General features: G+C 71.4%; 51 protein-coding genes, 1 rRNA gene and 1 pseudogene (1 of these 53 cut by a window edge). 36 read left to right on the forward strand and 17 right to left on the reverse strand.

From position 1 onward, the window contains the following. The first annotated feature begins 211 nt into the window (after positions 1–211). The 3 genes and pseudogenes from rrf (at position 212) to AC07AG_RS30755 (ending at position 2682) form a co-directional block, all read left to right on the forward strand. Positions 212–328 (forward strand): 5S ribosomal RNA (gene rrf, locus AC07AG_RS30745). A gap of 830 nt (positions 329–1158) precedes the next feature. Further along, positions 1159–1650 (forward strand): annotated as a pseudogene (locus AC07AG_RS30750) (hypothetical protein); the annotation flags it as partial. A 177-nt stretch (positions 1651–1827) separates the two neighbouring features. Continuing rightward, entirely contained in the window at positions 1828–2682 is an 855-nt protein-coding gene (locus tag AC07AG_RS30755; RefSeq protein WP_478759924.1) for a tetratricopeptide repeat protein, read from the forward strand. A gap of 83 nt (positions 2683–2765) precedes the next feature. On the opposite strand, the gene AC07AG_RS30760 is transcribed toward AC07AG_RS30755, so the two are convergent. Next, complete coding sequence (locus tag AC07AG_RS30760; RefSeq protein ID WP_478759408.1) at positions 2766–4043, reverse strand: DUF1015 domain-containing protein; 1278 nt, start codon at positions 4041–4043, stop codon at positions 2766–2768. Positions 4044–4115: 72 nt separating this feature from the next. Between AC07AG_RS30760 and AC07AG_RS30765 the strand changes: the two genes are divergently transcribed. Next, positions 4116–5144 (forward strand): HAD hydrolase-like protein, encoded by a 1029-nt coding sequence (locus AC07AG_RS30765; RefSeq protein ID WP_478759409.1) that lies wholly within the window; start codon positions 4116–4118, stop codon positions 5142–5144. A gap of 83 nt (positions 5145–5227) precedes the next feature. On the opposite strand, the gene AC07AG_RS30770 is transcribed toward AC07AG_RS30765, so the two are convergent. Genes AC07AG_RS30770 through AC07AG_RS30780 form a run of 3 tightly spaced genes read right to left on the reverse strand, consistent with a single transcriptional unit; the run spans position 5228 to position 8144 of the window. Next, complete coding sequence (locus tag AC07AG_RS30770; RefSeq protein ID WP_478759410.1) at positions 5228–6061, reverse strand: siderophore-interacting protein; 834 nt, start codon at positions 6059–6061, stop codon at positions 5228–5230. Then, complete coding sequence (locus AC07AG_RS30775) at positions 6061–7104, reverse strand: ABC transporter substrate-binding protein (protein WP_478759411.1); 1044 nt, start codon at positions 7102–7104, stop codon at positions 6061–6063. The genes AC07AG_RS30770 and AC07AG_RS30775 overlap by 1 nt, the downstream gene beginning before the upstream one ends. Further along, on the reverse strand, positions 7104–8144 hold the full coding sequence (locus tag AC07AG_RS30780) for an ABC transporter substrate-binding protein (protein ID WP_478759412.1): 1041 nt from the start codon (positions 8142–8144) through the stop codon (positions 7104–7106). The genes AC07AG_RS30775 and AC07AG_RS30780 overlap by 1 nt, the downstream gene beginning before the upstream one ends. Positions 8145–8197: 53 nt before the next feature. On the opposite strand from AC07AG_RS30780, the gene AC07AG_RS30785 reads away from it, so the two are divergent. From AC07AG_RS30785 to AC07AG_RS30795, 3 genes are all read left to right on the forward strand, one after another. Next, positions 8198–9241: a FecCD family ABC transporter permease gene (locus tag AC07AG_RS30785; protein WP_478759413.1), complete on the forward strand. Its 1044-nt coding sequence runs from the start codon at positions 8198–8200 to the stop codon at positions 9239–9241. Further along, positions 9238–10266 (forward strand): FecCD family ABC transporter permease, encoded by a 1029-nt coding sequence (locus AC07AG_RS30790; RefSeq protein WP_478759414.1) that lies wholly within the window; start codon positions 9238–9240, stop codon positions 10264–10266. Before AC07AG_RS30785 ends, AC07AG_RS30790 begins: the two co-directional genes overlap by 4 nt. Positions 10267–10328: 62 nt before the next feature. Then, positions 10329–11162: an ABC transporter ATP-binding protein gene (locus AC07AG_RS30795; protein ID WP_478759415.1), complete on the forward strand. Its 834-nt coding sequence runs from the start codon at positions 10329–10331 to the stop codon at positions 11160–11162. Here AC07AG_RS30795 and AC07AG_RS30800 read toward each other — a convergent pair. Further along, entirely contained in the window at positions 11146–11493 is a 348-nt protein-coding gene (locus tag AC07AG_RS30800) for an alkyl sulfatase C-terminal domain-containing protein (protein WP_478759416.1), read from the reverse strand. The genes AC07AG_RS30795 and AC07AG_RS30800 overlap by 17 nt on opposite strands. 42 nt (positions 11494–11535) lie before the next feature. Here AC07AG_RS30800 and AC07AG_RS30805 point away from each other — a divergent pair, with 42 nt between their 5' ends. Genes AC07AG_RS30805 through AC07AG_RS30815 form a run of 3 tightly spaced genes read left to right on the forward strand, consistent with a single transcriptional unit; the run spans position 11536 to position 13638 of the window. After that, entirely contained in the window at positions 11536–11868 is a 333-nt protein-coding gene (locus AC07AG_RS30805) for a hypothetical protein (RefSeq protein WP_478759417.1), read from the forward strand. 7 nt (positions 11869–11875) lie between these two features. Then, complete coding sequence (locus AC07AG_RS30810) at positions 11876–12691, forward strand: TlyA family RNA methyltransferase (protein ID WP_478759418.1); 816 nt, start codon at positions 11876–11878, stop codon at positions 12689–12691. Next, positions 12688–13638 carry an NAD kinase gene (locus AC07AG_RS30815; RefSeq protein ID WP_478759419.1) on the forward strand — a complete coding sequence of 317 codons (951 nt, stop codon included), beginning with the start codon at positions 12688–12690 and terminating at the stop codon, positions 13636–13638. Before AC07AG_RS30810 ends, AC07AG_RS30815 begins: the two co-directional genes overlap by 4 nt. Before the next feature lie 148 nt (positions 13639–13786). On the opposite strand, the gene AC07AG_RS30820 is transcribed toward AC07AG_RS30815, so the two are convergent. Then, positions 13787–15136, reverse strand: coding sequence for an FtsX-like permease family protein (locus AC07AG_RS30820; protein WP_478759420.1), 1350 nt, complete (start codon positions 15134–15136; stop codon positions 13787–13789). Positions 15137–15344: 208 nt separating this feature from the next. Here AC07AG_RS30820 and recN point away from each other — a divergent pair, with 208 nt between their 5' ends. From recN to AC07AG_RS30835, 3 genes are all read left to right on the forward strand, one after another. Next, positions 15345–17072, forward strand: coding sequence for a DNA repair protein RecN (gene recN, locus AC07AG_RS30825; RefSeq protein WP_478759926.1), 1728 nt, complete (start codon positions 15345–15347; stop codon positions 17070–17072). A 190-nt stretch (positions 17073–17262) separates the two neighbouring features. Then, complete coding sequence (locus tag AC07AG_RS30830; RefSeq protein WP_478759421.1) at positions 17263–18042, forward strand: hypothetical protein; 780 nt, start codon at positions 17263–17265, stop codon at positions 18040–18042. A gap of 653 nt (positions 18043–18695) precedes the next feature. After that, positions 18696–19838, forward strand: a complete 1143-nt coding sequence (locus AC07AG_RS30835; protein ID WP_478759422.1) for a glycosyltransferase family 4 protein — start codon at positions 18696–18698, stop codon at positions 19836–19838. A gap of 34 nt (positions 19839–19872) precedes the next feature. On the opposite strand, the gene AC07AG_RS30840 is transcribed toward AC07AG_RS30835, so the two are convergent. Further along, complete coding sequence (locus AC07AG_RS30840; protein WP_478759423.1) at positions 19873–21510, reverse strand: PucR family transcriptional regulator; 1638 nt, start codon at positions 21508–21510, stop codon at positions 19873–19875. Between the two features lie 159 nt (positions 21511–21669). Between AC07AG_RS30840 and AC07AG_RS30845 the strand changes: the two genes are divergently transcribed. Beyond that, on the forward strand, positions 21670–23193 hold the full coding sequence (locus AC07AG_RS30845; protein ID WP_478759424.1) for an APC family permease: 1524 nt from the start codon (positions 21670–21672) through the stop codon (positions 23191–23193). Positions 23194–23202: 9 nt separating this feature from the next. Here the strand turns inward: AC07AG_RS30845 and AC07AG_RS30850 are convergent, their stop codons facing one another. Beyond that, on the reverse strand, positions 23203–25014 hold the full coding sequence (locus AC07AG_RS30850; RefSeq protein WP_478759425.1) for a glycoside hydrolase family 15 protein: 1812 nt from the start codon (positions 25012–25014) through the stop codon (positions 23203–23205). Between the two features lie 412 nt (positions 25015–25426). Here AC07AG_RS30850 and AC07AG_RS30855 point away from each other — a divergent pair, with 412 nt between their 5' ends. The 11 genes from AC07AG_RS30855 (at position 25427) to AC07AG_RS30905 (ending at position 38228) form a co-directional block, all read left to right on the forward strand. Then, positions 25427–27076: a CTP synthase gene (locus AC07AG_RS30855; protein ID WP_478759928.1), complete on the forward strand. Its 1650-nt coding sequence runs from the start codon at positions 25427–25429 to the stop codon at positions 27074–27076. An 86-nt stretch (positions 27077–27162) separates the two neighbouring features. Beyond that, positions 27163–27789, forward strand: a complete 627-nt coding sequence (locus tag AC07AG_RS30860; protein WP_249590792.1) for an NUDIX domain-containing protein — start codon at positions 27163–27165, stop codon at positions 27787–27789. 193 nt (positions 27790–27982) lie between these two features. Continuing rightward, a complete protein-coding gene (locus AC07AG_RS30865) occupies positions 27983–30082 on the forward strand; it encodes a tetratricopeptide repeat protein (protein WP_478759426.1) in 2100 nt (699 codons plus the stop codon). 144 nt (positions 30083–30226) lie between these two features. Then, positions 30227–31342, forward strand: a complete 1116-nt coding sequence (ald, locus tag AC07AG_RS30870) for an alanine dehydrogenase (protein WP_478759929.1) — start codon at positions 30227–30229, stop codon at positions 31340–31342. A 324-nt stretch (positions 31343–31666) separates the two neighbouring features. Next, a complete protein-coding gene (locus AC07AG_RS30875) occupies positions 31667–32851 on the forward strand; it encodes a ParA family protein (protein ID WP_249590793.1) in 1185 nt (394 codons plus the stop codon). Then, positions 32836–33432 carry a hypothetical protein gene (locus AC07AG_RS30880; protein WP_478759427.1) on the forward strand — a complete coding sequence of 199 codons (597 nt, stop codon included), beginning with the start codon at positions 32836–32838 and terminating at the stop codon, positions 33430–33432. The genes AC07AG_RS30875 and AC07AG_RS30880 overlap by 16 nt, the downstream gene beginning before the upstream one ends. Before the next feature lie 17 nt (positions 33433–33449). Continuing rightward, positions 33450–34472, forward strand: a complete 1023-nt coding sequence (locus AC07AG_RS30885; RefSeq protein ID WP_478759428.1) for a segregation and condensation protein A — start codon at positions 33450–33452, stop codon at positions 34470–34472. Continuing rightward, positions 34469–35125 carry an SMC-Scp complex subunit ScpB gene (scpB, locus tag AC07AG_RS30890; RefSeq protein ID WP_361052479.1) on the forward strand — a complete coding sequence of 219 codons (657 nt, stop codon included), beginning with the start codon at positions 34469–34471 and terminating at the stop codon, positions 35123–35125. Before AC07AG_RS30885 ends, scpB begins: the two co-directional genes overlap by 4 nt. A gap of 10 nt (positions 35126–35135) precedes the next feature. Beyond that, positions 35136–36359 carry a pseudouridine synthase gene (locus AC07AG_RS30895; protein ID WP_478759429.1) on the forward strand — a complete coding sequence of 408 codons (1224 nt, stop codon included), beginning with the start codon at positions 35136–35138 and terminating at the stop codon, positions 36357–36359. A gap of 130 nt (positions 36360–36489) precedes the next feature. Beyond that, positions 36490–37218 carry an NUDIX hydrolase gene (locus AC07AG_RS30900; RefSeq protein ID WP_478759430.1) on the forward strand — a complete coding sequence of 243 codons (729 nt, stop codon included), beginning with the start codon at positions 36490–36492 and terminating at the stop codon, positions 37216–37218. After that, positions 37215–38228, forward strand: a complete 1014-nt coding sequence (locus AC07AG_RS30905) for an ADP-ribosylglycohydrolase family protein (protein WP_478759431.1) — start codon at positions 37215–37217, stop codon at positions 38226–38228. Before AC07AG_RS30900 ends, AC07AG_RS30905 begins: the two co-directional genes overlap by 4 nt. Here AC07AG_RS30905 and AC07AG_RS30910 read toward each other — a convergent pair. Genes AC07AG_RS30910 through AC07AG_RS30925 form a run of 4 tightly spaced genes read right to left on the reverse strand, consistent with a single transcriptional unit; the run spans position 38225 to position 40763 of the window. Then, positions 38225–38971, reverse strand: a complete 747-nt coding sequence (locus tag AC07AG_RS30910) for a nucleotidyltransferase domain-containing protein (RefSeq protein ID WP_478759432.1) — start codon at positions 38969–38971, stop codon at positions 38225–38227. The genes AC07AG_RS30905 and AC07AG_RS30910 overlap by 4 nt on opposite strands. A 22-nt stretch (positions 38972–38993) precedes the next feature. Beyond that, a complete protein-coding gene (locus AC07AG_RS30915; RefSeq protein ID WP_478759433.1) occupies positions 38994–39467 on the reverse strand; it encodes a Rieske (2Fe-2S) protein in 474 nt (157 codons plus the stop codon). Then, entirely contained in the window at positions 39464–40057 is a 594-nt protein-coding gene (locus AC07AG_RS30920; protein WP_478759434.1) for a DUF6529 family protein, read from the reverse strand. The genes AC07AG_RS30915 and AC07AG_RS30920 overlap by 4 nt, the downstream gene beginning before the upstream one ends. Positions 40058–40085: 28 nt before the next feature. Next, positions 40086–40763: a hypothetical protein gene (locus AC07AG_RS30925; RefSeq protein ID WP_478759435.1), complete on the reverse strand. Its 678-nt coding sequence runs from the start codon at positions 40761–40763 to the stop codon at positions 40086–40088. 188 nt (positions 40764–40951) lie between these two features. Between AC07AG_RS30925 and AC07AG_RS30930 the strand changes: the two genes are divergently transcribed. From AC07AG_RS30930 to der, 6 genes are all read left to right on the forward strand, one after another. Continuing rightward, entirely contained in the window at positions 40952–41428 is a 477-nt protein-coding gene (locus AC07AG_RS30930; protein ID WP_478759436.1) for a YidB family protein, read from the forward strand. Between the two features lie 121 nt (positions 41429–41549). Continuing rightward, positions 41550–41912, forward strand: coding sequence for a chorismate mutase (aroH, locus tag AC07AG_RS30935; protein WP_249590804.1), 363 nt, complete (start codon positions 41550–41552; stop codon positions 41910–41912). Next, positions 41909–42994 carry a prephenate dehydrogenase gene (locus AC07AG_RS30940; protein ID WP_478759437.1) on the forward strand — a complete coding sequence of 362 codons (1086 nt, stop codon included), beginning with the start codon at positions 41909–41911 and terminating at the stop codon, positions 42992–42994. The genes aroH and AC07AG_RS30940 overlap by 4 nt, the downstream gene beginning before the upstream one ends. A 195-nt stretch (positions 42995–43189) precedes the next feature. Next, positions 43190–43891: a (d)CMP kinase gene (cmk, locus tag AC07AG_RS30945; protein ID WP_249590806.1), complete on the forward strand. Its 702-nt coding sequence runs from the start codon at positions 43190–43192 to the stop codon at positions 43889–43891. Continuing rightward, positions 43849–44535: a lysophospholipid acyltransferase family protein gene (locus AC07AG_RS30950; protein WP_478759438.1), complete on the forward strand. Its 687-nt coding sequence runs from the start codon at positions 43849–43851 to the stop codon at positions 44533–44535. The genes cmk and AC07AG_RS30950 overlap by 43 nt, the downstream gene beginning before the upstream one ends. A gap of 70 nt (positions 44536–44605) precedes the next feature. Next, positions 44606–46078, forward strand: a complete 1473-nt coding sequence (gene der, locus AC07AG_RS30955; protein WP_478759439.1) for a ribosome biogenesis GTPase Der — start codon at positions 44606–44608, stop codon at positions 46076–46078. A 101-nt stretch (positions 46079–46179) separates the two neighbouring features. Here the strand turns inward: der and AC07AG_RS30960 are convergent, their stop codons facing one another. Together AC07AG_RS30960 and AC07AG_RS30965 are read right to left on the reverse strand one after the other, a co-directional pair. After that, positions 46180–46479 carry a hypothetical protein gene (locus AC07AG_RS30960; protein WP_478759440.1) on the reverse strand — a complete coding sequence of 100 codons (300 nt, stop codon included), beginning with the start codon at positions 46477–46479 and terminating at the stop codon, positions 46180–46182. A gap of 178 nt (positions 46480–46657) precedes the next feature. Continuing rightward, on the reverse strand, positions 46658–47464 hold the full coding sequence (locus AC07AG_RS30965) for a hypothetical protein (RefSeq protein WP_478759441.1): 807 nt from the start codon (positions 47462–47464) through the stop codon (positions 46658–46660). Between the two features lie 525 nt (positions 47465–47989). On the opposite strand from AC07AG_RS30965, the gene AC07AG_RS30970 reads away from it, so the two are divergent. Beyond that, complete coding sequence (locus AC07AG_RS30970) at positions 47990–48628, forward strand: transglycosylase family protein (protein WP_478759442.1); 639 nt, start codon at positions 47990–47992, stop codon at positions 48626–48628. 119 nt (positions 48629–48747) lie between these two features. After that, on the forward strand, positions 48748–49368 hold the full coding sequence (locus AC07AG_RS30975; protein ID WP_478759443.1) for a LysM peptidoglycan-binding domain-containing protein: 621 nt from the start codon (positions 48748–48750) through the stop codon (positions 49366–49368). Here AC07AG_RS30975 and AC07AG_RS30980 read toward each other — a convergent pair. Genes AC07AG_RS30980 through AC07AG_RS30990 form a run of 3 tightly spaced genes read right to left on the reverse strand, consistent with a single transcriptional unit; the run spans position 49328 to position 53353 of the window. Next, a complete protein-coding gene (locus AC07AG_RS30980; RefSeq protein ID WP_478759444.1) occupies positions 49328–50083 on the reverse strand; it encodes an ATP-binding cassette domain-containing protein in 756 nt (251 codons plus the stop codon). The genes AC07AG_RS30975 and AC07AG_RS30980 overlap by 41 nt on opposite strands. After that, positions 50080–52839 (reverse strand): ABC transporter permease subunit, encoded by a 2760-nt coding sequence (locus AC07AG_RS30985; protein ID WP_478759445.1) that lies wholly within the window; start codon positions 52837–52839, stop codon positions 50080–50082. The genes AC07AG_RS30980 and AC07AG_RS30985 overlap by 4 nt, the downstream gene beginning before the upstream one ends. A 4-nt stretch (positions 52840–52843) precedes the next feature. Further along, the gene (locus AC07AG_RS30990; protein ID WP_478759931.1) at positions 52844–53353 is read right to left on the reverse strand and encodes a hypothetical protein; all 510 of its coding nucleotides are present in this window, start codon (positions 53351–53353) and stop codon (positions 52844–52846) included. Between the two features lie 135 nt (positions 53354–53488). On the opposite strand from AC07AG_RS30990, the gene AC07AG_RS30995 reads away from it, so the two are divergent. From AC07AG_RS30995 to AC07AG_RS31005, 3 genes are all read left to right on the forward strand, one after another. Further along, positions 53489–54073: an MTB12 C-terminal domain-containing protein gene (locus tag AC07AG_RS30995; protein ID WP_478759446.1), complete on the forward strand. Its 585-nt coding sequence runs from the start codon at positions 53489–53491 to the stop codon at positions 54071–54073. Next, positions 54048–55328: an ABC transporter substrate-binding protein gene (locus tag AC07AG_RS31000; RefSeq protein WP_478759447.1), complete on the forward strand. Its 1281-nt coding sequence runs from the start codon at positions 54048–54050 to the stop codon at positions 55326–55328. Before AC07AG_RS30995 ends, AC07AG_RS31000 begins: the two co-directional genes overlap by 26 nt. 164 nt (positions 55329–55492) lie before the next feature. Continuing rightward, positions 55493–56314: the 5' portion of a glycosyltransferase family 4 protein gene (locus tag AC07AG_RS31005; protein ID WP_478759448.1), read on the forward strand. The gene runs 459 nt beyond the window's last position; the window shows 822 of its 1281 coding nt (coding positions 1–822); it begins with the start codon at positions 55493–55495; its stop codon lies off the right edge, out of view.

Consider the following 56314-nt stretch of genomic DNA (forward strand, 5'->3'; position numbering starts at 1 on the left):
GTTGATAGGCCAGATCTGGAAGCCCGGCAACGGGTGGAGGTGACTGGTACTAATAGGCCGAGGGCTTGTCCTCAGTTGCTCGCGTCCACTGTGTTAGTTCTGAAACAACGAACAGTTGTGTCGGCTGAACAGCTACACCACTTAATTGAAGAGTGTGCTTGTTCGCTGCCCTGTTTGAGATCCCGCTTTGCGGCGGGATATTTCATAGGGTTTCGGTGGTCATAGCGTGAGGGAAACGCCCGGTTACATTCCGAACCCGGAAGCTAAGCCTCAAAGCGCCGATGGTACTGCAGGGGGGACCCTGTGGGAGAGTAGGACGCCGCCGAACAATCTTTGGAGGACCCCTGGTCCCAGCGTCCACGCTGGGACCAGGGGTCCTTTTTGTTTTGTCGAAGCGCGCCGGCTACCCGGCTGCGCAAGAATGACTGCGGTACCGAAGACTAGGAGTCACCGATGTCCACCAACTCTCCCGACGAGCGACCGGAGCGCGAGCAGCGCGGCCGGGACGGTGGCGACCGGGGCGGATACCGTGGCGGCGCACCGCGCCGTGACGACCGCAGTGGCGGTGGGCGTCCTCCGTTCCGCCGCGACGACCGCCCCACCTCCGGCGGCCCCCGCCGCGACGACCGTGACCGTGGCGCACCGCGTCGTGACGACCGCGGTGGCGAGCGCGGTGGCTTCCGTCGTGATGACAACCGTGGTGGCGGCGACCGTGGCGGCTTCCGCCGCGACGACAATCGCGGGGGCGGCGACCGCCCCGGGTTCCGTCGTGATGACCGCTCGACCTCTGGTGCGCCGCGTCGTGACGACCGTGGTGGCGGCGACCGTCCCCCGTTCCGTCGTGACGACCGCTCGACTTCCGGTGCTCCTCGCCGTGACGACCGTGGGGGTGACCGCGGCGGCTTCCGTCGTGATGACAACCGTGGTGGTGGTGGCGACCGTGGCGGCTTCCGCGGGCGCGATGACCGCGATGGCGGGCGTCCTCCGTTCCGTCGTGATGACCGGTCGACTTCTGGTGCTCCGCGTCGTGACGACCGTGGTGGCGGCGACCGTCCCCCGTTCCGTCGTGACGACCGCTCGACTTCCGGTGCTCCGCGCCGCGACGACCGCAGTGGTGGCGGCGACCGCCTCCCGTTCCGTCGCGACGACCGCCGGGATGACCGGCGTGACGACCGTGGCGGTGACCGTGGCGGCTTCCGTCGTGACGACAACCGTGGTGGTGGCGGCGACCGCGGCGGCTTCCGCCGTGACGGGGATCGTCCCGGGTTCAAGCGTGATGACCGGCGTGATGACAACCGTGGTGGCGGTGACCGCGGTGGTTTCCGTCGCGATGACCGTGGCAGCGACCGTGCCGCCGATCGCGGCGGTGACCGTGGTGGCTTCCGTCGCGACGACCGCCGTGACGATCGCCGGGATGACCGGCCCCGTGGTGGCGACCGTCCCGCTTTCCAGCGTGATGACCGGCGCGACGACAGCCGTGGTGGCGGTGACCGCGGTGGTTTCCGCCGTGACGACCGCTCGACTTCTGGTGCTCCGCGTCGTGACGACCGTGGCGGTGACCGCGGTGCTTTCCGTCGCGATGACCGTGGCAGCGACCGTGGCGCCGATCGCGGTGGTGACCGTGGCGGTTTCCGTCGCGATGACAACCGTGGTGGCGGTGGCGGTGGCGGGTTCCGTGGCCGCGGCGACGACCGTGGGCCGCGGCGTGACGACAGCCGTGGTGGGCGTCCCAGTGGTGGCGGCTTCCGTGGGCGCGACGACCGGCGTGACGGCGACCGTGGTGGGTACCGCGGGCGCGACGACCGTGACCGCGAGCCCATCAAGCGGCTGCCGATTCCCGATGACGTCACGGGCCACGAGATCGACAAGGACGTACAGCAGGAGCTGCAGAGCCTTCCCAAGGGGCTCGCTGAGGACGTCGCCAGGAACCTGGTGATGGTCGCCAACCTCATCGACGACGACCCCGAGCAGGCCTACGCCTACTCGCGGGTCGCGCTGCGGCTCGCCTCGCGCGTCGCCGCCGTACGGGAGGCCGCGGGCTTCGCCGCGTACGCGGTGCAGAAGTACAGCGAGGCGCTCGCCGAGTTCCGGGCCGCCCGTCGGATGACCGGCAGCGTCGAGCTCTGGCCCGTCATGGCGGACTGCGAGCGCGGTCTCGGCCGGCCCGAGAAGGCGCTGGACATGGCCGGTGCGCCCGAGGTGCAGAAGCTGGACAAGCCGGGGCAGGTCGAGATGCGTCTCGTCGCCGCCGGTGCGCGGCGTGACCTGGGGCAGATCGATGCCGCCATCGTCACCCTGCAGGGTCCCGAGCTGGGCTCCAACTCCGTCCAGCCGTGGACCGCGCGGCTGCGGTACGCGTACGCCGACGCGCTGCTCGCCGCAGGCCGTGAGGACGAGTCGCGCGAGTGGTTCGCGAAGGTCGTCGAGTCCGACAAGGACGGCAGCACCGACGCGTCGGACCGCCTTGCCGAGCTGGACGGTGTCGAGTTCGTCGACGTCATGGCGGACGACGAGTCGGCGCCGGTCGTGGAGGCGGCTACCGCAGAGGCTGCCTCGAAGCCCGACGTCGTCTTCGTCGCCCCCGTCGAGGAGGACGAGGACGAGGGCGTGGAGGAGTTCTATGACGAGGACGACTTCGAGCTGGACGATGACGGTGAGGGTGACGAGGGCCGCAAGGCCTGAGCGCTGACCTGGCTGCATGGCAACGGGCGGGACCCCATCAGGGGTCCCGCCCGTTGTCGTATCCGGTGGTTCAGACGTCTGAATCAGAAGTCGAGGCCGCGCAGGACCAGGCCCGATGCCGGCTTGGGGCCGAAGGACGTGGACTTGCGGGGCATCGTGACGCCCTGGCGGGCCAGGTCGCGTACGACCTCTTCGCGGACCGGGTGCATCAGGACGGCCGTACCGCCGTCGCGTTCCGCCTTCTCCACGGTCGCGGCGGTGTCGTGGATGTACGCGATGTGCTCCGGGGCGTCCGGGATCTGCCAGATGTGGTCGAGGAGCGTGGAGTGCAGGACCGTCGCGTCCAGCGTGCGCCAGGCCTCCGGGGGGTCGGCCGGGATCGTACGGGCGAGGAGGTCCGGGGACGGGCGGTCGATGAGGTGGAAGCCTCCGTCACCCGCCAGGAGGAAGGCGTTGCTTTCGGTTGCTGCCTCCGCCAGGGCTTCGAGGGCGCTCGGCAGGGGGCCTTCGACGGTGCGTATGCGGAAGGAGCCCGTGAGGGCCGCGAGGGCGTCGGGGACCGGGAGCCGGTGGAGGTAGCGGTGGATGGCGCGGACCCGGAGCGGGTAGCGCGCGGTGTCCACCAGGAGGACCAGGCCGCGGTCCCAGGGGCTTGGCGACGGGTGCTCGGAGCGGAGCCGGAGATTGGTGGCCCAGCGGTGGTGCCCGTCCGCGATCAGGGCCTGGTGGTGGGAGAGATCTGACTGGATCTCGGCGAGGTCGGCGGGGTCGTTGACCGCCCACAGGCGATGGCTGAAGCCGTCCTCCGTGGTCGTCGACAAGAGAGGCTTGTTCAGCACGGTGCGCTCGACGACGGCCGTCGCGCCCGTGGCGTCGCCGTCCGAGCGGTACGTCAGGAGCAGCGGTTCGAGGTTGGCGTTCGTCGCGCGCATCAGGCCCGCGCGGTCCTCCACGACATGGGGCATGACGCCTTCGTGGGGAAGGACGATGCCGTCGTCCGCCTCGGAGAGGCGCAGGGCTCCGATGATGCCGCGCTGCAGGATGTCGGCGTCGCGCTGTTCGTAGACGTAGAGGCTGGGCTCCGGGTCGGGCGCGAGGATGCCCTGGGAGAGCCAGGCGTGCAGGGTCTCGGCTGCCTGTTCGTTGCGGGCCACCGGAGTGGTGGCCTGGGGGAGGATTAGCCGGACGATGTTGTGCGGGTCGGCGGACTCCAGGTGGAGCAGGCCGTCGGGCCGTACGACCACGTCGTACGGCGGGGATGTCACGGCGGCTAGGCTGCCGACCCGCTCGGGGACGTAGCGAATGCCTCGGAACGGGATCAGATCGAGGCCTTGGTCGTCGGTATGACCCGCTGTGTTCATTGCTGCATCGTATGTGTGTCAGTGGCATGAGCGATGATCGGGGGAGCGGGATCGATCGAGGAGCGATGTGTAATGAGCCAGACCGTCAGGACGCGGCCCGCGGGCAGCCGGAATGTGCTGAGCGAGGCGTATGACACGGCGCTGCTCGACCTGGACGGGGTGGTGTATGCGGGAGGGCACGCGATCGCGCACGCCGTCGAGTCGCTCGGGACGGCCAGGGCGGGCGGCATGCATCTCGCGTACGTGACGAACAACGCGCTGCGTACGCCGGACGCGGTGGCGGAGCATCTGACGGAGCTCGGCATTCCGACCGGGGCCGCGGACGTCATCACGTCCGCGCAGGCGGCGGCACGTCTGGTGAGCGAGCAAGTTCCCGCGGGGGCACGGGTGTTGGTGATCGGCGGGGAAGGGCTGCGGGTCGCGCTGCGCGAGCGCGGCCTCGAGCCGGTGGACTCGGCGGACGACGGGCCGGTGGCGGTCGTGCAGGGGTATGGCGGGCCCGACATGGCGTGGGGGCGGTTCGGCGAGGCCTGTTACGCGATCGCGCGCGGGGTGCCGTGGTTCGCGTCCAACACGGACCTGACGATTCCCAGCGCGCGGGGCATCGCGCCGGGCAATGGTGCGGCGGTCGAGGTCGTACGCATCGCGACGGGCGCGGAGCCGCAGGTGGCGGGCAAGCCGCTGCCTCCGATGCACCGCGAGACGATCCTGCGGACGGGCGCCGAGCGGCCGTTGGTCGTGGGGGACCGGCTCGACACGGACATCGAGGGCGCGTTCAACGGCGAGGTGGACTCGCTGCTCGTCCTGACCGGGGTCACGGACGGCGCCCAGCTGCTCGCGGCCCCGCCCGAGCACCGGCCGACGTACGTGGACGAGGACCTGCGCGGCATGCTGACCGGCCAGCCCGAAGTGACTTCCGCGGAGGGCGGCTTCGGCTGCGGCGGGTGGACGGCGTCGGTGCGGGGCCAGGAGCTGGTGCTCGACGGCGAGGGCGACGCGATGGACGGGCTGCGTGCGCTGTGTGCGGCGGCCTGGACGGAGGCGGGGGACGGCGTGTGCACGCTGGACGGCGAGAAGGCGCTGGCGCGGCTGGGGGTGTAGCTCCCTGGGCGGGCCGCCTGCCTCATGGCGAACCCCGGCCGGTGCGCGGGCGGGGCTTCGCCACGGGACAGGCGGTCAGGCCGTCAGGCCGTTTCGTTGCGGTCGATCAGCTCGTCGGTGGTGGTGCCCTTGCGCCAGTAGCCGGAGAACGAGATGCGCTTGCGGTCGAAGCCGCGGTCGCTCACCAGGTGGCGGCGTACGGTCTTGACCGTCGCGGACTCGCCCGTGACCCAGGCGTACGGGGTGCCCGAAGGCAGCTCGGCGGCGCGGATCGCCGACGGCGTCGAGCCCTCTTCCGTGAGCCAGGTGATCTCGGCGTCGGCCTTCGTCGGCAGCTCCTGCTTGTCCGCCAGGTCGTGGACCTCGATCCAGACGCGGGTCGGCGTGGCCGGCGGGAGTGTCTCCAGGATGGCCGCCACCGCCGGGAGCGCCGACTCGTCGGCGGTCAGGAGGACCCAGTCGGTGTCCTGCGGCGGCCTGAAGTCGTACGCGCCGTTCTCGTCCTCGATCGGCGCGAGCACGCCGATCCGGGAGCCGGGGCGAGCGGACCGCGCCCAGCTGGTCGCCGGGCCGTCGGAGGGCGAGGGAGCCGTGCCGTGGACCGCGAAGTCGACGATCAACTCGTCGGGGTCGCGGCGCAGTTCACGCGTGGTGTAGGTGCGCATGATGCCCCGTACGTCGGGGTCGAGGGCGAGCCAGTCGGTGTACCAGCTCGCCGCGTCCCCGCCCGATGTGTCCGGCATGACGGGGGCGTCCTGCCCCGGCTGGGGCAGGAACACCTTGATGCGCTGGTCGCGGCCCGCCGAGCCCATCCGTGCCAGGCCGTCGCCGCCGAGGGCCACGCGGATCATGGCGGGGGTGACGTACTCGGTGCGCAGCACATGGACATCGAAGAAGTGGTACGGGGATGCAGTCATCAGGTGAGCCTCTTCGACTTCTCGATGGCGGTGGCGAGTTGTTCGAGCACGGGGGCGTAACCGGCGTAGCTGTAGCGCTCCTCCATCGACCAGGGCACGGTCTGACCGGCCTTGACGGCGGGGAGCAGCTCCCAGGTGGGTTTCTTCGCGAGTTCCTTGGGCGGCAGTGCGCTCGACCGGTTGTCCATCATGATGAGATCGGCGTGGTACTTGTCGGCGTTCTCCCAGCTCAGGAACTCCCAGAAGCCCCACTCGTCGACCTTCTTGCCCTCGACGAACTCGACGCCGAGGTCCTTGAAGTAGTTGAGGTCGCAGTAGGAGTCCGGGACGGCGACGTAGAACTGGTCGGCGTCGCCGGTCATCGCGAGGACCTTCAGGCCGGGGTTGGCCTTCGCCGCCTTGCGCAGCCGGCGCTCGGCCTTGTCGAAGCGGGCCTTGGCCGCGCGCACCTTCTCCGATTCGAGGTCACCGCCGAGCGCCTCGGCGAGCTCGGTGTAGCGCTTGAGGGGTTCGAGCAGGGAGACGCGGGCGCCCTTGATGCCGACGGTGGGCGCGAGCGCCTCGATCTTCTTGGTGCTGTCCGCGGGCACGAACCAGAGGGCGGGCGGCGGGAACATGTTGCTGATCAGGAGGTCGGGCTTGAGGCCCGCGTACTTCTCGATGTTGAACTGGTTGAAGGACTCGCCGAGGCTCGTCAGTTTGTCGACATCGAGATCGCCTGCCTGGGGGTTGGGCTTGCCGTCCACCGGCTTGGAGGGGCCGAAGGTTCCGGTGCAGGTGACGCCGTAGTCGTGCAGGGCGGCCGCCGTGCTGATGTAGGCGACGATGTTCTTCGGGGTGTGGTTCACCTTGGCGGTCTTGCCGCGGTCGTCCTTGAAGCTCCAGGGCTTGGAGCCCGCGCTCTTCCCGGACTCCTTGTCGCTCCCGCAGGCGGTGAGCAGGGCGCCGAGGCCGAGTGCCCCGCCCGAGGTGAGCAGGCCGCGGCGGGACATGCCGGTGCGGGACATGCCTCTGGGGGCAACGGGGCGGTGGGTGGTGGACATCAGGCTGCCGCCTTCTTCGACTTGTCGACGGCTGCCGCGAGCTGCTCGATGAGCGGTGCGTAGCCGGCGTGACTGAACTGGGCTTCGTTGGACCAGGAGATGACCTGGCCGGCCTTGACCGCGGGGAGTTTCGCCCAGGTCGGCTTGGACTTCTTGAGCTCGGCGGGCTGGAGGTTGCCGGTCCGTTGGTCGACGAGGATCAGATCGGCGTCGTACGTGTCGGCGTTCTCCCAGCCGAGCTCCTGGAAGAAGCCGCCCTCGGCCGTCTTCGCAGGGGTGACGAACTCGACGCCCAGGCCGCCGTAGTGGCGCAGGTCGGTGAAGTCGGCGGGGTCGCCCACGTAGAGCATGTCGTCCACCGCCGCGACCGCCATGACCTTGAGGCCGCCGCGGGCCTTCGCCGCCTTCGCCGACTTGCGCAGGGTCTCCGACGCCGCTTCGAAGCGCTTCTTCGCGGCGGTGACCTTCTCCGCCGTGAGGTCGGCGCCGAGCGATTCGGCGAGCTCGGCGAAGCGGCCGATCACCTTCGTCAGGGAGGACTTGCCGGTGAGGATGCCGACGCTCGGCGCGAGCGAGGTGATCTTCTTGGCCGAGTCGTCGGGGACGTACCAGAGCTTCGGCGACTCATTCATGGTGCTGACGAGCACCTCGGGGCGGAGCTTCGCGTACTTCTCGATGCTGAACTCGCCCCAGGCGTTACCGAGGATCGTCACCTTGTCGACATCGACGCCACCGGCCTGGACGTCGGGTTCGCCGTTCTTCAGCCTCGTCGGGCCGAAGACGCCGGTGCACTCGACGCCGAAGTCGTGCAGGGCCGCGGCCGCGCCGATATAGGCGACGATCCGGCGCGGGGCCCTGGCCGCCTTCGCGGTGGTGCCGCGGTCGTCCTTGAAGCTCCAGCCCGTGCCGCCGTCCGACGATTTTGCGCCGTCGTCCTTGCCGCCGCATGCTGTCAGGAGTCCGCCGATACCGACGGCGCTGCCCAGGCCGAGCACGCCACGACGGGTCAGAGCAGGAGGTATCGGACGGCGGGCGCGCATAGGTGGTGCTTCTCTCGTCGAAGTCAAGTGCGAGGGTAGGCTAACCTAACCTGGTGTTGGTCGACAGTCCCCCCGAAGCCAGCGCGGAGAGTGCCCCCGCGCCACCCAACCGCCGCGCGATACGCAGCGCCGGGCTCCTCGTCTCGGTCTGCGTACTGCTGCTCGTCGTCGTGGCGAGCATCGCGGTCGGTGCCAAGCAGATGTCCCTCGACCAGGTCTGGCACGGGCTGTTCCAGGACACCGGGACGTACGGCGATGTCGTCGTCGGAGAGCGGCTCTCGCGGACGCTCCTCGGTGTGCTCGTCGGTGTGGCCCTCGGTCTCGCCGGAGCCGTCCTGCAGGCGCTGACGCGCAACCCGCTCGCCGACCCGGGGCTGCTCGGCATCAACCTCGGCGCTTCGGCCGCCGTCGTCACCGCCATCAGCTTCTTCGGCGTCACCTCGCTGAGCGGCTATGTGTGGTTCGCCTTCGCGGGAGCGGCCGTGGTCGGCGCCGCCGTCTACGCCCTCGGCGGGACCCGCAACGCGACGCCCGTACGGCTCGCGCTCGCCGGAACCGCCCTGAGCGCCGCGCTCTACGGCTATCTGCAGGCCGTGATGATCACGGACAACGCCGCCCTCAACAAGATGCGCTTCTGGACGGTCGGCTCCCTGGCATCGGCCAAGACCGAGACCATCCTGCAGGTCCTGCCCTTCCTCGTGATCGGCATCGTGCTCGCCCTCGGCCTCGCCCGGCCGCTCAACGCCATGGCCATGGGCGACGACACCGCCCGCGCGCTCGGCGCCCACCTGAACCGCACCCGCGCCCTGTCCATGGCCGCCGCGACCCTGCTCTGCGGGGCGGCGACCGCGGCCTGCGGGCCCATCATGTTCGTCGGCCTGATGGTGCCGCACGTCGTGCGCTCCTTCACCGGCCCCGACATGCGCTGGATCCTGCCCTACGCGGCGATCCTCTCGCCGGTGCTGCTGCTCGGCGCCGACGTCATCGGACGCATCGTCGCGCGCCCCGCCGAACTGCAGGTCGGCATCATCACCGCGTTGATCGGCGCTCCGGTCTTCATCTTTCTCGTACGACGGCGGAGGCTGGCTCAGCTGTGAAGGCGATACGCACCCGGGGCGGGCTCAGCTTCCGTCTGGACGTCCGCACGGCCGTGGTCGTCGCCGTGCTCATCGTGGCCGCGCTCGCTGCGAGCGTCGTCCTGATCGGCACCGGTGACTTCTACATCCCCACGGCCGACGTCATCCGCACCCTGCTCGGCAACGGAGACGCCGGGCAGGAGTTCATCATCAACGACCTGCGCCTTCCGCGGGTCCTCGTCGGCCTCCTGGTGGGGGCCGCGCTCGGGCTCGGCGGCGCGATCTTCCAGTCCATCTCGCGCAATCCGCTGGGCAGTCCGGACATCCTGGGCCTCGGGCAGGGGTCCACCGCGGGCGCGCTCATCATGATCGTCCTCTTCCAGGGCACCGCTGTGCAGGTCGCCGGGGGCGCGCTCGTGGGCGGTCTGGTGACCGGCTTCGCGATCTACGTGCTCGCCTGGAAGCGGGGCGTGCACGGCTTCCGGTTCGTCCTCGTCGGCATCGGCGTCTCCGCGTTCGTCACCGCGATCAACGGCTATCTGCTCACCAAGGCGGACATCGTCGACGCCGCGCGCGCCGTCGTCTGGATGACCGGCTCCCTCAACGGCCGGGACTGGGACCAGGTCTGGCCGCTGCTCGCCTTGTGCGCGATCCTCGTGCCGCTCGTCATGACGTACGCCCGTCCGCTGCGGATGCTGGAGATGGGCGACGACGTCGGTTACGCGCTCGGGGTGCCCGTGGAGCGCACCCGCATCGTCCTGATGGGCTCGGCGGTGCTGCTCACCGCGGCCGCGACCGCCGCGGCGGGCCCCGTCGCCTTCGTCGCGCTCACCTCGCCGCAGCTGGCCAAGCGGCTCACCCGCTCGCCGGGACCGAACCTCATGCCCGCGATGTTCATGGGCGCGACCCTGCTGATCGTCGCGGACTGGGCTTCGCAGCGGGCCTTCGGCGCCGACCAGCTGCCCGTCGGTGTGGTCACGGGCGTGCTCGGCGGCATCTACCTGCTGTGGCTCCTCGTCATCGAGCGCAAGGCAGGGCGGATATGAAGACGCCTACGGCCCTGAACACGAATACCTCTGAGAGCACCGACAGGCAGGAGCGTGCCGCAGTGAACCGGCTCATCGCGGACGATGTGACCCTTGGCTACGACCAGCGCGTCATCGCCGAGAAGCTGTCCGTCGAGATACCCGACAACTCCTTCACCGTGATCGTCGGCCCGAACGCCTGCGGCAAGTCCACCCTGCTGCGCGCCCTGTCCCGGATGCTCAAGCCCTCCGCGGGCCGTGTCCTGCTCGACGGCAACGTCATCCAGTCGATGCCCGCGAAGAAGGTGGCGCGGACGCTCGGCCTGCTCCCGCAGTCCTCGATCGCGCCCGACGGGATCACGGTGGGCGACCTGGTGGCGCGCGGCCGCTATCCGCACCAGGGGCTCCTGCGCCAGTGGTCGTCGGAGGACGAGCGCATCGTGGGCGAGTCGATGGCGTCGACCGGTGTCGCCGAACTGGCTGATCGCTATGTCGACGAACTCTCCGGCGGCCAGCGCCAGCGCGTGTGGATCGCGATGGCGCTCGCCCAGCAGACTCCGCTGCTGCTCCTGGACGAGCCGACGACGTACCTCGACATCCAGCACCAGATAGACGTGCTCGACCTGTGCGCCGACCTCCACGAGGAGCAGGGCCGCACGCTCGTCGCCGTCCTGCACGACCTCAACCACGCGGCTCGCTACGCCACCCACCTCATCGCCCTGCGCGAGGGCGAGGTCGTGGCCGAGGGCGCGCCGTCCGAGATCGTCACCGCGGAGCTGGTCCGGGACACCTTCGGGATGGACTGCCAGATCATCGACGACCCGGAGTCGGGGACGCCGCTGGTGGTGCCGGCGTCACGGCGGGGACGTACGAAGCCGAAGGCGACCGCCGAAGCCGTGGTTAAAGCAGCGACCTGAGGCGGAGCATGTCGCGCAGGCCCGCCTCCAGCTTGACCCGGCCGGAGGCCCAGGCCTTCGCGAAGTTCAGCTCGCCGTCCACCATCGCCACCAGGTCGTCGCCGGACATGGTGAGGCGGATCTCGGCCTTCTCGCGTGGGGGGCCGGGATGCGTGTCGAGCACCGTGATCCGGCCGTTTTCGAGGCGGCCCGTGAAGGTCACGTCAAGGTCGGTGATGCGGCAGCTGAGCGAGCGGTTGAGCGCGGCTGCGCTGCGTACGCCGCCCTGGGCGCCCGCCAGGTTGTCCGAGAGTGTGTCGAGCGCCGTGCGGCACTCTTCGATCGTCGCCATCGTGATCGACGGTACCGCAGCGCTTCGGGGTAGCGTCTGGGCATGAGCGACTCGATGCCGGGCCCCGAGCCCGAGCCGGTGGAGCCCGAGGCCGCCGCCGAGGTGCGGGCCGAGACGTACGACCCCGTGGGACCCGCGCCCTTGGGGGTGGAGCGCGTCCCGACCGGAGACGCCGAGGTCGACGGCCTGCTCACGCGTCTCGGCGACGCCGACCACCTCGCCACGGACGGCCACATCGAGGTGTACGAGGATGTACACCGGGGACTGCGTGACGCGCTGACCGCGCTCGACGCACGCCCCGGGCCGCCGGCGCCCTCGCCCATGGGGACGCCCGCGGCTTCGTCCCAGCACTCACCCCCGTACATCAGGAGCTGAACAGAACGTGGCAGGAGTGGCACGCCGCCGCCTCGACGCCGAACTGGTCCGGCGCAAGCTGGCACGCTCGCGCGAGCACGCCAGCCAGCTGATCGCCGCCGGCCGTGTGACCGTCGACAAGAACACGGCGACGAAGCCCGCGACGCAGGTGGAGACCGCCGCGGCCATCGTGGTCGCGACCGACGACAGCGATCCCGACTACGTCTCGCGCGGCGGCCACAAGCTGGCGGGCGCGTTCGCCGCGTTCGTGCCGCAGGGCCTGGTCGTCGAGGGGCGGCGCGCACTCGACGCGGGCGCGTCCACCGGCGGCTTCACCGATGTGCTGCTGCGCGCCGGTGCCTCGGGCGTCGTCGCCGTGGACGTGGGGTACGGCCAGCTCGCCTGGTCGCTGCAGAGCGACGACCGGGTCACCGTCAAGGACCGTACGAACGTACGGGAGTTGACGCTGGAGTCCATCGACGGGACCCCCGTCGACCTGGTCGTCGGCGACCTCTCGTTCATCCCGCTCGGCCTGGTCCTTCCCGCGCTCGTGCGGTGCGCCGCCCCGGACGCCGACCTGGTCCTGATGGTCAAGCCGCAGTTCGAGGTCGGCAAGGAGCGCCTGGGCAGCGGCGGTGTGGTGCGCAGCGCCCAGCTGCGGGCCGACGCCGTACGCAATGTGGCGAGGCAGGCGTGGGGGCTCGGGCTCGGTGCGCGTGGCGTGACCGCGAGCCCGCTGCCCGGACCTTCCGGAAATGTCGAGTACTTTCTGTGGCTGCGTGCCGGGGCGCCCGAACTCGACCCGGCGGACGTTGACCGTGCCGTGGCGGAGGGGCCCCGTTGACTGAGACCCGAGAGACCCAGACCCGAGAGAACCAGACTCGGGACACCCAGACCCGAGCTCGTACCGTTTTCCTGCTCGCGCACACCGGACGGCCTGCTGCCATCCGCAGTGCCGAACTCGTCGTCCAGGGGCTGCTGCGCAGCGGCATCGGCGTACGGGTCCTGGAGGCGGAGGCGGCCGATCTGCCGCTGCCGCCCGAGGTCGGCACCGTGAAGGAGGCCACCCCGCAGTGTCTCGACGGCTGTGAACTGCTCGTCGTGCTCGGCGGCGACGGCACCCTGCTGCGCGGCGCCGAGTTCGCCCGCGCCTCCGGGGTGCCGATGCTCGGCGTGAACCTGGGGCGCGTCGGCTTCCTCGCCGAGGCGGAGCGCGACGATCTCGACAAGGTCGTCGACCGGGTGGTGACGAAGGCGTACGAGGTCGAGGAGCGGATGACCATCGACGTCGTCGTGCACAGCAACGGCGATGTCGTGCACCGCGACTGGGCGCTCAACGAAGCCGCCGTGCAGAAGATGTCGGCCGAACGGATGCTGGAGGTCGTCCTGGAGATCGACGGGCGTCCGGTCACCGGCTTCGGCTGCGACGGCATCGTGTGCGCGACGCCGACCGGCTCCACCGCGTACGCCTTCTCCGCGGGCGGGCCCGTCGTGTGGCCGGAGGTGGAGGCGCTCCTGATGGTGCCGATCAGCGCCCACGCCCTGTTCGCCAAGCCCCTGGTGACCTCGCCTGACTCGGTGCTCGCCGTCGAGGTCCAGCAGCACACGCCGCACGGGGTGCTGTGGTGCGACGGGCGGCGGACCGTGGAGCTGCCGCCGGGGGCCCGGGTCGAGGTGCGCAGGGGCGGGGTGCCGGTGCGGCTCGCACGGCTGCACCACGCGTCGTTCACCGACCGGCTCGTGGCGAAGTTCGCCCTGCCGGTTTCGGGGTGGCGCGGGGCTCCGCACTAGCGCTCCGCTGGGGGTGCGGTGAGGGGCCGGTGGGCCGGTGGGCGTGCGGTCGTCACCTGCGGGTCCGGTGGGGGCTGGTCGCGCAGTTCCCCGCGCCCCTTACGGGGCCCGCCTTGCCTCGCGCCCTACGGGGCCCGCCTCGTCGTCGTTATGTGGAGCAGACCACTGAGATGGCCCGCTTCCGCATGACCGCGCGTACCGGAAGGCCCGTCGCCAGCAGTGTGAGCAGCAGCGTGCCCGCCGCTATCCCCACCGGCACGCCCCACGGCAGGTGGGGGAGCGAGGAGCCGAAGGCCGTGCTCAGGATGGGGGCCAGTGTGCCGAGCGCGATCGCGGTGCCGAGCAGCAGCGCGGTGCCCGCGACGACCACAGCCTCCCAGGCCGCCATCGCCCGCACCTGGGCGCGCTGGCTGCCGACCATGCGCAGCAGGGCGACGTCGCGGCGGCGCTCGAAGGAGATCATGGCGAGGGTGTTCGCCGCGGCGATCGCGGCGAAGCCCGCGTACAGACCCGTGCCTACGTAGTCGAGCCAGACCTCGCCCGTGCTGCCCGCCGAACCCGTGTGGTGCTGTGCCGTGGTGTGCATGCCGATCTTGGTCAGGCCGAAGCCCACGACCAGGACGAGCGGCACGACCGCGGCGGAGAAACGGCGGGGCTGCGAGCGGACGTTGAGCATCGCGAGGCGAGCGCCGGCGCCGAACCGGCCCACCAGCGCGGAGACCACCCAGGCCGCGGGCCCGATGATCCGCGGGCCGAGCAGCCCCGCGCCGACGCAGAAGAGGATCAGGACGAGGAACGCCCCCTCGCTCGCCTCGTCCGCGGGCTGCTTCGAAAGGAGCACCGAGACTGCGCCCGCCCCCGCGACCGCGATCAGACCGAGCGGCGCCCGGAGCATGCCGAGCCCCCGCCGTCCGGTCGCCGCCTCGCTCAGGGCGCGGGCCGGGCGGAGGAGCGAGAAGCGCAGGGCCGAGAGGACCGCGGCGAGCGTCGTCGTCACCACGGCCACGCCCAGGCACACCGGCAGGGCGACCCAGCCGAACCGGAACTCCGCCTCGGCGGGGAGCAGTCCGTGCGAGACCATGCCCGCGTGCCACCAGCGCGCGGCGAAGCCGCCGATGACGAAGCCGGCGAGCGCCGCCGGGATCGACGCGGCGAGCGCCTGGACGGCCACCGCGCGGCGGACCTGGCGGGGCTTGGCGCCGATGGAGCGCACCATGGCCAGCTCGCGGTGCTGCTGCGTGACGGCCGTTCCCATGGTCGACGCGACCACGAATATCGACATGTAGATGGAACCGATCAGGAGGACGACGGCCATGTCGCCGACGCCGTTCTCCGTGATCTGTCTGCGGGCCCGCGCGGAGAGCCCGTCGGTGCCCGTCGTGCCGAGCATCATCGTCGAGGCGCTCACCACGGTCGCCGCGAAGAGCGCGGCCACCGCCGTACCCACGAATGCCGGGCGATGCGCCCGCAGTGCCGCCTGTGCCAGTCCCGTTCCCATGCTGATCAGCTTGGGGTGCTGGGGCACCGGCGCACCAGGAGGCTGACAGGAAGATCATGGTGGGGAAATCCCCACCCCCCTGCGAGTGACAGCGTCCGTTCGGTCCGCCTTTGCCACCTGCGTCTTCGTGGAAGGAAGGTGGAAGGAGACCAGGGGCCGTCGCACACCTGGCCCATGACCTCGTAAGGTCGTGTCCGTGTTGGAGGAGATGCGGATACGGTCGCTCGGAGTCATCGACGACGCAGTGGTCGAGCTGTCGCCGGGGTTCACCGCCGTGACGGGCGAGACCGGTGCGGGCAAGACGATGGTGGTCACCAGCCTTGGCCTGCTGCTCGGCGGACGCGCGGATCCCGCCTTGGTGCGGATCGGCGCCAAGGCGGCGGTGGTGGAGGGGCGGATCACTGTGCCCGCGGGCGCCTCGGCCGCCGTGCGTGCGGAGGAGGCGGGAGCCGAACTCGACGACGGGGCGCTGCTGATCAGCCGTACCGTCTCGGCGGAGGGGAGATCCCGCGCGCATCTCGGCGGGCGGTCGGTCCCGGTGGGTCTGCTGTCCGAGCTCGCCGACGACCTCGTCGCGGTGCACGGTCAGACGGACCAGCAGGGGCTGCTCAAGCCGGCCCGGCAGCGCGGGGCGCTCGACCGGTACGCGGGCGACGCGGTCACCGTGCCGCTGGCCAAGTACACGGCGGCGTACCGCAGGCTGCGGGCCGTGACGACCGAGGTCGACGAGATCACCACGCGTGCGCGTGAACGGGCCCAGGAGGCCGATCTGCTGCGCTTCGGCCTCGACGAGGTCGCCGGCGTCGAGCCGCGCGCGGGCGAGGACACCGAACTGGCCGCGGAGGCCGAACGGCTCGGCCACGCGGAGGCCCTCGCCTCCGCCGCCACGTCCGCGCACGCCGCGCTCGCGGGCAACCCCGAGGACCCGGAGGGCGTCGACGCCACGACGCTGGTCGCGGGCGCCCACAGGGCCCTTGAAGCGGTGCGTTCGCACGACCCCGCCCTGGCCGCCCTCGCCGAGCGGATCGGCGAGATCGGGATCCTGCTGGGCGATGTGGCGGGGGAGCTCGCCGGGTACGCGGACGACCTCGACGCCGATCCCCTGCGCCTCGCGGCGGTGGAGGAGCGGCGGGCCGCGCTCACCCAGCTGACCCGGAAGTACGGCTCCGACATCGACACCGTGCTCGCCTGGGCCGAGGAGGGGGCCGCGCGGCTCGCCGAACTCGAGGGCGACGACGACCGTCTTGAGGAGCTGACCGCCGAGCGTGACGCGCTCCGGGCCGAACTGGCCGGACTCGCGCAGGCGTTGACCGACGCGCGTCAGGAGGCGGCGTCGCGGTTCGCGGCGGCCGTCACCGAAGAGCTCGCCTCGCTTGCGATGCCGCACGCGCGCGTGACGATCGACATCACCGCCACGGAGGTGCCCGATGGCGGGGACGGCGTGCCGGTCGACGGACGCCTCGTCGCGTACGGCCCGGCGGGTGTCGACGAGGTGGAACTCCTCCTGGCCCCGCATCCGGGCGCCCCGCCGCGGCCGATCGCCAAGGGCGCGTCCGGCGGTGAGCTGTCGCGCGTGATGCTCGCCGTCGAGGTCGTCTTCGCGGGCACGGACCCCGTCCCGACGTACCTCTTCGACGAGGTCGACGCGGGCGTCGGCGGCAAGGCCGCGGTCGAGATCGGCCGCAGGCTCGCAAGGCTCGCGAAGTCCGCGCAGGTCGTGGTCGTGACGCACCTGCCGCAGGTGGCGGCGTTCGCCGACCGTCAGCTGCTTGTGGAGAAGACGAATGACGGGTCCGTGACGCGGTCCGGGGTTCTCGTGCTCGAGGGCGAGGACCGGGTGCGGGAGTTGTCCCGGATGCTGGCCGGCCAGGAGGACTCGGAGACCGCTCGGGCCCATGCGGAGGAGTTGCTGGCGACGGCTCGGGGGGACGGATAGGGGGACGGACAGGGGCAGCGGGCCCGGGGGCCTCGGGCAGGCGCCGGTGCGTGCCGTCCGCCCCGGTGCGCACCGTCAGTCACCGTCGATCACCGGCTTCGCCGAGTTCGTCCTCAAACGCCGGACGGGCTGAGAGGGGGCCGTGTGGGCCGTGAGTGAGCCCTTGCGGGCCGAAAGTAGGCTGGCCCGCATGGTCGACCGCAAGCCCGCCCGGCGCCTCTCCGCCCTCCTCTCCGCAGCCGCGGTCACCCGTGCGGCCACCGCCGCGTTGCGTTCACGTGCCCCCGGCGGTCCCGACCGCTGGCAGCGGAAGAACTACGCCGGGCGGACAGTGGAGTTGTACGCCGGGCCCGCTGCCGCCATCGGCGCTGCGGCCGGAGCCGTGGCGCTGCCTGCCCGGTCCCGCGCCGCCGCCGCGCTTGCCGTCATCGCCGCAGGGGCGTGCGGGGCGTACGACGACGTGGCGGGCGAAGGCGACCCGCGCCGGGGCTTTCGCGCGCACCTGGGCGCTTTGCGGGGCGGTGAAGTGACCAGCGGAGCCGTGAAGTTGTTCGGGATCTCGGCGGCCGGTCTGGCCGCAGGCGCGCTGCTCAAGGAGCGGCCCGTGGACAAGCTCCTCGCGGGCGTCGTGATCGCGGGCACCGCGCACTTCGTCAACCTCGTGGACGTACGCCCGGGAAGGGCCGCCGGAGCGGTGGTGGCGCTGGGAGCACCGGGGCTGCTGCGCACAGGCACCGCCGGAGTCCTCTCCGCAGCCTCCGTGGGAGCCGCGGCGGCCGTGCTCCCGGAGGACGTCGGGGAGCGCGCCATGATCGGCGACGCGGGGGCGCATGCCCTGGGGGCGGGGCTCGGTGTGGCGATTGCCGCGGGTAATGGTCGTGCGGGTCTCGTGCTCCATGCCGCGGGTCTGGTGGCAGCTGCCGTGTACGGAGAGGAGATCAGTGCTGCCGTGGTGGGGGCCCGGGGCTAGCTTTTCGACTGACCGGAGGTGAGGTCCGGAAGCGCTGCCCGGAAGCGTCGCCCTGCGGCGGAGACCACGGCGGCGCGGTCATCGCCGCGGGCAACGGCCGCGTGGGGCTCGCCGTCCGCGCGGCGGGTCTGGTGGTAGCCGCCGCGTATGGCTAGGAGATCAGTGCCGCTGTCGTGGGGCCCGGGGCTAGCTTCTTGACCGACCGGAGGTGAGGTCCGGAAGCGCTGCCCGGAAGCGTCGTCCCGCGGCGGAGACCACGGCGGCGCGGTCATCGCCGCGGGCAACGGCCGCGCGGGTCTCGCCGTCCATGCGGTGGGTCTGGTGGTAGCTGCCGCGTGGACGGCTAGGAGATCAGTGCTGCCGTCGTGGGGGCCGGAAGTGGCGTCCGGAAGTGCCGGTCCGTGGCGGAGGCCACGGACCGGCCACGCCGAGCCTTCTGAAAGCCTTCCGCCAGGCATGCCCCCGCTGCGAAGATGCGGGGGCCGCAGGTCGTCCGCGGTGCTGAAACCCCGTCGTCCTCACCCGTGTGGGTGATCCGGGTCAGGGAGTTGCCCGCCCCGACACGGAAGAGACCTTTCGGCGGTGCCGGAACGTCCGTACGGACTGGCATCCTTGGCGCAGCCCCCCGACGCCGACCCAGGAGCCCCGGCTACGTGAGCCACGTGAGCAGCCACTCACCGCACGGTCAGACCTCTCTGCACACCGTGCAAGTCCTGGGCGGTGGCAGCGCGGGCAGCAGCGCCCACGTCAGGTCGCTCGCCGCGGGCCTCGCGGCGCGGGGCGTGCGGGTCACGGTGTGCGCCCCGTCCGAGGCGGCCACCGCCTACGACCTGACGGGCACCGGCGCCCGGCACGTCCACGTACCCCGCAGCAGCGACCCCGCGTCCGTCGCCTCCCTCCGCACGGCCTGCGCCGACGCCGACCTCGTGCACGCGCACGGACTGCACGCCGCGCTCCGCGCCGCCCTCGCGCTCACCGGCCGCCGCACCCCCCTCGTCGTCACCTGGCACACCCGCGCGCACGCGGAAGGGGCGCGCGCCCGTGTCCTGCACCTCCTGGAGCGGCGCGTCGCCAAGGCCGCCGCCGTGGTCCTCGGCACCTCCTCCGACCTCGTCGACCGCGCCCGCAGCAGGGGCGCGCGGGACGCACGCCTCGCCCCCGTCACGCTCCCCGCGCCGCGCGCGGCGGCCGGTGCGGCCGAGGACGCCGAAGGGCTGCGCCACAAAGCCCTCGCCGAACTCGGCGCCGTCGGTCGGCCGCTGATCGTCACGGTCGGCACGCTCGAACGGAAGCGGGGCTACGACGTCCTCCTGGAGGCAGCCCGCGCGTGGCGTCACCTCGACCCCCTGCCGCTCCTCGTCATCGCCGGTGAAGGTCCCGAGCGCGGCGCCCTGCAGCGCCGTATCGAGGGCGAAGGCCTTCCGGTCCGGCTCGTCGGGCGGCGCGACGACGTGCCCGACATGCTCGCGGCGGCCGACCTCGTGGTGCTGCCCACCAGCTGGGAGTCCCGCTCCGTGCTCGCCCAGGAGGCCCTGCACGCGCGCGTGCCGCTCGTCGCGACCGCCGTCGGCGGCATCCCCGAACTGGTCGGCGACGCGGCGGCGCTCGTCCCGTACGGCGACGCCGCGGCCCTGGCCACCGCCGTCGCACGCCTCCTCGCCGACCCCGCGCTCAGGGAGCGCCTCAAGGACAAGGGAACGGCCCAGGCGGCGACCTGGCCGACCGAGGACGAGACGGTCACCCAAGTCCTCAGCGTCTACGACGAGTTGACGCAGCCGCTCGCCATGTACTCCTGAGGCCCGCGGCCCCTACGCCACATGCCCGCGGCCCCTACGCCACATGCCTGCGCGCCCGCAGCGCCAGGCTCAGCGCGAGCACCGTCTGCGGGTCGTCCAGATCCGTGCCGAGGAGTTCACTGATCCTGGCGAGGCGGTTGTAGAGCGTCTGACGGTTCAGGTGCAGCTCGCGCGCCGTCTCCGCCTTGCGCCCCGCATGGGCCAGGTACGTCTGCAGGGTCGGCAACAGCGGCGGCTTCGAGCGCTGGTCGTGGGTGCGCAGGGGGCCGATCGCGCGGTCCACGAACGCGGCGAGCGCCGAGTCGTCGTAGTTGTGCAGGCGCCACAGGAGCAGATCGATGTCCAGGCGCCGCGCGTCGTACCAGGGGCGGTCCGACAGACCCTGTGCGGCCGTCGCCGTCTCCGCCGCGTGCCTCAGGCCCGCCGAAGCGGCGGCCCAGCCGCCCGCGACGCCGACCACCACGACCGGCGGCAGCGCCCCGGCCCGCTGCATCCCCGCCCGCTCCACGCCCGCCCGCAGCGCGGCGGCGACCCGGTCGGCCACCGCCGTGCGTTCGGATTCCGTACGCAGGCCAAGGAGCAGCGGGACGCGCCCTTCCACCGGACGCACGCCGAGCAGTACGGGCACCCCCACCGCCGCGAGCTCCTCCGCCACCGCCCGCGCGAGCACGGCCCAGCCGCCCCCGGGCGGCAGCCCGTCCGCGAGGCGCATCACCACCGGGAGCAGCGGGCTCTCGCCGGGCTTGAAGCCGAGCACCCGCGCCTGGGCGGGCGCGTCGTCGGCCTGGATCCGCCCCTCGGCCAGGTCGGTCAGGAAGTCACCCCGGCCGCGCGCGGCGAGCTCCTCCTCCTGCCGGGCCTGCATCAGGACCACCGCGAGCGAGCCCGCGGCCCGCTCCGCCGCGATCCGGTGCACCGGAAGCAGCGCGGACTCCACGGCGAGCAGCACCAGCCGGGCGCGCACGAAGCTCGACCCCGGCCCTCCGCCCGGCACGTCCACGAGCACCGCGCCCGCGGGCGGCCCGTCCTTGTGGTGGCCCCGCAGCCCCTCCCACACCTGGAGGGGATCGGCACACTCGGTGCCCGCCCCGGCGGCGTACAGAAGCTGTCCGTCCGGCGTCTCCAGGAACACCGGGTTGCCGCTGAAGTCCGCCAGGACATTGAGAACTTGGGGGACGCCGCCCCCGCCGAGCAGCGCCTCCGTGCAGCGCCTGTGGACCTCCTCGGCCCGCTGGAGCAGTGCGTAGTGGCCGTTGACGATCTCGGTGTGGACCTCTTCGGTGACCGTCACGAAGGGCACCTCGCGGTGCAGCTGCACCAGCGGAAGTCCCGCCGCGCGCGCCGTCTCCACGATCGCGGCGGGGAGCCGCGTGAAGCGCGGGCCGAGCTCCACGACGAGCGCCGCGATACCGCGCTCGGCGAGCTTGCGCACGAAGACGCGCTGCTCGGCGGGGCGTGCGCCCAGGCCGAGGCCCGTGGTCAGGAGCAGCTCGCCGCCCTTGAGGAGCGAGGCGATGTTCGGCACCTCGCCCGCGTGCACCCACCGCACCGTGCGCTGCAGCCGGTCCGCGCCCGCGACCACCTCGGGGAGCCCACCGCGAAGACCCGGAAGTTCCAGGGCCCGCTGCACGGTGATGCCGCCCTGAGTGCCCTGCGTGCCCTGACTGTCCATGTGGCGGACGCTACCTGCGCATTCGTTCCGGGAACATCTCCGACCGGTCACGGGAACGATCTGGTCCGCTCAAACCCCGACAACTCGTCGCCCCGGGACGTCAATTGCGCGACCTCCTGTCTGTTGTGGCGTACGTCACTCCACGGAAGGGTGCCCGCCATGCCAGAGCACACCTCCGAGCAATCCACTCCACCCGAGGTCCACCGCCTCAAGGCGAACTCCGTCGGCCTCGTCGGCGTCGTCTTCATGGCGGTCGCCACCGCGGCGCCCATCACGGCCATGACCGGCAACCTCCCCATCGCCGTCGGCGCGGGCAACGGCACGGGAGCCCCCGCGGGCTATCTCTTCGCCACGCTCGTCCTGACCGTCTTCTCGGTCGGATACGTCGCCATGGCCAAGCGGATCACCGCCGCAGGCGCCTTCTACGGCTACATCTCGCACGGCCTCGGCCGTATCGCGGGCATGGCGTCCGGGATGCTCGCCGTCCTCGCCTACGTCGTCTTCGAGGCGTCGATCGTCGGTGTATTCGCGTACTTCGCCAAGACCACCGTCCACGATCAGCTCGGCGCCGACCTGCCGTGGATCCTCTACGCGGCCGCGATGCTCGCCGTCACCGTCGTCCTGTCGTACTTCGACATCAACCTCACCGCGAAGGCGCTCGGCGTGATGCTGATCGCCGAGATCGCGGTCCTCTTCGCCGTCGCCACCGCCGTACTGATCCACGGCGGCGGCCCCGACGGCATCCCCGTCGAGCCGGTCAACCCCAAGAACGCCTTCACCGGCACATCGGCAGGCCTCGGCCTCTTCTTCGCCTTCTGGTCCTGGGTCGGCTTCGAGTCCACCGCCATGTACGGCGAGGAGTCCCGCAACCCCAAGAAGGTCATCCCGCGCGCGACCCTCGTCTCGGTCGTCGGCGTCGGCCTGTTCTACATCTACGTCTCCTGGATGACCATCGCGGGCAACGGCCTGGCCGGTTCGGTCAAGGTCTCGCAGTCCGCCGCCCCGCTCGACCTGTTCTTCGACCCGGCCCACACCTTCATCGGCGCCTGGGCGGTCGACACCTTCCAATGGCTCCTGATCACCGGCTCGTTCGCCTGCGGCATGGCCTTCCACCAGTGCGCCTCGCGTTATCTGTACGCGATCGGGCGCGAGGGATTCCTGCACCGGGGCCTGGGCCGTACGCACCCCCGGCACGGCTCCCCGTACATCGCCTCCTACGTCCAGTCCGCGATCGCCGTCGCGCTGGTCGCCGCCTTCTGGCTCACCGGTCAGGACCCGTACATCCACCTGTACACGCTGCTCGCGATCCTCGGCACGATGGCGATCCTCATCGTCCAGACCCTCTGCTCGTTCGCCGTCATCGGCTACTTCCGCAAGAACCACCCCGAGGACCGGCACTGGTTCACGACCCTGGTCGCCCCGCTGCTCGGCGGCATCGGCATGATCGCCGTCGTCGTCCTGCTCGTGATCAACATGGACACGGCCGCGGGCACGGCGGCGGACTCCCTCTTCTTCAAGGCCATCCCGTGGGTCGTCGGCCTCGTCTTCTTCGGGGGCCTCGGCCTCGGTCTGTATCTGCGGGCGAGGCACCCCGCCCGCTACGAGATCATCGGCCGGATCGTCCTGGAGGACGCGGCCGAACGCACGGACGGCGACGGAGAACCCGTCGCCGTCCGGACCTGAAGGGCCTCGCTAACCGCCGTACGCCCCGCTGGCCGTCAGCCGCAGTGCCGTGTCGATCAGCGGCACGTGGCTGAACGCCTGCGGGAAGTTGCCGACCTGGCGCTGCAGCCGCGGATCCCACTCCTCGGCGAGCAGCCCCAGGTCGTTGCGGAGCGCGAGCAGCTTCTCGAAGAGCTTGCGGGCCTCGTCGACGCGGCCGATCATCGCCAGGTCGTCCGCCATCCAGAACGAACAGGCCAGGAAGGCACCTTCGTCACCTTCGAGGCCGTCCACGCCCGCGTCGTCGCCCGTGGTGGGGTAGCGCAGGATGAACCCGTCCGGCGTCGAGAGCTCCCGCTGGATCGCCTCGATCGTCCCGATGACGCGCTTGTCGTCGGGCGGCAGGAAGCCCATCTGCGGGATGAGCAGCAGCGAGGCGTCCAGCTCCTTGGAGCCGTACGACTGCGTGAACGTGTTCCGCTCCTTGTCGTAGCCCTTCTCGCAGACGTCCCGGTGGATGTCGTCGCGCAGCTCGCGCCACTTCTCCAGGGGGCCGTCCGCGTCGCCGGACTCGATGAGCTTGATCGTGCGGTCGACGGCCACCCAGCACATCACCTTGGAGTGCACGAAGTGGCGGCGCGGGCCGCGCACCTCCCAGATGCCCTCGTCCGGCTGGTCCCAGTTCGTCTCCAGGTACCGGATCAGCTTGAGCTGGAGCAGCGAGGCGTAGTCACTGCGGGCCAGGCCCGTCATGTGGGCCAGGTGCAGGGCCTCGGTGACCTCGCCGTACACGTCGAGCTGGAGCTGGTGCGCGGCTCCGTTGCCCGCCCGGACCGGGGTCGAGCCCTCGTACCCCGGCAGCCAGTCCAGCTCGGCCTCGCCGAGCTCGCGCTCGCCCGCGATGCCGTACATGATCTGCAGGTTCTCGGGGTCGCCCGCCACCGCCCGCAGGAGCCACTCGCGCCAGGCGCGGGCCTCCTCGCGGTATCCGGTGCGCAGGAGCGAGGAGAGCGTGATGGCGGCGTCGCGCAGCCAGGTGTAGCGGTAGTCCCAGTTGCGGGAGCCGCCGATGTCCTCGGGCAGGGACGTCGTGGGCGCCGCGACGATGCCGCCCGTCGGGGCGTACGTCAGGGCCTTCAGCGTGATCAGCGAGCGGACCACGGCCTCGCGGTACGGGCCGTGGTACGTGCAGTGCTCGACCCACTCCCGCCAGAAGTCCTGCGTGGCCACGAGGGCGTTCTCCGGCTCGGCCGGCGCGGGCGGCTCCTTGTGCGAGGGCTGCCACGAGATGGTGAACGCGATCCGGTCACCGGGCGCGACCGTGAAGTCCGAGTACGTCGTGAGGTCCTTGCCGAAGGTCTCCGCCGACGTGTCCAGCCACACCGAGTCGGGCCCCGCGACGGCCACCGTGCGCCCGTCGACCTTGTGCACCCAGGGCACCACGCGGCCGTAGCTGAAACGCATCCGCAGGGCGGAGCGCATCGGCACCCGGCCGCTGACGCCCTCGACGATCCGCACCAGCTGCGGGGCGTCCGTGTCGCGCGGCGGCATGAAATCGGTCACGCGGACCGTGCCGCGCGGGGTGTCCCACTCGGATTCCAGGATCAGCGAGTCGCCGCGGTACGTGCGCCGCGCGGCGGTCGGCGGCGGCGCGTCGGGGCTGTGAGCGGGCCCAAGGCGCCAGAATCCGTGCTCCTCCGTGCCGAGCAATCCGGCGAAGATGGCGTGAGAGTCGAAGCGGGGCAGGCACAGCCAGTCGACTGTGCCGTCCCGGCAGACCAGGGCAGCGGTCTGCATGTCTCCGATGAGTGCGTAATCCTCGATGCGCCCGGCCACGTGCATCTCCAGTCAAACGGCCACGTCGCCCTCTCGGGGCGCTCGCTCTACGGTCAAGGGTTCGCTGTAAAACGAACTGCACGAGCCTCTTGTTCCGGGGAACGGACGGGGGTGATTGCCGTTAGTCGGACCGGCTCGGCAGCGAGTGTCCGAGCAGGATACGACGCACCTCGCTGATCTGCGCGCCGCTCCCGGCAACCAGGCTGCGCCGAACGGGTGAGCGCCTGGTGAGGAAGGTGTGACGTAGGTGTCCGAGCGTGGCCGGAAGCAGCCTCGTCCCGTCGCTGATACCCTGGTAGCCCGTGAGCCGGTGGTCATTGAACCCCCGAACCGCAGCGACGGCACCTCCTCAAGAACCCCTGAGGACGACGCCGGTACGCACCCTCCAGACCGCGACCACGGGAGCCCCCTCTTGGCCATGCAGCCCAAGTCCACGACGACCAAGCACATCTTCGTCACCGGGGGTGTCGCCTCTTCCCTCGGCAAGGGTCTGACTGCCTCAAGCCTGGGTGCGCTCCTCAAGGCGCGCGGCCTGCGCGTCACCATGCAGAAGCTCGACCCGTACCTGAACGTCGACCCCGGCACGATGAACCCCTTCCAGCACGGCGAGGTGTTCGTCACGAACGACGGCGCCGAGACCGACCTGGACATCGGCCACTACGAGCGTTTCCTCGACGTCGACCTCGACGGCACGGCCAACGTCACCACCGGCCAGGTCTACTCGCAGGTCATCGCCAAGGAGCGGCGCGGCGAGTACCTCGGCGACACCGTCCAGGTCATCCCGCACATCACGAACGAGATCAAGCACCGCATCCGCCGCATGGCCACCGACGACGTCGACGTGGTCATCACGGAGGTCGGCGGCACGGTCGGCGACATCGAGTCCCTGCCCTTCCTGGAGACCGTCCGCCAGGTCCGCCACGAGGTCGGCCGCGACAACGTCTTCGTCGTGCACATCTCGCTCCTTCCCTACATCGGCCCGTCCGGTGAGCTGAAGACCAAGCCGACCCAGCACTCGGTCGCGGCCCTGCGCAACATCGGTATCCAGCCCGACGCCATCGTGCTGCGCGCCGACCGCGACGTGCCGACCGCCATCAAGCGCAAGATCTCGCTGATGTGCGACGTGGACGAGGACGCGGTCGTCGCCTGTGTCGACGCCAAGTCGATCTACGACATCCCGAAGGTCCTGCACACCGAGGGCCTCGACGCCTACGTGGTGCGCAAGCTGGACCTGCCGTTCCGCGACGTGAACTGGACCCAGTGGGAGGACCTCCTGGACCGGGTGCACAACCCGAACCACGAGGTCACCATCGCGCTGGTCGGCAAGTACATCGACCTGCCCGACGCCTACCTCTCGGTGACCGAGGCGCTGCGCGCAGGCGGCTTCGCCAACCGCGCCCGCGTCAAGGTCAAGTGGGTCACCTCCGACGACTGCAAGACCCCGGCGGGCGCCGCCAAGACGCTCGGCGACGTCGACGCGATCTGCATCCCCGGCGGTTTCGGCGACCGCGGCGTGACCGGCAAGGTCGGCGCCATCACCTTCGCCCGCGAGAACAAGATCCCGCTGCTCGGCCTCTGCCTCGGCCTGCAGTGCATCGTGATCGAGGCCGCCCGCAACCTCGCGGACATCCCCGACGCCAACTCCACGGAGTTCGACTCCGCGACCGCCCACCCGGTCATCTCGACCATGGCGGAGCAGCTGGACATCGTCGCGGGCGAGGGCGACATGGGCGGCACGATGCGCCTGGGCATGTACCCCGCGAAGCTCGCCGAGGGCTCCATCGCCCGTGAGGTGTACGACGGCAAGGAGTACGTCGAGGAGCGTCACCGTCACCGCTACGAGGTGAACAACTCCTACCGCGCCGAGCTCGAGAAGAAGGCCGGCATCCTCTTCTCCGGCACGTCCCCGGACGGCAAGCTCGTCGAGTACGTCGAGTACCCCCGTGAGGTCCACCCCTACCTGGTCGCCACCCAGGCGCACCCGGAGCTGCGCTCGCGCCCGACGCGTCCGCACCCGCTCTTCGCGGGCCTGGTGAAGGCCGCGGTGGAGCGCCAGACGGGTAAGTAACACAAGAGCGATACGGTTGCCGGGGTACGAGCCTTATGAGGCGCGTGCCCCGGTTTCTGTTTGCACGTGTGGGAGGACAGGGCGACATGACGATCAAGGACACCGCCGAGGAGTGGCAGGTCACGGCGACGGAGACACCCTTCGTGGGGAACAAGACCTCCGTGCGCACCGACGATGTGGTCATGCCCGACGGAACCGTCGTCCGCCGCGACTACCAGGTGCACCCCGGCTCGGTCGCGGTGCTCGCCCTGGACGACGCCGGCCGCGTCCTGGTGCTGCGTCAGTACCGCCACCCCGTCCACCACAAGCTCTGGGAGATCCCGGCCGGGCTGCTCGACATCCCGGGCGAGAACCCCTTGCACGCCGCCCAGCGCGAGCTCTACGAAGAGGCGCACGTCAAGGCCGAGGACTGGCGCGTCCTGACCGACGTCTACACCACGCCGGGCGGCTGCGACGAGGCCGTGCGCATCTTCCTCGCCCGCGATCTCTCCGAGGCGGACGGCGAGCGCTTCGAAGTCTCCGAGGAGGAGGCCGACATGGAGCTGGCGCGCGTACCGCTCGAAGAGCTCGTACGCGGTGTCCTCGCCGGCGAGCTGCACAACAACTGCCTCGTCGTGGGCGCCCTTTCGCTGACCGCCGTGCTGAGCGGCGACGGCGTCGACGCGCTGCGCCCGGCCGACGCGCCCTGGCCCGCGCGCCCCTTCGAGGCCTGAGGAAGCCCGTGGAGCCCCCTGGGGAAGCACTCAGGGGGCCATCCGAGGTCTCCGGTGTGACGATCTACTGATCCGATCGGGGGACTTGTGCGCGCCGCTCGTCGGGGGAGGCGGCAGGGCCTGAACTAGGCTCTGGAAGCGTCCCGACCGGAGTCCCGTTCGGGTTCGCGCGCAGGCGGACGGAGCATGGCCCGTGACGGATCAGGCGGTCGACACGGACGGATCGGCAGCGGGCGGCGCGGTGCCGAGGCCCGCTTCGGCCCCGACTTCCGGCGGCGGTCAATTCGTCGGCAGGCACCGGGAGTTGAAAGAGCTCCGCGCCGACATCGACCGCGCCGGGCTCGACACCATCTCGGGCCGCAAGGCGCCACGCGCACGCGTGCTCCTCATCGCGGGCCGCCCCGGCTCGGGCCGCACGGCGCTCGCCGAGGAACTCGCGCGGCAGCTCGCCGACGACTATCCCGACGGGGTGCTCCGCACCCACCTCACCGAACCCGACGGCACGCGCGTGCCGACGGAGCGCACCGCCCGCGAGCTCCTGGACGCCCTCGGCGTCCCGGCGCCCCCGGGAGCCGACGAGGACGAGCTCGCCGAAGTGCTCCGTGAGGCACTCTCCGGACGCAGGGCCCTGCTCCTCCTGGACGGTGCCGCGGACGCCGAGCAGGTCGACCCGCTGCTCCCGGACGCGCCCGAATGCCTTGCCGTGGCCGTCTCGGAGGGCCCGCTCACCGGGATCCCGGACGTGCGTCCGTGCACGCTGGGCGGCCTGGACTCCGCCGCCGCCGTCGAACTGCTCTCCCGCGCGGCGGGCCCGGTGCGCATCACCGTCGACCCGCGCTCCGCGGAGAGCCTGGTCGAGGCGTGCGCCGCGCATCCCGCCGCGCTCGTCCTGGCCGGGGGCTGGCTCTCCGTGCGGCCCAAGGCGGCCGTCGCCGACCTGGCCAAGCAGGTGCACGACCGCCCGGAGGAGGCCTCCGCGCTCGCGCGCGTCTTCCACCATTCGTACGCCTCGCTGCCGGGGGCGGCCGCGCGGATACTGCGCCTGCTCTCCCTCGCCCCCGCCGGCCACGTCGACCCGCACACCGCGTCCGCGCTCGCGGGCTGCTCGGTCTCCGCCGCCCGCACGACCCTGGACGACTTCGTGAAGCTCGGCCTGGTCAGGGCCGTGGATTCCCCGCTGCCGCAGTACGAGCTGCCGGGCTGCCTCGTGCCGCTGCTCCGCGCCTGCAGCGAGCGCCAGGACCGGCCCGCGGAGGTCCAGCTGGCGCGCGCCAGGATGCTGGAGCGGACCGTGCGCCTGCTCCACTCCTGCCGGGCGATCACGGAGCCGGACGGCTCCGCGGCCCGCAAGAAGCTCGCCGGGATGCCGCGTGCCCTGCGCTTCCCCAGCCCCGCCGCCGCCTCCGAGTGGCTGCGCATCCGCCAGCCGGCGCTGCTCGCCGCCGCCCGCCTCGCGGTCGCCGACGGGGAGCTCGACACCCTCGCGCGTCGCCTGATGGCGGCCCTGACGCGGGCCCTGGTCGCCCACCGGGGCACGGAGGACGCGGCTCCCGAGCTGTACGGCATCCACCGCCTCGTCCTCGATGTCGCCGAGCGCCGGAACCTGTCCCGCGAGAAGGCGGCGGCCCTCCTGAACCTCGCGGACCTGGATGCCAGGACGGGGCGTACGCAGGAGGCGCTGGTGCGTTATCGGCTGGCTCTGGACGCCGGACGGCAGGCAAATGATCCGTACGCGACCGGCCGCGCGATGGAATCCGTAGGCGGCGCCTACCAGGAGCTGGGGGACTGGTCGCGGGCCTCGGACTGGTTCGGGCGCGCCCTGGCCCAGCGGCTCGCTCGCGACGAGCGCACCGACGCCGCCCGCCTCTACGGCCGGATCGCGACGGCGCACACCTACGCGGGCCGCTACGGCGAGGCGCTGCGCAACTGGAGCTCGGCCGTCACCGGACACCGCAAGACCGGCGATGTGGCGGGCCAGGCGCGGGCGTTGAGCGAGCTGGCACGGGTGCAGGAGTACGCGGGCAGGCCCGAGGAGTCCCTCCGCACCTGCCAGGAGGCAGTCGAGTGGGCGCGGCAGGCCGGTGACGTGCGTCTCCAGGCGGCGCTGCAGCTCAGGCTGGCCGACACCCTGGATCGGCTCGGCGACCCGGCGGCCGCCCGGCTGCACCGCGGTGCGGCCGAGCGCATGCTGGGAATGGAGCTCGAGGAGGTCACAGGGCCCGCATCGAAGGATTCGAAGGATGGAGCGGGGGCTTCCGCCTACGAAATCCGTAGCGCTTCCGCAGAAGATTGATGCATTGAAAGGCTAGACAGCGAGAAGTCCTTCATTAGACTGGCTCCGCCGCGTACTTCCGTGGTGTCTCCGATGCGCCCTCTTGTGTATCGGTATGTAGTGCATTGCCCGAAAAACCCCTGAGCCAAGAGGACCGTGATCGACGTGAAGGTCGGCATCCCCCGCGAGGTCAAGAACAACGAGTTCCGGGTGGCCATCACCCCCGCCGGTGTGCACGAGCTGGTGCGCCATGGCCACCAGGTCGTCATCGAGCGGAACGCCGGTGTCGGCTCCTCGATCACGGACGCGGAGTACGTCTCCGCCGGTGCCGTCATCCTGGACACCGCCGACGAGGTCTGGGCCACCGCCGACCTCCTCCTGAAGGTCAAGGAGCCGGTCGCCGAGGAGTACCACCGCCTCCGCAAGGACCAGACCCTCTTCACCTACCTGCACCTGGCCGCCTCCAAGGAGTGCACGGACGCGCTCCTGGAGTCCGGCACCACCGCCATCGCGTACGAGACGGTCGAGACCGCGAACCGCGCGCTCCCGCTGCTCGCCCCGATGTCCGAGGTCGCGGGCCGCCTGGCCCCGCAGGTCGGCGCCTACCACCTGATGGCCGCCCAGGGCGGTCGCGGTGTCCTGCCCGGCGGCGTCCCCGGTGTCGCGGCCGGCAAGGCCGTCGTCATCGGCGGCGGTGTCTCCGGCTGGAACGCCGCGCAGATCGCCATCGGCATGGGCTTCCACGTGACCCTGCTCGACAAGGACATCAACAAGCTCAAGGAGGCGGACAAGATCTTCGGCACGAAGATCCAGACCGTCGTCTCCAACGCCTTCGAGCTCGAGAAGGCCTGCCTCGACGCCGACCTCGTCATCGGCGCCGTCCTCATCCCCGGAGCCAAGGCTCCGAAGCTCGTCACCAACGAGCTCGTGTCGCGGATGAAGCCGGGAAGTGTCCTTGTCGACATCGCGATCGACCAGGGCGGCTGCTTCGAGGACTCGCACCCGACCACGCACGCCGAGCCGACCTTCCCGATTCACAACTCGGTGTTCTACTGCGTCGCCAACATGCCCGGCGCGGTGCCCAACACGTCGACGTACGCGCTGACCAACGCGACGATGCCGTACATCGTCGAGCTGGCGAACCGCGGCTGGGTCGAGGCGCTGCGCCGCGACAAGGCGCTCGCCCTGGGCCTCAACACCCATGACGGCAAGGTGGTTTACAAGGAGGTCGCGGAGTCGCACGGCCTCGAGCACGTCGAGCTGGAGACGCTCCTCGGCTGAACCTGACCGCTTTCGTCAACGAAAGTCGTCAATCTCACGCCCACGGCCGGACCTTGAGAGGGGTCCGGCCGTATGCGTATGTCCGTGGACATGGTCAACTCGCCTTGAACGTAACCCTTTAACCGATTCGACCACCCCGGAAATGTGCCAATGGCACCCCGTGCGCCCTTGACATGGGGGCGTTCGATTGCCGACACATCGGGCCGGGTCCGGCGGATTGTGTTGCTGCGGACCGGTGACACGCCATAGAGTCGCCAACCGTCGGCATGGTGCCACGCTGACCTATCGAGAAATTTCCTGGTCACCAAGGAGGTAAGACGACTTGTGAATGAGTCGACATTTGCTCCCGGGGGTGGTCAACCAGGAACCTCTGAGCGGGGCCAAGGACCCGTGGGGCTCGAGGCTGTCGGCTCCGTCGCTGTCCGCACCTTCGAAGCCCGCCAGAAACCGCAGCCGACGCAACCGACATCGTCTGCACCCCAGAGCATGGATGGCCATCACGTGAACGCCATGGCCGGCGACCGGAGTGGCGAGAACACCACCCACACCCAACTCGCCGACTACGAGGAACTGCCCCAGGGGCACTTCTACGACCCTGACGCCGAGTACGAGCCCGATCCCGAGTACGCGGCCACGCTGGCCCCGGACGCGGCCCGTCAGCGCCGTGAGCGCATCGGTCCCACGGGACGCCCGCTGCCGTACTTCCCGATTCCGGGTCCGCTGACCGATCACGGTCCCGCGAAGATCATCGCGATGTGCAACCAGAAGGGCGGCGTGGGCAAGACGACGTCGACCATCAACCTGGGTGCCGCGCTCGCGGAGTACGGACGCCGGGTCCTGCTGGTCGACTTCGACCCGCAGGGCGCGCTCTCGGTGGGCCTCGGGGTGAACCCGATGGAGCTGGACCTGACGGTCTACAACCTGCTCATGGAGCGGGGCATGTCGGCGGACGAGGTGCTGCTGAAGACGGCGGTCCCGAACATGGACCTGCTGCCGAGCAACATCGACCTGTCGGCCGCCGAAGTGCAGTTGGTGAGCGAGGTCGCGCGCGAGTCCACGCTGCAGCGGGCGTTGAAGCCGCTGATGCAGGACTACGACTACATCGTGATCGACTGTCAGCCCTCGCTCGGTCTGCTCACCGTGAACGCCCTGACGGCGGCTCACAAGGTGATCGTGCCGCTCGAGTGCGAGTTCTTCGCGCTGCGCGGTGTGGCCCTGCTGACGGAGACCATCGAGAAGGTCCAGGAGCGGCTCAACCCCGACCTGGAGCTCGACGGCATCCTGGCCACCATGTACGACTCCCGCACGGTGCACAGCCGTGAGGTGCTCGCGCGGGTGGTCGAGGCCTTCGACGATCACGTGTACCACACAGTGATCGGACGCACGGTCCGCTTCCCGGAGACCACGGTCGCCGGTGAGCCGATCACGACGTACGCATCGAACTCGGTCGGCGCGGCCGCTTATCGCCAGCTCGCCAGGGAGGTGCTCGCCCGGTGTCACGCCGAGTGAGTCTGCCGGGGGCCGACGAACTGTTCCGTACGACCGGGGGGATGGCGCTGCAGTCGTCGTCCCCGCGACGCCAGGCGAACGGCGAGGCACGGGTTCCCGCACCAGCGGGCGAGAGCGACGAGACCGCTGCCGGTGACGCGCACGGCGGCGGCGCCGCGGGAGACGGCGGTGACGCTGCCGAACACGGTGCGGCCGACGCGGAGTCGGGAGAATCCCGCAGCCGCTCGGCCGGCGCCGACGCCGAGAAGGACGGGCGCCGTCCCGGTCAGGGCCAGGAAGGCGCCGCCGCACAGGGCGGCGGGCGGTCCGCGAACTCCTCATCGACGGCGCAGGCGCGGCGGCGCGCACGGGCTGCCAACCGGCGGCCCAGCGGGCGTGAGCGGCACGACGAGAAGATCACGGTGTATGTGTCCGCCGAGGAGCTGATGGACCTCGAGCACGCGCGTCTCGTCCTGCGGGGTGAGCACGGGCTCGCGGTCGACCGCGGGCGGATCGTCCGCGAGGCGGTCGCCGTCGTTCTCGCGGATCTCGAGTCCCGCGGGGACGCGAGCATTCTCGTACGACGGTTGCGCGGGCGGTAGCGGTAGCGTTCCCGCCGATGCCCCTGAACGACGATTCCGCACTGCCTGCCCGCCGCCGCGCCCTGGGGCGCGGTCCTGGGGCGGCTCCCGCGGAGCCCGAACCGGAACCGGAGCCGGTCCCCGAACCGGAACCGGAGACGGCCTCGGAACCGGAACCGGAGACGGCCTCGGAGCCGGGACCGGAGACGGCCCCGGAACCGGAGTCGCCCGCCGAGCCCGACGACGGCAGGTTCAAGGTCCGGCTCGCCAACTTCGAGGGTCCCTTCGATCTGCTGCTTCAGCTCATCTCGAAGCACAAGATGGACGTCACCGAGGTCGCGCTGTCCACGGTGACCGACGAGTTCATGGCGCACATCCGGGCCATGGGGCCCGACTGGGACCTGGACCAGACCACCGAGTTCCTCGTGGTCGCCGCCACCCTGCTCGACCTCAAGGCGGCCCGGCTGCTGCCCTCCGCGGAGGTCGAGGACGAGGCGGATCTCGCGCTGCTCGAAGCGCGGGACCTGCTCTTCGCGCGGCTTCTGCAGTACCGCGCGTACAAGCAGATCGCCGACATCTTCAGCGGGCGGCTCGACGACGAGGCCCGGCGCTATCCGCGGACCGTGGGCCTTGAGGCCCACCACGCCGAGCTGCTGCCCGAAGTCGTCATCAGCATCGGCGCCGCGGGGTTCGCCGCGCTGGCCGTGAAGGCGATGCAGCCCCGCGCGAAGCCCCAGGTGTACGTCGATCACATCCATGCCCCGCTGGTCTCCGTGCAGGAGCAGGCCGGTCTGGTCGTGGCCCGGCTCCGTGAGCGGGGCGAGGTCAGCTTCCAGGTGCTCGTCGAGGACGCGGGGGACACGCTCACGGTCGTCGCCCGCTTCCTGGCCCTCCTGGAGCTGTACCGCGAGAAGGCCGTTGAGCTGGACCAGGAGACCGCGCTGGGTGAGCTGATGGTGCGGTGGACCGGCGGTGACGGCGACGCGGAGCCGACGGTGACCGACGAGTTCGACCGCGCACCCGATCCGCCGGGTGAGACGAGTGAGGAGACGGTCACATGAGTGTGGAGAGTCCCGCGGGAGATCTGGCCGGTGCCGTCGCCGATCTGGAGCTGCGGCCCGCCCTGGAGGCCGTCCTCATGGTCGTCGACGAACCGGCCACGGAGGAGCACCTCGCCAAGATCCTCGACCGGCCCCGGCGTCAGGTCGCCGACGCGCTGCGGGAGCTCGCCGACGAGTACACCGTGCAGCGCCGGGGCTTCGAGCTGCGGCTCGTGGCCGGCGGCTGGCGGTTCTACACGCGGCCCGAGTACTCCGCGGCCGTCGAGCGCTTCGTGCTCGACGGGCAGCAGGCACGGCTCACCCAGGCGGCCCTGGAGACCCTCGCGGTCGTCGCGTACCGCCAGCCGGTCAGCCGTTCACGGGTCTCCGCGGTGCGCGGGGTGAACTGTGACGGCGTGATGCGGACGCTCCTCCAGAGGGGTCTGGTGGAGGAGGCGGGCGCGGAACCCGAAACAGGTGCGATCCTGTATAGGACGACGAACTACTTTCTGGAGCGGATGGGCCTGCGTGGCCTGGACGAGCTCCCGGAGCTCGCGCCCTTCCTCCCCGAGGCGGAGGCGATCGAGGCCGAGACGCTGGAAGGCGTTCCGTCGTTCGACCCGGACGCACCCGATGCGCCGGGTGACGAGTACACCGAGCGCACAGTCGACTAACGGAAATTTGATGCGAAGCAGCAACGGCAGGAACAGCAGCGGAAACAACGGCGGGAGCCGTGGTGGCAACAGCGGCAGCCGTGGCAGCAGCGGTGGGCGCCCGAGCGGCGGAGGCCGCGGGAGTGGCGGCGGCCGCCCGAGCGGTGGGGGGCGCCCGAGCGGTGGCGGCCGTGACTACCGGGGCTCCGGCAACAGCCCGGACCGGCAGGGTCGCGGCGCCGGTGGCGCGCGCGACGACCAGGCCGCGCCGAAGCGTGAGAGCAGGCCCCGTCCCGAGGAGCGCCGCTACGACGTGGGCGGCGACGCCTCCCGCAAGGGCCGCGGCGCGGCCGCGCGCGGTGGCGCCAAGGGTGGCCCCAGGGCCCCTCAGGGCTCGGACAGGGGCACGCGGCGCGGCGCGGGAGCTCCCTCGACGTCCCGTGAGTACGACGCGCGGCAGGAAGAGCGCAACCGCGAGCGGTACGCGGGCAAGCCGAAGGTCAGCCCGCCCAAGACCTTCCCGGGCGCCGAGCAGGAGGGCGAGCGGCTGCAGAAGGTCCTCGCCCGTGCGGGCTACGGCTCGCGCCGTGCCTGCGAGGAGCTCGTCGAGCAGGCCCGTGTCGAGGTCAACGGCGAGATCGTGATGGAGCAGGGCCTGCGGGTCCAGCCGGAGCGGGACGAGATCAAGGTCGACGGCCTGACGGTCGCCACCCAGTCGTACCAGTTCTTCGCGCTGAACAAGCCCGCGGGCGTCGTCTCCACCATGGAGGACACCGAGGGCCGCCAGTGCCTGGGCGACTACGTGACCAACCGCGAGACGCGTCTTTTCCACGTGGGCCGTCTGGACACGGAGACCGAGGGCGTCATCCTGCTCACCAACCACGGTGAGCTGGCCCACCGCCTCACGCACCCGAAGTACGGCGTGAAGAAGGTCTACCTCGCGCACATCGTGGGCCCGATCCCGCGCGACCTGGGCAAGCAGCTCAAGGACGGCATCCAGCTCGAGGACGGGTACGCCCGCGCGGACCACTTCCGCGTCGTCGAGCAGACCGGCAAGAACTACCTGGTCGAGGTGACGCTGCACGAGGGCCGCAAGCACATCGTGCGCCGCATGCTCGCGGAGGCCGGTTTCCCGGTCGACAAGCTGGTGCGGACGTCCTTCGGGCCGATCGCGCTGGGCGACCAGAAGTCGGGCTGGCTGCGCCGGATGTCGAACACCGAGGTCGGCATGCTGATGCAGGAAGTCGACCTCTAGGCCGTAGGCGCCACTGAGGTCACCGAAGGCGGCCGGTCCCTGCACATGCGGGGGCCGGCCGCCTTTTTGTGTGTTGCGGGGCGCGGCACTCTCCATTTATAGTCGCAGTGACCATAAAGGGAGGGGGGTCATGCAGGGCTACGACAAGTACGCCTTCGAGCCGTTCGCCGTGACCGTCGACCTCGCCGTCTTCACCGTGCGCGCGGGCCGCCTGCACGTGCTGCTCGTCGAACGCGGCCAGGAGCCGTACGCGGGCCACTGGGCGCTGCCCGGCGGATTCGTGCTGCCCGATGAGTCGGCCGAGACGGCGGCGGGACGGGAGCTCGCCGAGGAGACCGGCCTCGCGGACAGCGGCGGGCTCCACCTGGAGCAGCTGCGCACCTACAGCGAGCCCGGCCGCGATCCGCGGATGCGCGTCGTCTCCGTCGCCTTCGCGGCGCTCGTCCCCGATCCGCCCGCCGTGCGCGCGGGCAGCGACGCCGCACGCGCGGAGTGGCTCGCGTACGGAACGCAGGGCCCGCTCGCCTTCGACCATGACCGGATCCTCGCCGACGCCCACGACCGCGTCTGCGCCAAGTTCGAGTACACCGGCCTCGCCACGGCCTTCTGCCCGCCCGAGTTCACGCTCGGCGAGCTGCGGCAGGTCTACGAGACCGTGTGGGGCGCCGAGCTCGACCCGGCCAACTTCCGGCGCAAGGCGCTCGGCACCTCCGGCTTCGTCGAGGCGATCCCCGGGGCCGCACGTCTCACGGGCGGCCGCGGCAAACCGGCGGCCCTGTACCGCGCAGGCCCGGCCACCTCCCTGCACCCGCCCCTGCTCCGCCCCACGGCCACCTCCTCGGAAGGACAGCCCTCATGAAGCGTGCCGCCACCGGATCCCTCATAGGCCTCGCCCTCGGGGACGCGCTCGGCTTCCCGACCGAGTTCAACGACGTACCGTCGATCCTCGCCAAGTGCGGGCCCTGGCGGGACATGGAGCTACCCCGGCCCGCGATCGTCACGGACGACACGCAGATGACGCTCGCGCTCGGCCGTGGCCTGCGCACCGCCATGGACCGTGGGCCGCTCGGGCCCAAGCGGATGGAGCGGCCGGTGCGCGAGGAGTTCGTGGAGTGGTACCAGTCGCCGGAGAACAACCGCGCGCCAGGCAACACCTGCCTGCAGGCCTGCTACCTCCTCAAGACCGGCAAGCCCTGGGAGGAGGCGAGCCAGGTGCACTCCAAGGGCTGCGGCGCCAACATGCGTGTCGCGCCCATCGGGCTCGCCCCCGGCCTGAGCGACGAGCAGCGGGCGGGCGCCGCCCAGCTCCAGTCCGCGCTCACCCACGGCCACCCGACGGCGCTCGCCGCCTCGGACCTCACCGCGCACGCCGTGCGCCTCCTCGCCCAGGGCGCCGAGCCGACGGGGCTCGTCGGGCTGCTGCGCTCCTATGCGTACGACAGCCGCGAGACGTACCGCGCGAACTGGCTCGGCGAGCTGTGGACGCGCGGGGGCGATCCGACGCCGGAGGCGTTCATCGCGCGCGGCTGGGACGAGTGCCTGGCCGTCCTCGAACGCCTGGAGGCCGCGCTGAGGCACACCAACCCGGAGACCGACCCCTGCCTGGCCACGGGCGAGGGCTGGATCGCCGAAGAGGCGCTCGCCACGGGGCTGCTGTGCTTCCTGCAGTTCGTGGACGAGCCCCTCACCGCCCTGCGCAGGGCCGCCTGCACCTCGGGCGACTCCGACTCGATCGCCTGCCTGGCAGGCGCGTTCGCGGGCGCCCACCTGGGCGCGGACGCCTGGCCCGCCGAGTGGGCCGAGCGGATCGAGTACCGGGAGGAGCTGCTTGAGCTCGGCGCGCTCTGGGACGGGGGCGCGGGCGCCTAGGCCACCGCCACCGCCGACGCCCGGCGTGCGCGGAACAGGAAGTCCTCGACCCGGCGGCGGTCCGGCTCGGGAGGCAGGGAGGTGCGCGCGGCCGCCGCGTCAGCCTCGTCCGCGAGGCGGTTCATCCAGGACTCGACCTCCGGCCAGGAGACCTCGCCGCGCTTGACCGCGAGCAGCGGCTCGCGCCGGTCGCCGACGTCCAGGGTCAGCTCGCCGGTGCGCAGCAGATCGCGGCAGCTCGTCAGGAGGCGCAGGAGGTGCATCGCGTGCTTCCAGCGGGGCGCGCCGTGCAGACGTACGTCCGCTTCGAGCTTCTTGTGCTGGCCCAGCGCGTAGCCGACGAAGGTGGTGTGGGCGCGGCGGGAGAGGAACGCCCCGCGCAGGGCGAGGAGTTCACGGCCGGTGTCCGTCATGTGTTCCACCAGGGGCGAGTGCAGGCACTCCAGGATGTTCGGATTGGCGCGCAGGGCCAGCTCGCAGAAGCGCTCCAGCTCCCAGCTGAACTGCTCGTCCGCCGGTCCTTCCACGTGCGTGGGCGGCTTCTCGAAGCGCCAGAAGAGCGGGGTCGGGGCCAGGAAGACGCCCCTGCGGTCGGTGTCGCTGCCGTCCGTGGCCAGGCCGAAGGCGCGCGAGCCCATCACGCAGGCGTAGACGGTGTGGTCGCGGACGAGAGCCAGGTCCGGGGCCAGGTTCTTGGCGTCCTTGGCGTCCTTGGGGTCCGTGGCGTCCTTGGGCTGGTGCATGCCGGGAGCGTACGGCCAGGGGCTAGCCGAGGGTGATCGAATTTCCGGTGACCGTGATGTTCTGCGGGGGGAGCGCGCGCGGGGCGGGACCGCCCGCGACCGAGGCGTCCGTCACGCGGTACTTGCTGCCGTGGCAGGCGCAGTTGATCGTGCCGTCCGCGACCTCGCTGACCGTGCAGCCCGAGTGCGTGCAGACCGCCGAGAACGCCTTGAAGTCGCCCTCCTCGGGCTGGGTCACGACGATCTTCTTGTCCTTGATGACCTTCCCGCCACCGACCGGGATGTCGGAGGTCTTGGCCAACTCCTCGGCCTTGGGCGGTGGTTGATCCTGGTCCTTGCCGCCCGACTTCGACGCCGAGGGCGACGCGGACGACGGCTGCGACTTGGGCGGCTCCGGTTCCGCGCCCTCGTCCCCGTACTTGCTGCACCCGGCGGTCAGCGCGACCGCGCCGCCCGCGGCGATGACGGTGCGCCGCGAGGGCCGCGCGCCGCTCATGTCGTCACCCCGAACGTACGGAAGAACCACAGCGCCGACGTCCACCAGACCACCGTGAGGACGACGAACACCAGGCCGCCGATCACGGGAAGCAGCCAGCCGGGCAGCTTCTCCGAGCGCAGCAGCAGCATCTTGGCGCTGAACGCGCCGAAGAAGAAGCAGCCGAGCAGCGAGTGCCACATCACCCGGCTCGAGTACGTCTGGTAGCCCAGCGCGTAGAGGCAGTGGACCGCCACGGGGACCGCCACCAGGAACGCGACCCGGCCCGACCAGCGGTGCAGCGCCGACGACCAGGACGGTCCGGGCAGGCGCCCGTACACCATGAACGCCGAGACGACCTGGACCAGCGCGAAGGCGAACGCCGTCGTGCCGAGCCAGGCCTTGACCGCGCTCGTGCTGCTGAAACCGGCGAGGTTGAAGGCCGTGCCCTCGGGGTCGTGCGTCTTGCCGTACACGCCGAGGCCGACGGCGACCGCCGCGGCGACCAGGGCGGGGACGAGGTAGCGGGCGGGGTGCGGGCGACGGTGGTCGCCCACCGAGGGGGGCGGGCCGAAGCCGCCCTGTGTCGCGGCGTTCGGATCGACGCTCATGGCGGCTCCCTGTTCGGGGCGGAGCGGGTCAGGGCACGACGGGACGGGCGGTGAGTTCGCCGCCGTCGAACGGGACGGTGCCGGTCTCCGGGTCGAGGCGCGGGGCCTTTCGCGGCTTGCCGTCCTCCTTGAGGATCCCGACCTGCCGCCCGTCGGGCAGGACGATCCAGCCGCCGTCGATCTCGGCGCCGCGCACCTCGGTCGTCGCGCGGTACAGGCCCGACGGCTTCTTCGCCCTGGCGGCGGTGAAGTCCCGTGGCTGGTCGTCGATCTCGACCGTGCCGCGGACCGCGTTGTCGGCGAGGGTGCCCTCCAGCTTCGCGCCGTCCTTGCCGGTGAGGCGCATGGAACCGTCGTCCTCGACGTCGCCCTTCAGCCAGGACTCGGCGTCACGGCCGTTGCAGTAGTACGCGATGGCCTTGTCGTCACGGATCGAGAGGGAGACCGCGGCGGCGTCGTCAGCCGTGCGGCCCGCGTACTCGGACTTACCGGCCGGCTTCTTCGGCGGGCTCTTGGACGGGCTCCCGGCGGGTGCGGGCGTGCTCTTGGTGGGCTTCGCGGACGAGGGCGCCGGCGACGCGGCGGCGCCGGGCGAGTCCTGTCCGTACGACGAATTTCCCTCCCCTGTCGTCGCGTTGAGCGACAGCATGAACAGGGCGAGCAGCAGTCCCCCGAGAAGCGTGTAGAGCGGTCCGGAGCGCTTCATGCGGCCTCCCCCGAGGCGTGGCCTTGCCAGACCCTCCATGCAAGCGGACCCGTGTCCCGGCGTCCATAGTTGAACGGCCATCAATCGGGCCAAGTGGCGACAGGGGGCGATTCGGGTGACATTGGCATGGTCTGAGGTCCGCGCCCGATCGAGGCGCCGGCCCGGCCACTCACTCGAAAGGCGCGACCATGGCGGGTAACGATCTGGGAAGCCTTCTCGGCGGTCTCCTCGGCGGCGGTCAGGGCGGTCAGGGCGGTCAAGGCGGCTCGGCCGGTGGCTCCGGAGGCGGCAACGTCCTCGGCTCGCTGCTCGGCGGCCTCCTCGGCGGCGGCGCGGGCGGTGCCGCGGGCGGCCAGGGCGGCTCCGGCGGGGGCAATCCGCTGGGCGGCCTGATGGACATGATCACGAAGTCGGGTCTGGTCAGCCAGGAGCAGCTGGACTCCTGGGTCGGCAAGGGCGACAACCAGCCGCTGAGCCCGGACCAGGTCAAGCAGGCCGTCCCCGACGAGACCCTGGACAAGGTCGCCACCGACGCGGGCGTCAGCCGCGACGAGGCCGCCGACCAGATCGCGCAGCAGCTGCCCCAGGCAGTCGACAAGCTGACTCCGGAGGGCCAGGTCCCCACGGGCTCGCTGGAGGACATCATCAAGGAGCAGAAGCTCTGACCTCACCCCGGTGGGGCACGCGGCGTCCGTCTCGGCAGGCGGGCGCCGCGCACTCGTCCCCGGGGCCCTGACTACCCTTGTCGGTACATCAGTCATACGTACGCGAGCGAGGAGCAGCACTGTGGCGGTACGAGCGGTCCGGGGCGCCGTCCAACTGGAGCGGGACGCCGCCGACCACATGGACGAGCAGGTCGGCGAGCTGCTCACCGCCATCCTCGAGCGGAACGCGCTGACGCAGGAGAACCTGATCAGCATCTGGTTCACCGCGACGCCCGATCTGCACAGCGACTTCCCCGCGGCGGCGGCCCGCAGGCTCGGCATCGTGGACGTCCCGCTGATCTGCGCGCAGGAGCTGCAGATCGAGGGAGCCATGCCGAGGGTCGTCCGCGTCCTCGCGCACATAGAGTCCGAGAAGCCCCGCGCCGAGATCACGCACGTCTACCTCGGCGCCGCGGCCACCCTGCGCAAGGACATCGCCCAGTGAGAACCGCCCTCGTCATCGGCACCGGCCTGATCGGCACCTCCGCCGCCCTGGCCCTGGCCTCGCGCGGTGTGGCCGTGCACCTCGCCGACCACGACCCCGGGCAGGCCCGCACGGCGGCCGCGCTCGGCGCCGGCACCGACGAAGCGCCCGAGGGGCGCGTCGACCTGTGTGTCGTCGCCGTGCCGCCCGCGCACGTCGCGGCGACCCTGGCCGACGTCATGCGGCGCGACGTGGCCCGCGGCTACCTCGACGTGGCGAGCGTCAAGGGCGGCCCGCGCCGGGAGCTGGAGGCCCTCGGCATCGACCTCACCCCGTACATCGGCACGCACCCCATGTCGGGGCGCGAGCGCAGCGGCCCCCTCGCCGCCACCGCCGACCTCTTCGAGGGACGGCCGTGGGTGCTCACGCCGACCCGCGACACCGACACCGAGGTCCTCAACCTCGCCCTGGAGCTCGTCGCCCTCTGCCGTGCCGTGCCGGTCGTCATGGACGCCGACGCGCACGACCGCGCGGTCGCGCTCGTCTCGCACATGCCGCACCTGGTCTCCAGCATGGTCGCCGCGCGCCTGGAGAACGCCGAGGAGACGGCGGTCCGCCTGTGCGGCCAGGGCATCCGTGACGTCACGCGCATCGCCGCCTCCGACCCCCGGATGTGGATCGACATCCTCTCCGCCAACCCCGGCCCCGTCGCCGATCTGCTCTCCGCCGTCGCCACCGATCTCGACGAGACGGTGACGGCGCTGCGGGCCCTGCAGTCGGCGGACGACGCGAAGCGGCGCGAGGGCGCCGCGGGGGTCGAGGGCGTACTGCGGCGCGGCAACGCGGGCCAGGTCCGGGTGCCCGGCAAGCACGGGGCGGCGCCGACGGCGTACGAGATCGTGGCGGTGCTCATCGACGACCAGCCGGGCCAGCTGGCGAAGATCTTCGCCGACGCGGGCCGGGCCGGGGTGAACATCGAGGACGTACGCATCGAGCACGCGACGGGCCAGCAGGCGGGCCTCGTGCAGCTCCTGGTGGAACCGAAGGCGGTCCCGTCCCTGACGGCGGGCCTGCGGGAGCGGGGCTGGTCGATCCGCCAGTAGGCGGGCGCAAACGGCTGCGGCACAATCGGATGCTGGGCAAACGGGTGGGTGGGCGGGAGAAGATCCACCGCGAAGCGGTGGGACAGGGGTAGCCCCCGGGGCAGTAAGAGGCAGCTGCAGAAGCCAGTAACCTTAGGCAGGGCAAGAATGCCGCCCTGCTCCAGCCCTGTGCACACAGAAAGGTGCTCGCACCCCGTGGAAACCGTGGAAACCGCCGGCCCGGCGCCCGCAGCAGTGATCGTCGCCATCGACGGGCCCTCCGGCACGGGCAAGTCGAGCACCTCGAAGGCCGTCGCCGCCCAGCTGGGCCTCAGCTACCTGGACACCGGTGCCCAGTACCGCGCGATCACGTGGTGGATGGTGCACAACGGCATCGAGCTGACGGACCCGACCGCCATCGCCGCGGTCGCGGGCAAGCCCGAGATCATCTCCGGCACCGACCCGCTCGCCCCGACCATCACGGTCGACGGCACGGACGTCGCGGGGCCGATCCGCACCACCGACGTCACCTCGAAGGTCAGCGCCGTCAGCGCCGTCCCCGAGGTGCGCGCCCGCATCACGGAGCTGCAGCGCACCATCGCCGCCTCCGCCGAGAAGGGCATCGTCGTCGAGGGGCGTGACATCGGTACGACCGTCCTGCCCGACGCCGACCTCAAGATCTTCCTGACGGCCTCGCCCGAGGCCCGCGCCGCCCGCCGCAGCGGTGAGCTCAAGGGCGCCGACGTCGCCGCCACGCGTGAGGCGCTCATCAAGCGCGACACCGCCGACTCGAGCCGCAAGACGTCGCCGCTGGCCAAGGCCGACGACGCCGTCGAGGTGGACACCACCGAGCTCACGCTGCAGCAGGTCATCGAGTGCGTCGTCACCCTCGTCGAGGAGAAGCGGGCAGCGAAGTGACCGCGGCGCCGTCGGAACGGGGTGCGGAGGTCGGCCGCCGCATCGGCGTCGGCCTCATGTACGGCCTGTGGAAGCCCCGCGTCCTCGGCGCCTGGAAGGTCCCCGCGACCGGCCCGGTGATCCTGGCCGTGAACCACTCCCACAACGTCGACGGCCCGATGGTGATGGGCACGGCGCCCAGGCCGACCCACTTCCTCATCAAGAAGGAAGCGTTCATCGGGCCCCTGGACCGCTTCCTGCACGGCATCGGGCAGGTGAAGGTGGACCGTGAGATCGCCGACCGCACGGCGATCACCCGGGCCCTCGGCGTGCTCGACGACGGCGGCGTTCTCGGGATCTTCCCCGAGGGCACCCGGGGCGAGGGAGACTTCGCCTCGCTGCGGGCCGGCCTCGCCTACTTCGCCGTACGCAGCGGAGCGCCGATCGTGCCGGTCGCGGTGCTGGGAAGCACGGAGAAGCGCGGACGGTTGATAAAGGGGCTGCCCCCACTGCGCAGCAGGGTCGACGTCGTCTTCGGCGACCCTTTCGAAGCGGGCGACGGCAGCGGACGGCGTACGCGCAAGGCGCTGGACGAGGCGACCGTGCGCATCCAGGAGCGGCTCACCGCACACCTGGAGGACGCCAGGCGCCTGACCGGGCGCTGAGCGAGACTTTCAGTAGTGGCCCGTCGCGAGGCGGTCCACCGATCACGAATACGACAGAGGTACGGACTTCATGAACGACCAGATCCAGCCCGAAGGCTCGGCTGAACACGAGCACGGGGCGCTTGGCGATGCCGAGTACGCGGAGTTCATGGAGCTCGCCGCGGAAGAGGGCTTCGACGCCGAGGACGTCGAAGGCGCGATCGGGGAGGCAGGCCACGGCCCGCTGCCCGTGCTCGCCGTCATCGGACGCCCGAACGTCGGCAAGTCGACCCTCGTCAACCGCATCATCGGCCGCCGCGAAGCCGTCGTCGAGGACCGCCCCGGCGTGACCCGCGACCGCGTGACGTACGAGGCGGAGTGGGCGGGCCGCCGCTTCAAGCTCGTCGACACCGGCGGCTGGGAGCAGGACGTCCTCGGCATCGACGCGTCCGTGGCCGCCCAGGCCGAGTACGCGATCGAGGCGGCCGACGCGGTCGTCTTCGTCGTGGACGCCACGGTCGGCGCCACCGACACGGACGAGGCCGTCGTCCGGCTGCTCCGCAAGTCGGGCAAGCCCGTCGTCCTGTGCGCCAACAAGGTCGACGGCCAGTCCGGCGAGGCCGACGCCACCGCCCTGTGGGCCCTGGGCCTCGGCGAGCCGCACCCCGTCTCCGCGCTGCACGGCCGTGGCACCGGCGACATGCTGGACGCCGTCCTTGACGCGCTGCCCGAGGGACCCGCCACGACCTTCGGCCTCGCGGTCGGCGGTCCGCGCCGCATCGCGCTCATCGGCCGCCCGAACGTCGGCAAGTCGTCCCTGCTCAACAAGGTGGCGAACGAAGACCGCGTGGTCGTCAACGAGGTCGCGGGCACCACGCGTGACCCGGTCGACGAGCTCATCGAGCTCGGCGGCGTCGTCTGGAAGTTCGTGGACACCGCGGGCATCCGCAAGCGCGTCCACCTCCAGCAGGGCGCGGACTACTACGCGTCGCTGCGCACGGCGGCCGCCGTCGAGAAGGCGGAGGTCGCGGTCATCCTGATCGACGCCAGCGAGTCGATCAGCGTCCAGGACCAGCGCATCGTCACCATGGCCGTCGAGGCGGGCCGTGCCATCGTCGTCGCGTTCAACAAGTGGGACGTCCTCGACGAGGAGCGCCGCTACTACCTGGAGCGGGAGATCGAGACCGAGCTCCTCCAGGTCGCGTGGGCCCCGCGCGTCAACGTGTCGGCCGAGACCGGCCGCCACATGGAGAAGCTCGTCCCGGCCATCGAGACGGCCCTCGCGGGCTGGGAGACGCGTGTCCCGACGGGACGGCTCAACGCCTTCCTCGGCGAGCTCGTGGCCTCCCACCCGCACCCGATCCGGGGCGGCAAGCAGCCCCGCATCCTCTTCGGCACGCAGGCGGGCACGAAGCCGCCGCGGTTCGTGCTCTTCTCCTCCGGCTTCATCGAGCACGGCTACCGCCGCTTCGTGGAGCGCAGGCTCCGCGAGGAGTTCGGCTTCGAGGGCACGCCGATCCACATCTCGGTGCGGGTGCGCGAGAAGCGCGGACGCAAGAAGTAGGCCAGGAAGCAAACCAAGAAGTAAGCACGGACGGACCAATGGGCCGGGCCCCGCCTTCATCTCGAAGGCGGGGCCCGGCCCATTGCGTCGTCCGCGGCGCCTCAGAGCCCCCTGCGCGGCCCCGGCGGCAGCGCCGCGGGGAACTGCTGGTGCACGGTGCCGTGCTGCTCGTGGCCGTAGCGGGTGACGTGCAGCTGGCTGAAGGTGTTGTGCCGCGGGTCGTGCCGGTCGCCGACACGGTGTGTGCCGTACGGCGCGCTGCCGAACGACGTGAAGCCCAGATCCTCCTCGCCGGTCCGGTCTCCCGGAAGGGCCTTGAACGACCTGCGGTACTCCGAGTAGAGCGCGTCGTAGATCGGCGTGGCCGAGTGGTCGGCCCCCGTTTCCTGCGCCGAGCGCATGGAGGGGATGGGGGACTGGTATGCCGGCCGGGGGCGGGAGGGGTCGTATGTGTGCACGTATGTGCCAACGACCCCATCCGCGTACGGATGCGGGGGCCGCGCCGCTTTCACGGGGCGCCGGGAGCGTGACCGGCGCAGAAGGGACCCGGGGCGTGGCGGCGGCGCGGCCCGCGGGGGCTCAGGTGCCGGCGAGCGGCATCGCCGCCGCGACCAGACGTCCGTGCCCCGCGGCCTTGTCCAGGGCGCCGCGCAGCAGGTCCTCGCGGGGCTGGCGGCCGATGGAGCCGACCGGCGCCGCGAACAGAAGCACCGTCTGCAGCTTGTTGGCCGCGGCCCGCCAGGCCTCGGTGACCTGGAGCGGGTGGTGGGCCTGCCACCAGGCGACGGGGGAGCCGCCGCCCGCGCCGGGCTGGAGCACGGCGTGCAGCTGGCCCGCGGCGAGCAGCACGGACCAGCCGTGCAGCACCGGGGGTACGCCGTCAAGGGAGGGCACCGGGTGGAAGCCCTGCTCGACCAGGAGCTGCAGGAAGTCGTCGCCGCCGCCGGGCGCGGAGCCGGGGCGCGCGATGGCGCCGGTCGGCTCGACGACGAGCGCGGGCCGCAGCTCGCCCTCGATGAGGACGAGACCGCTGGTCACGCCGAGGACCGCCTGGTCGGGCACTCCCTCGCCGGGAGCGGGGGCGGGGACCCCGGCGAGACCTGTGCCGTCCTCGCCGGTGATCGAGCGGACGGCGCCCTGCAGTTGCTCCTCGGAGACCTGGACGATCTGGGAGGGCAGGCAGGTGGCGTGGGCGAAGGCGAGTACGGCGGTCTCGTCGCCGATGAACAGGACCGTGCTGGTGCGTTCCTGCTCCGTGTCGCCGGGGGTGCGGCAGGAGGTGCAGTCGTAACTGCCCGGGGCGTTCTCTCCGGCGAGCAGCCGGTCGGCTTCTTCGTCGCCGATCTCGGCGCGGACGTCGTCGCCGACGTCGAGCATGCGCGGCACGGGTGGCTCCTCGGAATCGTTGCGTGCGGACCGGGGGTGCCCGGCTCATAAGAAGACAACGGGCGATCAGTGGCGCAAGTCACGCGCGAAGGCGAACGGAATCGAACCATCCGCAGCGGAGGGTGAGTTGCCCGACGGAATCCGTCACTCCGCGCCAACGTCTTCTGCGTACAGGCAAGTTGGGCCGGTGAGCTGGGTCACAGATCGCCGTGGCGACAGGTCGACAAATACTGAAATCAGGGAATTAAGTGGCTGGCTTGAATTGGCTGATACCCCGGGTAACAGTCAACTGGCCTGGAATGACAAGGAGTTGGTTGATATCGGGGCGAGCGGGCGCCTAGATTCCACCGCCGTGTGCAGCGAGCACCGCTCGGGTACGTCCGCCGGCCGCACCAGCAGCCAGCTCGAGCACCACGGCACGAACGTGCCGAACTCCGGCGGACGGGGTGGGTGGGCCTCCGGCGTCAGATGCGCGAGGAGGTCCGGGACACCTGGGGGATCCCGGGTCCTTCGAGAGGGATATTCATGTCCGCACGTCCCAAGTGCATTCGCAGGACAGCAGTGATCGGCGGAGCGGCGTTGCTCGCCCCGCTGGGACTGCTCACCGCCACCGGCCAGGCCGGAGCGGCGGACAGCGGAGTGTGGGATCGCATCGCTCAGTGCGAGAGCGGCGGAAACTGGAGCATCAACACCGGGAACGGCTACTACGGAGGACTGCAGTTCTCCGCGTCCACCTGGCGCGCGTACGGCGGAGGAGCCTATGCGGCGACCGCCGACCAGGCGTCCAAGGGGCAGCAGATCGCTGTCGCCACGAAGGTCCAGCGTGCCCAGGGGTGGGGCGCCTGGCCCAGTTGTTCGGCTCGGGCGGGTGCGTCCGGCAGCGCACCGGGGGCGGCAGCCGCTCCTGCGGCCCCCAAGGCCCCCAAGGCGGCCGAGGCTCCCAAGGCCGTCAAGCAGCAGCCCGCGGCGCCGCGGAAGCGTACGCCGAGTCGTGTCGACCGGGGTTCCGGGCGCGGTGACTACACCGTTCGGCAGGGGGACACCCTGAGCCGGATCGCGGCGGCGCACGGCGGCATCAGCTGGCAGAAGGTGTACTCCGCCAACAAGGCCGTCATCGGCGGGGACCCGAATGCGATCCTGCCCGGGCAGCGGCTCGATCTCTGAGTTCCGCCCTTCAGGGGCGTGGCCCTGCTCGGTCGGCCGACCGGGTGGGGCCACGCCCGTGGCGGCGCGGCACGGCCTCGCGCCGGGGTCGCGGTGCCTAGCGTGGGCGGATGTATCCGATGCCGATCAAGAGTCTTCGGTCGCTGTGGCCCGCTGGTCTGGTCGTCGCCGCGGTCTCCTCGCTTCTCTCCTCGCTGCTGCTCCCGGTGTCCGCGCCGGCGGCCGTCGCCGCTCCGCCGCCGCCCCTGCCGGGGCCCGGTGCCGCCGCGGCGGCGTACGACTGCTCACGCACCGAGGGGCCCTGGAACTGCCTCGCCCAGTGCGAGAGCAGTGGCCGGTGGCATGTGAACACCGGGAACGGCTTCTACGGAGGGCTGCAGTTCTACCAGCCCACCTGGGAGGAGCACGGCGGGCTCAAGTACGCGCCGCGTGCCGACCTCGCCACCAAGAAGGAGCAGATCAAGGTCGCCGAGGAGGTGCTGCGTACCCAGGGGTGGAAGGCCTGGCCCGTGTGCTCGAAGAAGATCCCGAAGGAGATTCGGGAGGGTCGTGTCGTCGTGCATGTGGTGAAGGCGGGGGAGACGTTGAGTTCCATCGCCCGGAAGTACAAGGTGCGGGGCGGATGGCAAGCGCTGTATCAAGCCAACAAGAAGGCTGTGGGGAGTCGGCCTGATGAGCTGGATGTCGGCACCAAGCTGGTCATCCTGAAGAAGGTCGGCCAGACCGCCACCGGCGGTTGATCTCTGTCGCCTCACCGCTGAACACGACCGCGCCACGGCGCAGTTCGTGCACCACCACTGCCGTCCGGCTCGCGTGTTCGCGCAGGCCGGGCGGCAGTCGCTGTTCGGCGGTCAGGACGCAGGCGTGTGCGCTCAGGCCGACGAGTAGGTCGTACGTTCGGGACGCGACGGTGGGGGACATGCCCTGGGTGGGTTCGTCGATCAGGATCACCCGGGCGTGGGCCGTCAGGACGGCGCGGGAGAGGGCGAGCATGCGTTGCTCGCCGCCGGAGAGGGTGCCTGCGCGGCGGAGGAGGAGGGGGCGTAGTTCGGGGTAGGTGGTCAGGGCTGGGGTGATGTCTGCTCTGGGTGTGGGTGTGGGTGTGGGTGTGGATTGGGTTTTGGGGTGGGGGTTTGGGGCTGGGGTCGATAGCTCTAGGTTTTCCGCCACTGTGAGGTGGCCGAACACCGCTTGTCCGTCCGGTACGAAGCACAGGCCCTGTTGTGCGCGTTCGTGTGCGGTGAGCCGGGTGACGTCCGTTCCGTCCCAGGTGACGGTGCCGGTGGTGAGGGGGGCCGTGCCGGCCAGGGCGCGCAGTGCCGTGGTGCGGCCCGAGCCGTTGCGGCCCAGGAGGACCGTGAGGCAGGGGGACGGGGCGGCGAGGGTCACGCCGTGCAGCGCTTCCAGGGGGCCGTAGCGGACGCGGGCGTCGCGGAGTTCGATGCCGGTTCTCATGGGGCCGCCCTGTGGAGTACCTCGGTCGGCGGGCCCGAGGTGATGATGCGGCCCGCTGCCATGACGTGCACGGTGTCGGCGAGGTGCGCGACCAGGTCGATGTCGTGCTCGACCACCAGGAGTGCCATGCCGTCTGCCGCCAGGGCCCGCAGGATGCGGGCCAGTGCGGCGACTTCGGCGGTGTCCAGGCCTGCTGCGGGCTCGTCCAGGAGGAGGGTGTGGGGCCTGCCTGCGAGGGCTCGGGCGAGTTCTACGCGTCTGAGGGTGCCGGTGGGGAGGTCTGCGGCGGGGTGGTGGCGGGTGTCGTGGTCGTGGAGGGAGAGGAGGCGGAGGGCCTGGGTGGTGGTCTCGGTTCCAGGGCTGTGGGCGCGAGCCTGTTCCGCGCCCACTTGGACGTTTTCCGTGATGGTCAGTGACGGGAAGACCGCCAGTTGCTGGAACGTGCGGGCCACGCCCAGGCGGGTCCGGGCGTGGGCGGGGGTGCGGGTGATGTCGTGGCCGTCGTAGGTGATCTGGCCCTTGTCGGGGCGGAGGGTGCCGGCGAGGCAGTGGAAGAGGGTGCTTTTGCCTGCGCCGTTGGGGCCTACTACGGCGGTGATGTGGCCGGGGGGCACGGAGAGGTCCACGCCGTCGAGGGCGGTGAAGCCGTCGTAGGTGGCGGTGATTCCGTGAGCCGCCAGGGGGTGGTGCGGGGCTTCGCGGCGGGGGCGGCTCGGGGGCGGGGCCGCATCGGTATGTCCGTCCTCGCCATCGTCCGGTGGCCGCGGGGCTGCTTCGGCTCCGGAGCGCCGAGAACCGTGCTCCGGGCGGACATACCGAACCGTCCCCTCGGGCCGCGATGGCGTCTGCGACCCGGTGAGACTTCCGCTGCGGGGCAAACGGGCGGGTGGGAGGGAAGGCTTGTTCGTCGAGGTGGGGCTGCCGGGTGATCGGGTGGTGAGGGTCAGAGCGCTGCGGGCTCGGTGGCCCAGGGGGGTCAGGGAAAGGCGGCGGCTCCACCCGGCGGCAGCCGGCACGCGGCCGGTCAGCACCGCGAGGATGCCGATCAAGGCCGCCGCCACGCCGCCCCGCGCCCCCGCGTCAAGCCCCACCAGCAGCGCCGCCGCGACGAGCGCCCCCAGAAGGCTGTCCGCGCCGAGGACCACCACCGCCGCGAACCAGAGGAGCCCGCGCACGGGGTCGTACGCGGCGGGGTCGAAGGCCCGTAGGCCCATGCCCAGCATCCCGCCCCCCAGGGCGGCCAGCGCCGCACCGGCCACGAAGGCCGTGAGCTTCAGGGTGCGCACCGGCACGCCCGCGGCCGCCGCCCCCGCCTCGTGGTCCCGCATCGCGGCCAGCGCCCGCCCGATCCGGCCCCGGCGCATGCTGAAGGAGAAGAGCAACGCCGCGGCGAGCAGGGCCAGTTCCAGGACGTAGTACGCGCGGTCGCTGTCGAAGCCCGCGGGGCGGTCCAGGGTGAGGCCCGACGTCGCGTACGGCTGGGCGAAGACGAAGCGGCTGACGCCGACGCCGACCGCGAACGTCGCGAGGGCGAGCGCCAGGCCGCGGCGGCTGATCGCGGGCCAGCCGGTGAGGAGGCCGAGAGGGGCCACCAGGAGGACGGCCACGGCCAGGGCGGGGAGGTGCGGGAGCTCGGGCAGGCCCGGGAAGCGGCCCGCCGTGAGCAGGGCGGTGAAGAGCGCGCCCAGGCCCGCGTACGCCGCCTGGCCGAGCGAGATCTGGCCGCCTCTGCCGGTGACGATCACCAGGGAGAGGAGGATCACCGCCAGGGCCGGGACCTGGACCGAGGTCGTCAGGTCCGAGCCCGCGAAGCCCAGCGGGATGAGGAAGAGGACCGCCGCCACTATCCACGCGCCCGGAGGCGTCGGGAAGCGCGCCGTGACCGTGCGGGGGAGCGTGTTCTGCGAGCCGATGCCCGGGAGCACCAGGGCCGCTACGAGGAGGGCCACCACGAAGAGGTTGGCCCCCAGGGCCTGGACGAGTGGTTCCGCCCAGCCCGATGGGTGCAGGCGGGTCAGCTGGCTCTGGGCCACCCCGAGGCCGAGAGCCACGATCACCGCGATGAACAGGCTCCGCATGCGGGCCGCCACCGCTACCGCCACCACCTCCATGACCAGGAGCGGCATGCCGTACGGGTCGAGGCGTACGAAAGGGGCGAGCAGCGCGCCGGTCAGACCTGCCGTGAACGCGCCGAACGCCCACCCCGCGGATGCCACCCGGTCCGCGTCGATGCCGCTGAGGACCGCGAGGGGGCGGTTGTCGACCACGGCCCGCAGTTCGCTGCCGAAGCGGGTCCAGCGGGTGATCGCCCAGACCGCGGTGGCGAGGGCGATCGTCACGGCCAGTGGGGTCCAGGGATCCGCCGACATGAGGGTGGGGGCGTCCGACTTGGCTCCTGGGCCCCAGATCAGGGCGGCGCCTCCGACCAGGAGGATGAAGACGCCGATGGACGCCACCAGGGTCTGGGCCGGGTCGCTGCCCAGGATGGACAGGGGCCGGAAGACCGCCTTCTCCAGGAGCAGGCCGATGGCCGGGGCGACGAGGAGGAGCGTGACCGCCGTGGCGAGCGGAAGGGGCCAGTGCCACTCCACCGTCAGTTCGCGCAGGACGTACGCGCAGACCATCGCGATCGCGCCGTGCGCGAAGTTGAGGACGCCGGTCGCGCGGTACGTGACGATCAGGCCGATGCCGGTGAGGGCCGCCGCGCTGCCGACCGCGAGCCCGGCCAGCGTCAGGTCGTAGCTCAGGGAGGCCACCGGGTCATCGCTCCGGGGGCGGGGCGGTGGCCGGCTGGGGTTCGCAGATGGGGCAGGGGCTCAGGTCGCCGGTCGCGAGGATGCGGGCGTCCGCGGGGACCGCTTCCGGTTTCCCTGCCACCAGGGGGCAGTCCGCCCGGTGCCAGAGGGTTCCGCCGGGGATCATCAGCGAGTCGCCGCTGGTCGCCACGGGGCCCTGGCGGCCGGTCGCTTCGGCAGACGTGCCCGCTGTCACCAGGAGCTCGTACAGCTCCTCCACGCGGGCCGTGGACAGGGCGCTCCTGCCGTGGGTGTAGAGCACGGCCCCGGCGATGATCAGTGCCGCGCCCGGCACCGTGCACGACGCCAGATACGGGAGCTGGCGCTCGGCGAAGCGCTCGCCGGACATGCCGTACCAGCCGACCACGCAGAGCACCGCACCGGCGGCGAGGGCGGCGAAGGCCACCCAGAGGAGCGGGCGCACGGCACGGAGCCTGGCCGAACTGGCTGTCTGATCCGGTTGAGCCGCCCGCATCTGCGCCCCCTGGGACACGTTCGTAGCGTCGGTGGGCTGTCCATGTCAGCCGATGGCTTGCACTATGCCTTCTGCAAGCTGACCCTGAAAGCACCGGGCCCTGATGGTCCGGACCGACACCCGGTGGTGAGCCAGATGGTGCTCTGGACCAACCCCAGGCGGGGGAGCGATCTCAGGCGGGGAAGGGCGCGGAGCGCGGCGATGGCGGCTGCCGCGGTCCTGCTCGTCGCTCCGGCCGCCGTGGCATGCGGTGACGACAGCGGCGGGGGAGGCGAGAGCGATCCGCCCAAGCCGTCCGCCGAGAAGTCGACCCAGGACACGCCTTCGGAGGACGCCCCTTCGGACGACGCGACCGCGCCCGCGGACCCGGCGGCGGCCGAGAAAGAGGTCAAGGAGAACTTCGAGAAGTTCTTCGATCCCGCCGTCTCCATGAAGGAGAAGGAGGCCGTTCTCGAGAACGGGCCGAAGATGCGCGCCGTCCTGAAGAGCTTCAGCGGCGACGAGCGCGGCGAGCAGGTCAGCGCCGAGGTCAACAAGGTCGAGTTCACCTCGGCGACCGAGGCGGACGTGACGTACGCACTGACTCTGAAGGGTGCCACCGCGCTGCCCGGCGCATCGGGAACCTCCGTCAACGAGGACGACACCTGGAAGGTGTCCGTCAAGACTCTCTGCGCACTGGTGAAGCTGAGCGGCAATGCGTCGCCCGGTCCGGGCTGTTGAGGCCCTTGCCGTAGCCGCGCTGCTCGTGGCCGTGGCGGGGTGCGGCAGCCGGCTTCCCGAGAGCGACTTCGAGGACAGGAGCACGGCGCCCGCCCCGTCGGGGGCGCCGGTCCGGGTCGGCATCATCACCAGCGCGACCAGCCCGGTCGGCGGCTCGGCGTTCACCGGGCCGCGGGACGGGGCCAAGGCGTACTTCGAGCAGCTGAACGCCAAGGGCGGCATCGACGGGCGCAAGGTCGAGGTGCGCACGTGCGACGACGGCGGCAGCGGCGTCGGCAACAACGCATGCGTGCACAAGCTGGTCGACGAGGAGCGCGTCGTCGCGCTCGTCGCGACCAGTTCCCTCGACTACGCCGGGGCCTCCCGCGTCTCCCGCGCGCGCGTGCCCGACGTCGGGGGCCAGCCGATCGGGTCCGCGTACGACACCTATCCGCATCTGTACGGGATCTACGGCAGCCTCGCCCCACGGAACGGGAAACCGGGCTGGGGCGGCAAGCTGATCGGCGGGACCGAGGTCTACCGCTACTTCAAGCGGGAGCAGGGGGCACGGACCGCTGCCGTCGTCTCCTACAACCAGGCGGCCTCCGCCGCGTACGCCCGTCTGGTCACCCGGGGCCTGAAGGCCGAGGGCTACAAGGTGGTCAACGAGCAGGTCGACTTCGCGCTGCCCAACTTCCGCGCGGCTGCGGCTGACCTGAAGGAGCAGGGCGCCGACCTCGTCTTCGACGCGATGGACACCCACGGCAACACGCAGCTGTGCGAGGCGATGGACGAGGTGGGGGCCAAGGTCACCGCCAAGGTCACCAACGTCCAGAACTGGACCTCCTCCGTGGCCGAGGACTACAAGGACGCACCGCGCTGCCGCAACGCCCTGTGGGTCACCGGTGCGAGCCGCAGCTACGAGGACACGGACCAGCCGGCCGTGCGCGCGTTCCGCGACGCGATGAAGGGCCACAAGGTGCTCTCCCAGTGGCAGCTCGAGGGCTGGGCGGCGGCCATGTGGTTCACGGACGCGGCGACGTCGTGCCGGGAGGACGTCACGCGCGCGTGCGTCGACCGCTTCATGAACCGGGGGAAGTCGTACACCGCCCAGGGGCTGCTGCTTCCGGTGACGTACGAGAAGCGGGCCGATCCGCCCGAGACCCGTATGACCTGTGTGTCGGTGGCCCGCTGGAAGGACGGTGAGGGCTGGGTCACACAGGGGAACATGAGCGAGAACTGCTTCGAGGTGCCGCAGCTCTCCTACCAGCCATGATGCGTGTACCTAGCAGGAAAGTTCCCGGAACCGGATACCGATGGCACAACTGTTCAGGAACAAGATGATGATGAAACCCAACCCTCTGTCCCTAATCCCCGTCTAACCCTGCGGTAGGCGGACGAGAGGGACGGTCCGCGGGGAAGCGTGGGATACGGGGACGCATGCACATCTCTTTCCTGATTCACAACGCGTACGGAATCGGCGGGACGATCCGGACGACGTACAACTTGGCGAACACACTCGCCGAGCAGCACGACGTCGAGATCGTCTCCGTCTTCCGGCACCGTGACGAACCCGTTTTCTCGCCCGACTCCCGCGTCAGGCTCAGTCACCTTGTCGACATGCGCAAGGACAGCCCCGGCTACGAGGGGGAGGCCGCTGAGGCCCTGCGGCCCGCCCGGACGTTCCCCAGCGCGGAAGGCCGCTACGACCAGTACAGCGCCCTCACCGACCGGCGCATCGCCGAGCACCTCTCCTCGGTCAGCTCCGACGTGGTGGTCGGTACGCGCCCCGGCCTGAACGTGCACCTCGCCCGCGAGACCGCGCGCGGCCCGCTGCGCGTCGGCCAGGAGCACCTCACGCTCGACAGCCACTCCAAGGAACTGCGCCGTCAGCTGCGCAGCGTCTATCCCCGCCTCGACGTCCTGACCACGACCACCGAGGCCGACGCCCGCGCCTACCGCCGCACGATGCGCCTGCCCGGCGTCCACGTCCAGGCCGTCCCCAACCCCGTGCCCGCGCCCGGCATCGAGCCCGCCGACGGCAACCAGAAGTGGGTCGTCGCCGCGGGCCGGCTCGCCCCCGTCAAGCGGTACGACCTGCTGATCCGCGCCTTCGACCAGGTGCGCGCCGAGCGTCCCGACTGGCGGCTTCGGATATACGGCGGCGGCAAGCAGAAGGACAAGCTGCGCGCCCTGATCGACGAACTCGGCCTCTACAACCACGTCTTCCTGATGGGGCCCGCCCACCCCATCGAGCCCGAG

It is taken from the genome of Streptomyces sp. NPDC044044 (assembly GCF_056434405.1).

Bases quoted from the DNA above. Each gene is read 5' to 3' on its own strand.
- AC07AG_RS30760 (WP_478759408.1), bottom strand. From the start codon at position 4,043: ATGAACACAGCGGGTCATACCGACGACCAAGGCCTCGATCTGATCCCG.
- AC07AG_RS30765 (WP_478759409.1), top strand. From the start codon at position 4,116: ATGAGCCAGACCGTCAGGACGCGGCCCGCGGGCAGCCGGAATGTGCTG.
- AC07AG_RS30770 (WP_478759410.1), bottom strand. From the start codon at position 6,061: ATGACTGCATCCCCGTACCACTTCTTCGATGTCCATGTGCTGCGCACC.
- AC07AG_RS30775 (WP_478759411.1), bottom strand. From the start codon at position 7,104: ATGTCCACCACCCACCGCCCCGTTGCCCCCAGAGGCATGTCCCGCACC.
- AC07AG_RS30780 (WP_478759412.1), bottom strand. From the start codon at position 8,144: ATGCGCGCCCGCCGTCCGATACCTCCTGCTCTGACCCGTCGTGGCGTG.
- AC07AG_RS30800 (WP_478759416.1), bottom strand. From the start codon at position 11,493: ATGGCGACGATCGAAGAGTGCCGCACGGCGCTCGACACACTCTCGGAC.
- AC07AG_RS30805 (WP_478759417.1), top strand. From the start codon at position 11,536: ATGAGCGACTCGATGCCGGGCCCCGAGCCCGAGCCGGTGGAGCCCGAG.
- AC07AG_RS30820 (WP_478759420.1), bottom strand. From the start codon at position 15,136: ATGGGAACGGGACTGGCACAGGCGGCACTGCGGGCGCATCGCCCGGCA.
- recN (WP_478759926.1), top strand. From the start codon at position 15,345: ATGCGGATACGGTCGCTCGGAGTCATCGACGACGCAGTGGTCGAGCTG.
- AC07AG_RS30830 (WP_478759421.1), top strand. From the start codon at position 17,263: ATGGTCGACCGCAAGCCCGCCCGGCGCCTCTCCGCCCTCCTCTCCGCA.
- AC07AG_RS30840 (WP_478759423.1), bottom strand. From the start codon at position 21,510: ATGGACAGTCAGGGCACGCAGGGCACTCAGGGCGGCATCACCGTGCAG.
- AC07AG_RS30845 (WP_478759424.1), top strand. From the start codon at position 21,670: ATGCCAGAGCACACCTCCGAGCAATCCACTCCACCCGAGGTCCACCGC.
- AC07AG_RS30850 (WP_478759425.1), bottom strand. From the start codon at position 25,014: ATGCACGTGGCCGGGCGCATCGAGGATTACGCACTCATCGGAGACATG.
- AC07AG_RS30855 (WP_478759928.1), top strand. From the start codon at position 25,427: ATGCAGCCCAAGTCCACGACGACCAAGCACATCTTCGTCACCGGGGGT.
- AC07AG_RS30860 (WP_249590792.1), top strand. From the start codon at position 27,163: ATGACGATCAAGGACACCGCCGAGGAGTGGCAGGTCACGGCGACGGAG.
- AC07AG_RS30885 (WP_478759428.1), top strand. From the start codon at position 33,450: ATGCCCCTGAACGACGATTCCGCACTGCCTGCCCGCCGCCGCGCCCTG.
- scpB (WP_361052479.1), top strand. From the start codon at position 34,469: ATGAGTGTGGAGAGTCCCGCGGGAGATCTGGCCGGTGCCGTCGCCGAT.
- AC07AG_RS30895 (WP_478759429.1), top strand. From the start codon at position 35,136: ATGCGAAGCAGCAACGGCAGGAACAGCAGCGGAAACAACGGCGGGAGC.
- AC07AG_RS30900 (WP_478759430.1), top strand. From the start codon at position 36,490: ATGCAGGGCTACGACAAGTACGCCTTCGAGCCGTTCGCCGTGACCGTC.
- AC07AG_RS30905 (WP_478759431.1), top strand. From the start codon at position 37,215: ATGAAGCGTGCCGCCACCGGATCCCTCATAGGCCTCGCCCTCGGGGAC.
- AC07AG_RS30910 (WP_478759432.1), bottom strand. From the start codon at position 38,971: ATGCACCAGCCCAAGGACGCCACGGACCCCAAGGACGCCAAGGACGCC.
- AC07AG_RS30915 (WP_478759433.1), bottom strand. From the start codon at position 39,467: ATGAGCGGCGCGCGGCCCTCGCGGCGCACCGTCATCGCCGCGGGCGGC.
- AC07AG_RS30920 (WP_478759434.1), bottom strand. From the start codon at position 40,057: ATGAGCGTCGATCCGAACGCCGCGACACAGGGCGGCTTCGGCCCGCCC.
- AC07AG_RS30925 (WP_478759435.1), bottom strand. From the start codon at position 40,763: ATGAAGCGCTCCGGACCGCTCTACACGCTTCTCGGGGGACTGCTGCTC.
- AC07AG_RS30930 (WP_478759436.1), top strand. From the start codon at position 40,952: ATGGCGGGTAACGATCTGGGAAGCCTTCTCGGCGGTCTCCTCGGCGGC.
- der (WP_478759439.1), top strand. From the start codon at position 44,606: ATGAACGACCAGATCCAGCCCGAAGGCTCGGCTGAACACGAGCACGGG.
- AC07AG_RS30960 (WP_478759440.1), bottom strand. From the start codon at position 46,479: ATGCGCTCGGCGCAGGAAACGGGGGCCGACCACTCGGCCACGCCGATC.
- AC07AG_RS30970 (WP_478759442.1), top strand. From the start codon at position 47,990: ATGTCCGCACGTCCCAAGTGCATTCGCAGGACAGCAGTGATCGGCGGA.
- AC07AG_RS30975 (WP_478759443.1), top strand. From the start codon at position 48,748: ATGCCGATCAAGAGTCTTCGGTCGCTGTGGCCCGCTGGTCTGGTCGTC.
- AC07AG_RS30980 (WP_478759444.1), bottom strand. From the start codon at position 50,083: ATGAGAACCGGCATCGAACTCCGCGACGCCCGCGTCCGCTACGGCCCC.
- AC07AG_RS30990 (WP_478759931.1), bottom strand. From the start codon at position 53,353: ATGCGGGCGGCTCAACCGGATCAGACAGCCAGTTCGGCCAGGCTCCGT.
- AC07AG_RS30995 (WP_478759446.1), top strand. From the start codon at position 53,489: ATGGTGCTCTGGACCAACCCCAGGCGGGGGAGCGATCTCAGGCGGGGA.
- AC07AG_RS31000 (WP_478759447.1), top strand. From the start codon at position 54,048: ATGCGTCGCCCGGTCCGGGCTGTTGAGGCCCTTGCCGTAGCCGCGCTG.